Annotated in this window: 59 protein-coding genes (1 of these 59 running past the window's edge); 20 read left to right on the top strand and 39 right to left on the bottom strand. The window is 53.0% G+C overall.

Annotation, left to right across the window (positions count from 1 at the left end; all coding sequences use genetic code 11):
* From WMO24_RS06765 to WMO24_RS06720, 10 genes are all read left to right on the top strand, one after another.
* Positions 1–1,464, top strand: the 3' portion of a protein-coding gene (locus WMO24_RS06765; protein ID WP_002602093.1) for a relaxase/mobilization nuclease domain-containing protein. The gene continues 159 nt to the left of window position 1, outside the view; 1,464 of the gene's 1,623 nt are visible here — the last part of the coding sequence; the start codon falls outside the window, past its left edge; the stop codon is at positions 1,462–1,464.
* Positions 1,465–1,650: 186 nt separating this feature from the next.
* A complete protein-coding gene (locus WMO24_RS06760; RefSeq protein ID WP_006058351.1) occupies positions 1,651–1,842 on the top strand; it encodes a hypothetical protein in 192 nt (63 codons plus the stop codon).
* Positions 1,832–2,590, top strand: coding sequence for a phage replisome organizer N-terminal domain-containing protein (locus tag WMO24_RS06755; protein WP_002605636.1), 759 nt, complete (start codon positions 1,832–1,834; stop codon positions 2,588–2,590). Before WMO24_RS06760 ends, WMO24_RS06755 begins: the two co-directional genes overlap by 11 nt.
* Positions 2,587–3,444 (top strand): ATP-binding protein, encoded by an 858-nt coding sequence (locus tag WMO24_RS06750; protein ID WP_002605635.1) that lies wholly within the window; start codon positions 2,587–2,589, stop codon positions 3,442–3,444. The genes WMO24_RS06755 and WMO24_RS06750 overlap by 4 nt, the downstream gene beginning before the upstream one ends.
* Positions 3,441–3,623, top strand: a complete 183-nt coding sequence (locus tag WMO24_RS06745) for a transposon-encoded TnpW family protein (protein ID WP_002605634.1) — start codon at positions 3,441–3,443, stop codon at positions 3,621–3,623. The genes WMO24_RS06750 and WMO24_RS06745 overlap by 4 nt, the downstream gene beginning before the upstream one ends.
* A gap of 100 nt (positions 3,624–3,723) precedes the next feature.
* On the top strand, positions 3,724–5,334 hold the full coding sequence (locus WMO24_RS06740) for a recombinase family protein (RefSeq protein ID WP_002605633.1): 1,611 nt from the start codon (positions 3,724–3,726) through the stop codon (positions 5,332–5,334).
* Between the two features lie 306 nt (positions 5,335–5,640).
* Positions 5,641–5,949 carry a helix-turn-helix domain-containing protein gene (locus tag WMO24_RS06735; protein WP_435413813.1) on the top strand — a complete coding sequence of 103 codons (309 nt, stop codon included), beginning with the start codon at positions 5,641–5,643 and terminating at the stop codon, positions 5,947–5,949.
* Between the two features lie 109 nt (positions 5,950–6,058).
* The gene (locus tag WMO24_RS06730) at positions 6,059–7,174 is read left to right on the top strand and encodes an N-acetyl sugar amidotransferase (RefSeq protein WP_349215569.1); all 1,116 of its coding nucleotides are present in this window, start codon (positions 6,059–6,061) and stop codon (positions 7,172–7,174) included.
* 94 nt (positions 7,175–7,268) lie between these two features.
* Entirely contained in the window at positions 7,269–7,622 is a 354-nt protein-coding gene (locus tag WMO24_RS06725) for a DUF4234 domain-containing protein (protein WP_349215568.1), read from the top strand.
* Complete coding sequence (locus tag WMO24_RS06720) at positions 7,619–8,017, top strand: DUF2752 domain-containing protein (protein ID WP_349215567.1); 399 nt, start codon at positions 7,619–7,621, stop codon at positions 8,015–8,017. The genes WMO24_RS06725 and WMO24_RS06720 overlap by 4 nt, the downstream gene beginning before the upstream one ends.
* A 74-nt stretch (positions 8,018–8,091) precedes the next feature.
* Here the strand turns inward: WMO24_RS06720 and WMO24_RS06715 are convergent, their stop codons facing one another.
* The 3 genes from WMO24_RS06715 to WMO24_RS06705 are packed head-to-tail and all read right to left on the bottom strand — an operon-like array spanning position 8,092 to position 11,325.
* Positions 8,092–8,661: a hypothetical protein gene (locus WMO24_RS06715; RefSeq protein ID WP_349215566.1), complete on the bottom strand. Its 570-nt coding sequence runs from the start codon at positions 8,659–8,661 to the stop codon at positions 8,092–8,094.
* 14 nt (positions 8,662–8,675) lie between these two features.
* Positions 8,676–11,078, bottom strand: coding sequence for a transglycosylase domain-containing protein (locus WMO24_RS06710; RefSeq protein ID WP_349215565.1), 2,403 nt, complete (start codon positions 11,076–11,078; stop codon positions 8,676–8,678).
* Between the two features lie 43 nt (positions 11,079–11,121).
* On the bottom strand, positions 11,122–11,325 hold the full coding sequence (locus WMO24_RS06705; protein WP_349215564.1) for a DUF896 domain-containing protein: 204 nt from the start codon (positions 11,323–11,325) through the stop codon (positions 11,122–11,124).
* Positions 11,326–11,851: 526 nt separating this feature from the next.
* Here WMO24_RS06705 and WMO24_RS06700 point away from each other — a divergent pair.
* The 4 genes from WMO24_RS06700 (at position 11,852) to WMO24_RS06685 (ending at position 15,957) form a co-directional block, all read left to right on the top strand.
* Complete coding sequence (locus WMO24_RS06700) at positions 11,852–12,496, top strand: epoxyqueuosine reductase QueH (RefSeq protein WP_349215563.1); 645 nt, start codon at positions 11,852–11,854, stop codon at positions 12,494–12,496.
* Positions 12,493–13,440: a 2-hydroxyacid dehydrogenase gene (locus tag WMO24_RS06695; protein ID WP_349215561.1), complete on the top strand. Its 948-nt coding sequence runs from the start codon at positions 12,493–12,495 to the stop codon at positions 13,438–13,440. The genes WMO24_RS06700 and WMO24_RS06695 overlap by 4 nt, the downstream gene beginning before the upstream one ends.
* 124 nt (positions 13,441–13,564) lie before the next feature.
* Positions 13,565–15,103, top strand: a complete 1,539-nt coding sequence (locus WMO24_RS06690; protein ID WP_349215560.1) for a ferredoxin-like domain-containing protein — start codon at positions 13,565–13,567, stop codon at positions 15,101–15,103.
* A 26-nt stretch (positions 15,104–15,129) separates the two neighbouring features.
* Positions 15,130–15,957: a TrmH family RNA methyltransferase gene (locus tag WMO24_RS06685; RefSeq protein WP_349215559.1), complete on the top strand. Its 828-nt coding sequence runs from the start codon at positions 15,130–15,132 to the stop codon at positions 15,955–15,957.
* 34 nt (positions 15,958–15,991) lie between these two features.
* Here WMO24_RS06685 and bilS read toward each other — a convergent pair whose 3' ends face one another.
* The 6 genes from bilS to WMO24_RS06655 all read right to left on the bottom strand — a co-directional run bounded on the left by bilS (position 15,992) and on the right by WMO24_RS06655 (position 20,003).
* Complete coding sequence (bilS, locus tag WMO24_RS06680; protein ID WP_349215558.1) at positions 15,992–16,492, bottom strand: flavodoxin family protein BilS; 501 nt, start codon at positions 16,490–16,492, stop codon at positions 15,992–15,994.
* Positions 16,489–17,604, bottom strand: a complete 1,116-nt coding sequence (gene bilR / locus WMO24_RS06675; protein WP_349215556.1) for a bilirubin reductase — start codon at positions 17,602–17,604, stop codon at positions 16,489–16,491. Before bilR ends, bilS begins: the two co-directional genes overlap by 4 nt.
* Positions 17,601–18,014: a bilirubin utilization transcriptional regulator BilQ gene (gene bilQ, locus WMO24_RS06670; protein WP_349215555.1), complete on the bottom strand. Its 414-nt coding sequence runs from the start codon at positions 18,012–18,014 to the stop codon at positions 17,601–17,603. The genes bilR and bilQ overlap by 4 nt, the downstream gene beginning before the upstream one ends.
* A gap of 137 nt (positions 18,015–18,151) precedes the next feature.
* Positions 18,152–19,150, bottom strand: a complete 999-nt coding sequence (gene bsh / locus WMO24_RS06665; protein ID WP_349215554.1) for a choloylglycine hydrolase — start codon at positions 19,148–19,150, stop codon at positions 18,152–18,154.
* A gap of 104 nt (positions 19,151–19,254) precedes the next feature.
* The gene (locus WMO24_RS06660) at positions 19,255–19,830 is read right to left on the bottom strand and encodes a 4Fe-4S binding protein (RefSeq protein WP_349215553.1); all 576 of its coding nucleotides are present in this window, start codon (positions 19,828–19,830) and stop codon (positions 19,255–19,257) included.
* Positions 19,827–20,003, bottom strand: coding sequence for a 4Fe-4S binding protein (locus WMO24_RS06655; RefSeq protein WP_349215552.1), 177 nt, complete (start codon positions 20,001–20,003; stop codon positions 19,827–19,829). The genes WMO24_RS06660 and WMO24_RS06655 overlap by 4 nt, the downstream gene beginning before the upstream one ends.
* 357 nt (positions 20,004–20,360) lie before the next feature.
* Between WMO24_RS06655 and WMO24_RS06650 the strand changes: the two genes are divergently transcribed.
* From WMO24_RS06650 to WMO24_RS06640, 3 genes are all read left to right on the top strand, one after another.
* Positions 20,361–22,298 carry a beta-galactosidase gene (locus WMO24_RS06650; RefSeq protein WP_349215551.1) on the top strand — a complete coding sequence of 646 codons (1,938 nt, stop codon included), beginning with the start codon at positions 20,361–20,363 and terminating at the stop codon, positions 22,296–22,298.
* 144 nt (positions 22,299–22,442) lie between these two features.
* The gene (locus WMO24_RS06645) at positions 22,443–22,922 is read left to right on the top strand and encodes a sigma-70 family RNA polymerase sigma factor (RefSeq protein WP_349215550.1); all 480 of its coding nucleotides are present in this window, start codon (positions 22,443–22,445) and stop codon (positions 22,920–22,922) included.
* The gene (locus WMO24_RS06640; protein ID WP_349215549.1) at positions 22,919–23,815 is read left to right on the top strand and encodes a hypothetical protein; all 897 of its coding nucleotides are present in this window, start codon (positions 22,919–22,921) and stop codon (positions 23,813–23,815) included. The genes WMO24_RS06645 and WMO24_RS06640 overlap by 4 nt, the downstream gene beginning before the upstream one ends.
* Positions 23,816–23,876: 61 nt before the next feature.
* Here the strand turns inward: WMO24_RS06640 and WMO24_RS06635 are convergent, their stop codons facing one another.
* The 9 genes from WMO24_RS06635 to WMO24_RS06595 form a co-directional block, all read right to left on the bottom strand.
* Positions 23,877–24,539: an RraA family protein gene (locus WMO24_RS06635; protein WP_349215548.1), complete on the bottom strand. Its 663-nt coding sequence runs from the start codon at positions 24,537–24,539 to the stop codon at positions 23,877–23,879.
* A gap of 15 nt (positions 24,540–24,554) precedes the next feature.
* Positions 24,555–25,301 (bottom strand): MBL fold metallo-hydrolase, encoded by a 747-nt coding sequence (locus WMO24_RS06630; RefSeq protein WP_349215547.1) that lies wholly within the window; start codon positions 25,299–25,301, stop codon positions 24,555–24,557.
* A gap of 11 nt (positions 25,302–25,312) precedes the next feature.
* On the bottom strand, positions 25,313–26,461 hold the full coding sequence (locus WMO24_RS06625) for a mandelate racemase/muconate lactonizing enzyme family protein (protein ID WP_349215546.1): 1,149 nt from the start codon (positions 26,459–26,461) through the stop codon (positions 25,313–25,315).
* 11 nt (positions 26,462–26,472) lie between these two features.
* The gene (locus WMO24_RS06620) at positions 26,473–27,486 is read right to left on the bottom strand and encodes a zinc-dependent alcohol dehydrogenase (protein WP_349215545.1); all 1,014 of its coding nucleotides are present in this window, start codon (positions 27,484–27,486) and stop codon (positions 26,473–26,475) included.
* A 4-nt stretch (positions 27,487–27,490) separates the two neighbouring features.
* On the bottom strand, positions 27,491–28,342 hold the full coding sequence (locus tag WMO24_RS06615; protein WP_349215543.1) for an amidohydrolase family protein: 852 nt from the start codon (positions 28,340–28,342) through the stop codon (positions 27,491–27,493).
* Between the two features lie 19 nt (positions 28,343–28,361).
* Positions 28,362–29,075, bottom strand: a complete 714-nt coding sequence (locus tag WMO24_RS06610; RefSeq protein ID WP_349215542.1) for a PIG-L deacetylase family protein — start codon at positions 29,073–29,075, stop codon at positions 28,362–28,364.
* 13 nt (positions 29,076–29,088) lie between these two features.
* The gene (locus tag WMO24_RS06605; protein WP_349215540.1) at positions 29,089–29,934 is read right to left on the bottom strand and encodes a carbohydrate ABC transporter permease; all 846 of its coding nucleotides are present in this window, start codon (positions 29,932–29,934) and stop codon (positions 29,089–29,091) included.
* Positions 29,934–30,845 carry a carbohydrate ABC transporter permease gene (locus WMO24_RS06600; RefSeq protein ID WP_349215539.1) on the bottom strand — a complete coding sequence of 304 codons (912 nt, stop codon included), beginning with the start codon at positions 30,843–30,845 and terminating at the stop codon, positions 29,934–29,936. Before WMO24_RS06600 ends, WMO24_RS06605 begins: the two co-directional genes overlap by 1 nt.
* Positions 30,846–30,924: 79 nt before the next feature.
* Positions 30,925–32,205, bottom strand: a complete 1,281-nt coding sequence (locus WMO24_RS06595) for an ABC transporter substrate-binding protein (protein WP_349215538.1) — start codon at positions 32,203–32,205, stop codon at positions 30,925–30,927.
* Positions 32,206–32,408: 203 nt separating this feature from the next.
* Here WMO24_RS06595 and WMO24_RS06590 point away from each other — a divergent pair, with 203 nt between their 5' ends.
* Genes WMO24_RS06590 through WMO24_RS06580 form a run of 3 tightly spaced genes read left to right on the top strand, consistent with a single transcriptional unit; the run spans position 32,409 to position 35,353 of the window.
* Positions 32,409–34,193, top strand: a complete 1,785-nt coding sequence (locus tag WMO24_RS06590) for a sensor histidine kinase (protein WP_349215537.1) — start codon at positions 32,409–32,411, stop codon at positions 34,191–34,193.
* A complete protein-coding gene (locus tag WMO24_RS06585) occupies positions 34,190–34,909 on the top strand; it encodes a response regulator (RefSeq protein ID WP_349215536.1) in 720 nt (239 codons plus the stop codon). The genes WMO24_RS06590 and WMO24_RS06585 overlap by 4 nt, the downstream gene beginning before the upstream one ends.
* Positions 34,910–34,969: 60 nt before the next feature.
* Positions 34,970–35,353, top strand: coding sequence for a helix-turn-helix transcriptional regulator (locus WMO24_RS06580; protein ID WP_349215535.1), 384 nt, complete (start codon positions 34,970–34,972; stop codon positions 35,351–35,353).
* A gap of 164 nt (positions 35,354–35,517) precedes the next feature.
* Here WMO24_RS06580 and WMO24_RS06575 read toward each other — a convergent pair whose 3' ends face one another.
* From WMO24_RS06575 to WMO24_RS15835, 21 genes are all read right to left on the bottom strand, one after another.
* On the bottom strand, positions 35,518–36,501 hold the full coding sequence (locus WMO24_RS06575) for a DUF4434 domain-containing protein (RefSeq protein WP_349215534.1): 984 nt from the start codon (positions 36,499–36,501) through the stop codon (positions 35,518–35,520).
* A 79-nt stretch (positions 36,502–36,580) separates the two neighbouring features.
* Positions 36,581–38,140 carry an FAD-dependent oxidoreductase gene (locus WMO24_RS06570; RefSeq protein ID WP_349215533.1) on the bottom strand — a complete coding sequence of 520 codons (1,560 nt, stop codon included), beginning with the start codon at positions 38,138–38,140 and terminating at the stop codon, positions 36,581–36,583.
* Between the two features lie 39 nt (positions 38,141–38,179).
* The gene (locus WMO24_RS06565; RefSeq protein ID WP_349215532.1) at positions 38,180–39,412 is read right to left on the bottom strand and encodes an AGE family epimerase/isomerase; all 1,233 of its coding nucleotides are present in this window, start codon (positions 39,410–39,412) and stop codon (positions 38,180–38,182) included.
* A 119-nt stretch (positions 39,413–39,531) separates the two neighbouring features.
* Entirely contained in the window at positions 39,532–40,467 is a 936-nt protein-coding gene (locus WMO24_RS06560) for a ribokinase (RefSeq protein WP_349215530.1), read from the bottom strand.
* A 10-nt stretch (positions 40,468–40,477) separates the two neighbouring features.
* The gene (locus WMO24_RS06555; protein ID WP_349215528.1) at positions 40,478–41,209 is read right to left on the bottom strand and encodes an SIS domain-containing protein; all 732 of its coding nucleotides are present in this window, start codon (positions 41,207–41,209) and stop codon (positions 40,478–40,480) included.
* 38 nt (positions 41,210–41,247) lie between these two features.
* Positions 41,248–42,327, bottom strand: a complete 1,080-nt coding sequence (locus tag WMO24_RS06550; RefSeq protein ID WP_349215527.1) for a Gfo/Idh/MocA family protein — start codon at positions 42,325–42,327, stop codon at positions 41,248–41,250.
* Between the two features lie 19 nt (positions 42,328–42,346).
* Positions 42,347–43,063, bottom strand: coding sequence for a hypothetical protein (locus WMO24_RS06545; protein ID WP_349215526.1), 717 nt, complete (start codon positions 43,061–43,063; stop codon positions 42,347–42,349).
* A 57-nt stretch (positions 43,064–43,120) separates the two neighbouring features.
* On the bottom strand, positions 43,121–43,870 hold the full coding sequence (locus WMO24_RS06540; protein WP_349215525.1) for a sugar isomerase domain-containing protein: 750 nt from the start codon (positions 43,868–43,870) through the stop codon (positions 43,121–43,123).
* Between the two features lie 23 nt (positions 43,871–43,893).
* Entirely contained in the window at positions 43,894–44,940 is a 1,047-nt protein-coding gene (locus WMO24_RS06535; RefSeq protein ID WP_349215524.1) for a hypothetical protein, read from the bottom strand.
* Between the two features lie 19 nt (positions 44,941–44,959).
* Positions 44,960–46,078, bottom strand: a complete 1,119-nt coding sequence (locus WMO24_RS06530) for a substrate-binding domain-containing protein (protein ID WP_349215522.1) — start codon at positions 46,076–46,078, stop codon at positions 44,960–44,962.
* 104 nt (positions 46,079–46,182) lie between these two features.
* On the bottom strand, positions 46,183–48,450 hold the full coding sequence (locus WMO24_RS06525) for an alpha-N-acetylglucosaminidase TIM-barrel domain-containing protein (RefSeq protein WP_349215520.1): 2,268 nt from the start codon (positions 48,448–48,450) through the stop codon (positions 46,183–46,185).
* Positions 48,451–48,763: 313 nt separating this feature from the next.
* The gene (locus WMO24_RS06520) at positions 48,764–50,626 is read right to left on the bottom strand and encodes a beta-N-acetylhexosaminidase (RefSeq protein WP_349215519.1); all 1,863 of its coding nucleotides are present in this window, start codon (positions 50,624–50,626) and stop codon (positions 48,764–48,766) included.
* A gap of 45 nt (positions 50,627–50,671) precedes the next feature.
* Positions 50,672–51,601, bottom strand: a complete 930-nt coding sequence (locus WMO24_RS06515) for a BadF/BadG/BcrA/BcrD ATPase family protein (protein WP_349215517.1) — start codon at positions 51,599–51,601, stop codon at positions 50,672–50,674.
* A 13-nt stretch (positions 51,602–51,614) separates the two neighbouring features.
* Positions 51,615–52,508, bottom strand: coding sequence for an N-acetylmuramic acid 6-phosphate etherase (gene murQ, locus WMO24_RS06510; RefSeq protein WP_349215516.1), 894 nt, complete (start codon positions 52,506–52,508; stop codon positions 51,615–51,617).
* Between the two features lie 96 nt (positions 52,509–52,604).
* On the bottom strand, positions 52,605–53,171 hold the full coding sequence (locus WMO24_RS06505; protein ID WP_349215515.1) for a GNAT family N-acetyltransferase: 567 nt from the start codon (positions 53,169–53,171) through the stop codon (positions 52,605–52,607).
* 18 nt (positions 53,172–53,189) lie between these two features.
* Positions 53,190–53,981 (bottom strand): carbohydrate ABC transporter permease, encoded by a 792-nt coding sequence (locus WMO24_RS06500; RefSeq protein ID WP_349215514.1) that lies wholly within the window; start codon positions 53,979–53,981, stop codon positions 53,190–53,192.
* A gap of 185 nt (positions 53,982–54,166) precedes the next feature.
* Positions 54,167–55,678 carry a recombinase family protein gene (locus WMO24_RS06495; RefSeq protein ID WP_002575864.1) on the bottom strand — a complete coding sequence of 504 codons (1,512 nt, stop codon included), beginning with the start codon at positions 55,676–55,678 and terminating at the stop codon, positions 54,167–54,169.
* A gap of 94 nt (positions 55,679–55,772) precedes the next feature.
* On the bottom strand, positions 55,773–55,964 hold the full coding sequence (locus WMO24_RS06490; RefSeq protein WP_321118048.1) for a hypothetical protein: 192 nt from the start codon (positions 55,962–55,964) through the stop codon (positions 55,773–55,775).
* Positions 55,965–55,968: 4 nt separating this feature from the next.
* Entirely contained in the window at positions 55,969–56,913 is a 945-nt protein-coding gene (mobV, locus tag WMO24_RS06485; RefSeq protein ID WP_002575862.1) for a MobV family relaxase, read from the bottom strand.
* A gap of 173 nt (positions 56,914–57,086) precedes the next feature.
* On the bottom strand, positions 57,087–57,482 hold the full coding sequence (locus tag WMO24_RS06480) for a replication initiator protein A (RefSeq protein WP_002575861.1): 396 nt from the start codon (positions 57,480–57,482) through the stop codon (positions 57,087–57,089).
* The coding region (locus WMO24_RS15835) for a hypothetical protein (protein WP_435413812.1) at positions 57,479–57,671 on the bottom strand (193 nt) is incomplete at its 5' end. The genes WMO24_RS06480 and WMO24_RS15835, both read right to left, overlap by 4 nt.

Here is a 57,671-nt window from a genome sequence, read left to right as displayed (position 1 = left end):
GGCGGGGAGGATTTTGCCGTTGCCTGTATGCGCTCCAATCTCCGCTACGGCAAGAACCAGAAACGGGAGGACGTAAAGAGCCACCACTACATCATCAGCTTTGACCCACGGGACGGCCCGGACAACGGCTTGACCGTTGATCGGGCGCAGGAGCTGGGCGAGAAGTTCTGCGCCGAGCATTTCCCCGGACACCAGGCCCTTGTCTGCACCCACCCGGACGGACACAGCCACACCGAAAATATCCATGTGCATATCGTCATTAACAGTCTGCGGATTGCGGAGGTTCCCATGCTGCCCCACATGGACAGGCCAGCGGACAGGAAAGCAGGCTGCAAGCACCGCTGTACGGACGCAGCTATGAACTATCTGAAAGCCGAAGTCATGGAGATGTGCCACAGCGAGGGGCTTTACCAGATAGACCTTTTGAACGGCAGCAAAGAACGCATTACCGAGCGTGAGTATTGGGCGCAGAAGAAAGGACAGGCTGCCCTTGACAGAGCCAACGCCCCTATTGCTGCGGACGGTATCGCGCCCCGGCAGACCAAGTTTGAAACGGATAAGGCGAAGCTGCGCCGGACTATCCGGGAAGCCCTTGCCGCTGCTTCCGGCTTTGATGAGTTTGCCGCCCTGCTTCTCCGGCATGGTGTGACCGTCAAGGAGAGCCGGGGGCGGCTAAGTTACCTCACGCCGGACAGGACGAAGCCAATTACCGCCCGGAAGCTGGGGGACGATTTTGACCGGGCTGCTGTCCTCTCCGTTTTGGAGCAGAACGCCGCCAGAGCCGCCGAAAAACCCGCAGCCATAGCGGAATACCCCGGCAGTATCAAAGACCGCTTACGGACGAAAAAAGAAGCGAAAAACGCCCCGAACAATGACGCTGTACAGCGCATGGTAGACATAGCCGCCAAGCGAGCCGAGGGGAAAGGACGGGGCTATGAGAAGTGGGCGACCATGCACAACCTCAAACAGATGTCGGCTACCCTCATGCTCTACCAGCAGTATGGCTTTTCTTCCCCGGACGAGCTGGACGCTGCCATTTCCGCAGCCAACACCGCCACGCAGGAGAGCCTTGCCGGACTGAAAGGGCTGGAAGCCGCTATCCGGGAGAAAAAGGAATTGCAGCGCAACCTTTTGGGCTATATCGGCACGAAGCCCGCCCGTGACGGTCTGAAAGCGCAGAAATCGGAGAAAGCCCGGAGAGCCTACCGGGAACAGCACGAAAGCGATTTTATCATAGCGGACACAGCCGCCCGTTATTTCCGGGAGCATGGAATAACCAAGCTGCCAGCCAGCAAAGCCCTGCAAAGGGAGATTGAGCAGCTTACCGTCCAGAAGAACGCCGGATATAACGACTACCGGGAGAAACGCCAGCGGGCGCAGGAGCTTCAGACAGTCAGACGCAATATCGACCAGATTTTAAGGGGCGCACCGAGCCAGCAGAAAAAGCGTGAACAGGAGCGTTAAAGACCGCCCCGAAATGATACCGAAACCCTACAAAAATACAGGTATGATATGAACCCTTACCGCAATACTCCCCGACTTCCAAACGGGGCTTACAGGGCAGAAAAAGCCCGAAAATGATACCGAGAACATACAGAAAATGCCCCCTATCCCGCTACACCGATAGGAACGGCAGAAAGGAGCTTACCATTGCCGAGAATGAGCAAGAAGCGGCGGCTGGAATGGTCTTTCTTCCTCAACCACCGCAACCGTATCACTTACAACGACCTATGCCGGGGCTGCACCCGTGACTGCAAACAGAGCTTCCGGGCGGTTATCATACTATGCCCTCGCTATTATTCCAAACGCTGGAAAAAGGAGGACGCAGCCTATGGCAGATAACCGCAAATATTACTACCTCAAGCTGAAAGAGAGCTATTTTGACGATGATGCAATCGTTCTGCTGGAAAGTATGCAGGACGGCGTTATCTATTCCAACATTCTCTTGAAGCTGTACTTGAAATCGCTGAAAAACGGCGGGAAATTGCAGCTTGACGAGAATATCCCCTACACCGCCCAGATGATTGCGACCATTACCCGCCAGCAGGTAGGTACCGTAGAGAGAGCTTTGAAAATCTTTATGAAGCTGGGGCTTGTGGAGCCTTTGCCAAGCGGCGCACTCTACATGAGCAACATTGAGCTTTTAATCGGCCAGTCCTCTACCGAGGGGGAGCGCAAGCGCAGGGCGCGGCTGGCTTTGCAGGAACAAAAAGCCCTGCCGCAGACAGGGGCGGACAAATGTCCACCATATCGAGCGGACATTTGTCCACCAGAGATAGAGATAGAGAAAGAGATAGATATAGAAATAGAAAAAGAGAGAGAGTTAGAAACGGGACACCCCGCCCCCGCCGCCTATGGCAGATACCACAATGTCATTCTTTCCGATACGGAGCTTGACGGGCTGAAAACAGAGCTTCCCGGCAAGTGGGAGTATTACATTGACCGCCTATCCTGCCATATCGCTTCCAGCGGGAGGAAATACAAGAGCCATGCAGCCACGATTTTCAAGTGGGCGCAGGAGGACGCAGCCAAGAAAGCCCCGAAAAAGGGCATACCCGATTATACCTGTAAGGAGGGCGAGAGCTTATGACGAATGGATTTGATGAAATGATTTTGAATATGACCGACACCACGCCGGAGCCGGAGGACTACACCGGCGAGGACGGGCTTTTATACTGCGGGAAGTGCCACAAGCCCAAAGAGGGCTATTTCCCCAAAGAAACCGCCGCATGGCTGGGGCGTGACCGCCACCCGGCAGAATGTGACTGCCAGCGGGCAGAGCGTGAGGAACGGGAAGCCGCAGAGAAACAGCGCAGTCACCTTGAAACTGTCGAGCGGTTGAAGCGGCGGGGCTTTACAGACCCGGCTATGCAGGGCTGGACGTTTGAGAACGACAACGGCAAGTGCCCGCAAATGGAACACGCCCATTTCTATGTGGAGAACTGGGAAACCATGAAAGAGCGCAACATTGGCTATCTGCTATGGGGCGGCGTTGGCACAGGCAAGAGCTATTTTGCGGGCTGTATCGCAAATGCCCTTATGGAGCGTGAAATCCCCGTGTGCATGACAAACTTTGCATTGATATTGGGTGACCTTGCCGCCAGCTTTGAGGGCAGGAATGAATATATCTCCCGACTTTGCAGCTTCCCGCTGCTTATCCTTGACGATTTTGGAATGGAACGGGGAACGGAATACGGCTTAGAGCAGGTCTACAACGTGATTGACAGCCGTTACCGCAGCGGCAGGCCGCTGATCGTCACGACTAATCTCACGCTGGAGGACTTGCAGCACCCGGAGGACACCGCCCACGCCCGCATTTATGACCGTCTGATTGAAATGTGTTCTCCTGTCCGCTTTACCGGGAGCAACTTCCGAAAAGCCACGGCGCAGGAGAAAATGGGACAACTGAAAAAGCTGATGAACAGAAAGGAGAGCCGCCTATGACCAACACCCCAAAGAATGACCGCAGCACCCGCCGCCCGGATTGCGTGACGGAAATCCGCATAGGTAATTCTGTCCTTGTCGTTTCCGGCTATTTCAAGCAGGACACCACCGCCACCGCCGCCGATAAAATGCTGAAAGTGCTGGAAGCGGAAGCTGCTACACAAAAATCGGCAATTTGACGGGACGTAAAGAAGCAGAAAGGACTGTACAGCCAGCCCCGGCGTGTGGTATGATAGTCATACGGAATAGTGGGGCTGGCTGTCGGAAATGGAGGACACTATGTTAAGACAGACCACCCGAAACCTTATTACCGCCCTTTATCCGAGATTATCCCACGAGGACGAGCTGCAAGGTGAGAGCAATTCTATTTCAAACCAGAAGCGTATTCTTGAAACCTATGCGAAGCAGAACGGCTTTTCCAATCTGCAATGGTACACAGATGACGGTTATTCTGGGGCGAACTTCCAAAGACCCGGTTTTCAAGCCATGCTTGCGGACATTGAAGCCGGAAAAGTCGGCACCGTTATCGTCAAGGATATGTCACGGTTAGGGCGAAACTATCTGCAAGTGGGAATGTATACGGAAATGATTTTCCCACAGAAAGGCGTCCGCTTTATCGCTATCAATGACGGAGTGGACAGCGCACAGGGCGACAATGATTTTGCCCCTCTGCGGAACATTTTTAACGAATGGCTGGTGAGAGATACGAGCAAGAAAATCAAAGCAGTAAAACGGTCTAAGGGTATGAGCGGGAAGCCCGTCACGAGCAAACCCGTATACGGCTACTTTATGGACGAGGACGAAAATTTTATCATTGACGGGGAAGCCGCCCCTGTTGTGCGGCAGATTTACAGCTTGTGCCTTGCCGGGAACGGGCCGACCAAGATAGCCCGTATGCTCACAGAGCAGGAGATCCCCACGCCGGGAACGCTGGAATACCGTCGGACGGGAAGCACCCGCCGCTACCACCCCGGCTATGAGTGCAAGTGGGCGACCAATACCGTGGTACATATCCTTGAAAACAGGGAGTACACGGGCTGTCTGGTAAACTTCAAGACGGAGAAGCCGTCCTACAAGACCAAGCACAGCGTAGAGAACCCCATTGAGAAACAGGCGATTTTCGAGAACCACCATGAGCCTATCATTGACACCCAGATGTGGGAGCGTGTGCAGGAGTTACGCAAGCAGCGCAAACGCCCGAACCGCTATGATGAAGTGGGCTTATTCTCCGGCATACTCTTTTGTGCCGACTGCGGCAGCGTCCTTTACCAGCAGCGTTACCAGAACGCCACCCGCAAGCAGGATTGTTATATCTGCGGGAGCTACAAGAAGCGTACCCGTGACTGTACGGCGCACTTTATCCGCACCGACCTGTTGACCGCCGGAGTGACCGACAATCTGCGGAAAGTCACCAGCTATGCAGCGAAGCACGAAGCCCGGTTTATGAAGCTGCTGATCGAGCAGAACGAGGACGGGGGCAAGCGCAGGAACGCCGCAAGGAAAAAGGAGCTGGAAGCCGCCGAGAAGCGTATCAGCGAGTTATCCGCTATCTTCAAGCGGCTGTATGAGGACAGCGTGACCGGGCGCATTTCAGACGAGCGTTTCACGGAGCTGTCGGCAGACTATGAAGCCGAGCAGAAAGAACTGAAAGAGAGAGCCGCCGCTATCCGGGCAGAGCTTTCCAAAGCGCAGGAAGCCACGGTAAACGCAGAAAAGTTTATGAATGTTGTCCGCAAGTACACCAGCTTTGAAGAACTTACCCCTACCCTTTTGCGTGAGTTTGTGGAGAAAATCGTTGTGCATGAGTGCAGCTATGACGAGAACGGCACACGCAGACAGGACATTGATATTTATTACTCTTTCGTTGGCAAGGTAGACCTGCCCGAATGACCGCCCGACCTATCCGGCGCAATGCGCAAACGCCGGATAGGAACGGCAAAATTTTTTACACTTCTACTACTTCTTTATCACACATCAGCAAAATGTGCGGGCATGCACAGCTGCTGGTCAAAGTTTCAAACAAATCCATGTGTGCATCCCACATTTCTCTGTCTTGTTTTCGCAATAAACCGGCGATTGGTTTAATAATAGCGTTTTTAAAACGTAAAATCAACAGATTTATTCAAAATAATACCGTTTTAAACCACTCTTATTCTTCCCTAAAACGGTATGCTTAACAGAAAAGGAGGTCTGGTCTTGAAAAACGTCGATTTTATTCGCGAACGCATCACACAGCTCCGCATGCAAAAAAACGTCTCGGAATATCAAATGAGCATGGAACTCGGGCAGAACAAGGGCTACATCCAGGGCATCACTTCCGGGCGCTCGCTTCCCTCGATGACCATGTTCTTCGAGATCTGCGATTATTTCGAGATCACGCCCGAAGAGTTTTTTGCCACGGCCCAGGGCAATACTCACACCGTTCAAAGCATTATGGAAAAAGTGCGTGCCCTGACGCCTTCCACCCTGGAACTTTTGGAGCAATGGCTGAATCTTGTTCAGTGACAATTTTGTAAAATTCGAATGCGGACTTGTTTTTCCGGGTATAAGAAAGGTATAATAGAGCAGTAGTTGCCGATTTGGGGCAGCACAAGGGAAAGCGAGGTTTTCAACAATGAAGTACTGCAAACGATGCACCATGCCCGACACCCGCCCCGGCATCACCTTCGACGAAGAAGGCGTATGCAGCGCGTGCCGCCATTATGAACACCGCAAAGATGTGGACTGGGACGCCCGTTGGAAAGAATTTGAAGCCATGTGCGACAAATACCGTGGAATGAACGGCCCCGGCGGTTATGACTGCGCCGTGGCGGTGTCCGGCGGAAAGGACAGCCACTTTCAGGTGTATATTCTGAAAGAAGTCATGCATATGAACCCGATTCTGTTCAGCGTGGAGGACAACTTCCCCATGACCGAAGCGGGCAAACACAACCTGAAAAACATTTCGGAAGAGTTCGGCTGCACCATCATCAGCTGCAAGCCCAACATCAAAGCGCAAAAGACCCTGATGCGCGCTTTCTTTGAAAAATACGGCAAGCCCACCTGGTACGTAGATCGTCTGATCTACACCTTCCCCCTGCACATGGCTGCCAAATTCAACACTCCGTTTTTGTGCTACGGCGAGAACGTCAGCTTCGAGTACGGCGGCAACGCAGACGAGGAGACGTATTCCGCCAAAGGGCAGATCGAAAACGGCGTCGCTGTCGGCTTCCCCAAGGAAGAACTGCTCAGCTATGGCGTAACCGAAAACGACCTGATTCTGACCGAGGCCCCCTCCGCCGAGGAGCTGGCGCGGCTGGACCCCTTCTATATGAGCTATTTCCTGCCCTGGAACAGCTACAAGAACTATCAGATTGCGAAAGAGCACGGCTTCCGCGATTTGACGCACGAGTGGAAACGCACCCACCATGCCGAGGACTTCGATCAGGTGGATTCCCGCGCGTATCTGGTGCACTCCTGGCTGAAATATCCGAAATTCGGCCACGCCACCGCCACCGACTACACGGCCCGTTATATCCGCTACGGCATGATGACCCGGGACGAGGCGATCAAAATCGTCAAAGAGCGGGACGGAAACCTGGATCCCCTGTGCGTGCGTGATTTCTGCGAATTCTGCGGCTACAGCGAAAGCGAATTCTGGGCGATCATGGACAAGTTCTACAACCGGGATCTCTTCTACAAAGATGAGTTCGGCCGCTGGATGCTCAAGCACCCCATTTGGGAAGAATAATCTTTCAAGACGCGCGGATGATCCGCGCGTCTTTTTTGTGATTGACAAAGGTCTGTTTGCCTGTTATGGTTATCCCAGAAAGGGGAGATTTTTTATGCCAAGGTCCAGAAACATTGTCACATGCATTCTTCTGTCCCTGGTCACCTGCGGATTGTATACCATCTACTGGTTTATCACGCTTGTGAACGATTTGAACGCGGCCGCAAACGATTTTCACTCGCCCTCCGGCGGAGTGGTTTTCCTTTTGTCGCTGATCACCTGCGACATCTACGGCTTGTACTGGGCTTACAAAGCCGGCGAAAAAGTGGACTGGATGCGTCAGCGGCGCGGCATCCTCAGTTCCAGCAGCGGCATCCTGTACCTGCTTCTGTGGTTTTTTGGTCTGGGCATTGTGACGCTGGCGCTGATTCAGAGCGAGGTCAACGAAGCTGTTCCGGGGCGCTTTTGACCTGCCGGGGCCGTCTGAAAAGAACCTGTCTGCTGGCCGCAGGTCTTTTCTCCGTTCTTCTTTATCTGTTTTGGGTGGGGCGCACCGGCATCGGCATTCCGTGTGTGTTTCACCGGGTCACGGGTCTGCTTTGTCCAGGCTGCGGCGCCACGCGCTGCCTGACAGCTCTGCTGCGCCTGAATTTCGCCGAAGCTTTGCGCGCCAACGCGGCGCTGATCCTGTTATCGCCCTTTTGGATATGGCTTCTGGTGGCAATGGCCCGGGGCTATCTGGCCGGCACCGGGTTTCGGCCGGGTCCCAGGCAGCAGCGTTTGATTGCCGCGGCACTGGCGTTCGTATTGCTGTTTGGCGTTGTTCGCAATCTGCCCGGCATGTGGGTCCTTCGCCCGTTCTGAAAACATTGAGAAAATGCAAAACCGGCATCTTTGAAGGGTTCAAAGATGCCGGTTTCATTTTTCTGCAGCATTTTTTACGCGGGGTCCTGCCATACCCGCACCCACTGAGCGCAGCGCTCTTCCCCGATCAGAACTGTATACAGCTGCGTCAGTTTGGCTGCGAGGGACGCGTCGTCCGTGCCGACTGGCAGGTTCCAGGCAATAATGCGGTAATCCACTCCGTACAGCCAGCTGCGGACGCCCGTCTGGCAAAAGCGGTTGCGTTCATAAAACGCCAGTCTGCGGCGGCGCAGTTCGTCCTCCGCACCGCCGTCCGGTGTTTCCACCTCACCCACGATGGACCGCTGCGCAAAAGGACCGTCCAGCAGTTTCTGCAGGAAACAACTTCCCAGCCCTCTGCTGCGCTGCGCTGGCATCGTCATCAGGTAATCCATCAGATAAAATTCCTGTGCGCGGACGAAGAAAGCGCAGCACAGCAAAGTTCCCTGCTCGTCATAGCCGCCGTAACAGACATACGCACCCATGCGAATCAGCGATAAAATACTTCGCCAGGGACGCCGTTCCGCTGGCGGAAACGCCTGTACAAAAGCATCCGCACAGTAGGCTTCATACGCCTGACGCGGTGTCATTTCTCGAACATTCAAACAATTTCTTCCTTTCAAGCGGCATGTTCCGTACACATTCCCGGAAGATTATCCGCCTGATAATATCCGGTGGCCGTACGCGGGCAGTTCACCGTGGCGATTCCGCCGCTGGACAGGCAGTATTCCTCCTGCACCACCGTGGAATCCACCGGAAATTCCTTGGTTTCCAAACCGTTTTGCGCCTTGCGCATCACATAGCGCCAGGCACTGGTGGGAGCATGTGTGCCCGCCGAGGTATTCAAAGCAAAGCCGGAATCATAGCCATACCAGGTGGCGGCGACATAATACGGCGTCAGGCCCACAAACCAATAATCCCGGTTATCAGAACTGGTTCCTGTCTTGCCGATGCTGTCCATGGAGCCGCCCACACTGTACCCTGCGGCCGTTCCGTTGCCTTCCATGACGCCCCGCAGCAACCGGTTCATCACATAGGCCGTATCACTGTCCAGCACCTGTTTGGTTTCCACATCCGGAACAAGAATTTCCCGGCCGGCGCCGGTTTGAACACTCTCATAGCAATGCAGTGTGGTGAAGGTGCCTCCGTTGCCGAACATCATATACGCCCCCGCTAATTCGCACGGCGTCACGCCATATGTGGAGGAGCCGAGGATCATGGGCCCGGAGTCTTTATCCTCTTTGGTAAAGCTGCTGATTTCCAGCTGCTCGGTCACAAAGCGATAGATGTTGTTCACGCCGGCCAATTCACCCACGCGCACCGCCACTGTATTGATGCTCTGCGCCAGTGCGTCGGCTACCAGCATATTTTTTTCACTGTAGGTTTTGGAAAAGTTGGCCGGCCAGTCCTTCATCTCACCGGTATTTTCGTCTTCAATCTGCCGGACCGGCGCATCCAAAAAAGGCGTAGACCAGGTGATTTTTTCCTGCTGAAGCGCCAGCGCATAGGCGCCGATGGGCTTCATGGTACTGCCCACCTGCCGCAGTGCATCCGTGCCGCGGTTAAAGCCTCGGCTGACCTCTTTTTCACCCAGGCCGCCCACCACGGCGCACAGCCGGCCCTCGTAATCCACGCTGACCATTGCGGCCTGCGGATACTCGATCACTTCTTCGGTGACCGGATTGCCGTTCTCATCCACAACCCGGGACCCGTCCTCATCGTACACATAGGCCGTTGTCTTCACGCCCAGACCGCTCTGTGGGAAGAAATTGCCGTACAGCATAGCATTTTCCATCTGCTCCTGCAGCTGCGGGTCCACCGTGGTGTAAATACGCAGGCCGCCGTTATAAAGCAGGTTGGTGGTCTCGACCCCGTTGAGGCCGTATTCCTCACGCAGAGCCGCGGACACATCGTCCAGAACCTTATCTGTAAAATAACTGGTGACAGGCGTCTCGTTGACCGGCAGATAGCCCGGCGACAGGCCGATGGGCTCTGCCGACGCCGTATTGTATTCTTCTTCGGTAATATACCCCTGCTGCCACATTTCATACAAAATGTAGTTGCGTCGGGACAGATGTGTGTCCGGGTTGCTCACAGGATCATACCGGGTGGGATTTTTGGTGATCGCGGCAATGGAAGCACACTGCGCCAAACTCAGTTCGTTGGCAGATTTTCCAAACAGCTTGATGCTCTCGGCTTCCACCCCGGCGGTGTTTCCGGTAAAGCTGATGACATTCAGGTAAGCCTCCAGGATCTGGTCCTTGTCATAGGTCGCATCCAGCCGCAGCGCGCGCCAGATCTCGCGCACCTTACGGAAATAGCCGTCAATGCCGCTGCTCTCCTCATCCCGTGTTAAGTTTTTCACCAGCTGCTGCGTAATGGTGGATGCCCCCTGCTTGATGCCGTCCTCGCCACCGAAATAGGTGCCGGTGATCATTTTTTTCACTTCGTTCAAAACCGCAAAAATGGTGCGTTTCCAGCTGACGCCATGATGCTCGTAAAAATCCCGGTCCTCCACCGCCACAAAGGCATGCTGCATATCTTCCGGAATTTCGCTGAGCGAGACCCATTTTTTCTGCTGAGTCGACTCCAACCTTGCATATTCTTCCCACTCGCCTGTGGTCCGGTTCTGCGCATACAGAATGGTTGCGTCCCGGTGGGGAAGCTGCTCCAGGTCCAGCCACAGAAAGTCGTTTTGCGTGGCGTTGACCAGATACACACCCAATACAGCGCTGCAAATCAGCATAAAGCAGCACATGACCGCGATCAGAAGCCAGATCCAGCGGTGCTTTTTGCGGCCCTCTTTTGGTTTTTTCTCATGACCGCGCAATTTTTTCTTTGGTGGCGGGGCAGAAGACTCCGGCTCCTGCTGGCTCGTCAGCGTTTCCAGCAGATGATCTTCCTCTTCCTCCGGCAGTGCGATGGGCGTTTCAAACGCCCCTGTCTCCTGCGGCGGGTGCGCGGGACGAACCTTTTTCTGATAGGATTCGGGCAGGCGAATGTTTCGTTTTTCCGGCAGCATCTGCCTCACCTCCTTTGCCTGCGGGGTAAATCCTTACGGTTTCTCAGCTCTTCTTCAAATACTTATGATGTCCGTACTCATCGATGATCACGGTGTTGTCCAGCTGAGCGCGGAGAGATGCCTTCATGCTGTCAATGTATTCTCTGCGCAGCGCCGCCTGCTCTGCCTTTTCCTGTTCGGTCAGTCCCTCCGGAGTACGGCTTTTGCGGCTCAGCTCATTAATGCGCTTGATTTTTTCATCGGTCATAGCTCAAACTCCTTTTTCACGTATTGTTATAGTATACCACAAACCGGATGGTTTTGCACGGTCCGAAAAACAGCGGCAGCGCCCAGCTTTATCCGGGCGCTGCCGCTGTTTTTGTGAAAGAGGAATCAAGATGAGCAAATCCTATTTATAAAAACCCCTGCGGGGATGATTGGTTGCCGCCGGGCGGCGCGGAACAGGTCGATGAATGCCAACCTGACCGCGCGACCCGGCTTTCATCAAAAAAGCCCAAGCCTCAGCACTACTATTTGTGTGCGCGAAGCATTTGCACGTCCCTGACAAAAGGCTTCTTTTGCCGCGTGCTTTTCAAAGAGCAGCCTTTCTTCCGCGGGCTTATTCAGCGGAAGGGGTGGCTCGCAAAACACTCTTTGTGCCAACAACTATATTTTACCCGGAGTTTATGAACAAACTTTGATATCCGGGTTAATGATCTGCGAAAAAACATATCCCACCTTTCTCTTTTGTGGTATAATGGAACCGAACGATCGAACAAGGAAAGGAATCTTCCATGGCAAGAAATTATCAACTGGAGCTGGAAGCCTGCCTGCGCGAACTGGCCGGACAGCGTCCCCGCCTTTTGCTGCACAGCTGCTGCGCCCCCTGTTCCAGTTATGTGCTGGAATACCTCAGCACTTTTTTTGAAATCACAGTGGACTATTATAATCCCAACCTGGACAGCGAAAAGGAATATCAGCTGCGCTGTGCCGAACAAGCGCGGTTTCTGGAACAGGCGCCTTTCTGCACAGGCGTCCGGCTGGAGGCCGTGCCCTACGAACCGGCCGCTTTCTACAGCGCCGTCAAAGGGCTGGGGCGCATTCCCGAGGGCGGCGAGCGCTGTTTTGCCTGCTATCGGCTTCGCCTTGAGCAGGCGGCCCGCCGGTGCCGGGACGGCGGTTTCGACTTTTTCACCACCACGCTTTCGATCAGTCCGCACAAAAACGCCGCCAAGCTGAACGAAATTGGTGAAGAGCTGGCCGCACAGTACGGTGTGCGCTGGCTTCCCTGCGATTTCAAAAAGAAAAACGGATTTAAGCGCAGCACCGAACTGGCCACCGAATACGGCCTGTACCGGCAGGATTACTGCGGCTGTATTTATTCAAAACAGGAGGCCGAACAGCGCCTTCTTCATCATAAGGAGGAATCGAACGCATGAAAATCGTTTTGTTGGAATCACTTGGAATTTCCGAGGAATCTCTGCAGCGCCGGGTCGCTCCGCTGCTGCAGGCCGGTCACACGTTTGAGGCTTATCCCCGCACATCGGACCCGGACAAACTGGCCGCCGAATGCGCGGGCGCGCAGGCGGTCATGCTGGCCAATATGCCTCTGCCCGGCTCTGTCATTGAGAGATGTGACGATTTGAAGTTCATCGACATCGCCTTCACCGGCGTGGACCACGTGGATCTGGAAGCCGCCCGCAGCAAAGGCGTCATCGCCAGCAATGCCTCGGGCTACTCCACCACCGCGGTGGCTGAGCTGACCGTTTGCATGATGCTGTCTCTGCTTCGCAATGTTTCCGCTGTGGAAAGCCGCTGCCGTGCAGGCCAGACCAAAGACGGCCTGGTGGGCAGCGAACTGTCCGGCAAGACGGTTGGCATTGTGGGCACCGGTGCCATCGGCCTGCGCGTAGCGGCTCTGTGCCATGCGTTCGGCTGCGAGGTCATCGCTTACAGCCGCACCCAGCGCACCGACGTACCGGATTACATCCGCTACGTGCCGCTGGACGCGCTGATGGCCCTGTCCGACATCGTCAGTCTGCACTGCCCGCTGACAGAGCAGACGCGGGCCCTGATCAATGAGCAGCGTCTGGCGCTGATGAAGCCCGGCGCGCTGCTGATCAATGCGGCACGCGGCGGCGTCGTGGACACCAAGGCGTTGGCCGACGCGCTGGAAAGCGGCCGACTGGGCGGCGCTGGAATCGACGTATTCGACAGCGAACCGCCGCTTGCTCAGGATCATCTGCTTCTGCACACGCCCAACACACTGGTGACGCCCCATGTGGCGTTTGCCACCGCCGAGTCCATGGAACTGCGGGCGGACATCGTGTTTGATAATCTGAACCAGTGGATGCAGGGTCATCCTGTGCGTCGGGTGCTCTGAAATCCTGCGGCCTGTCCGGCATTGGAAACATCGGGCAGGCCGCATATTTTTCGGTCGGTCTGCCAAACTTCTCGTAAATAACGGAATCCCTGTTCCGATTTCAAGACGAGGAGTGAACAGCCCGATGAAACCATCTCTGAAAAAGCAGTTTCAGGAAAAAATCAATCAGTTTGCCGACCAGTCCGCTGCCTTTCAGGCCGGCAGGCTGGACCGCAAAACCTACAAGGGAATGTCCGGCGGCATGGGAAGCTATGCCCAGCGTGACCCCCATCTTCATATGCTGCGCCTTCGCACAGTGGGCGGTTGTGTGGATTTGAAAAAGCTGAAATTCATCGCCGACGCCGTGGAAAAGTATCATGTGCGTCGCCTGAAGATGACCACCTGCCAAACGCTGCAGCTGCACGACCTGCCGGCCGAAGCTCTGGCACCGCTGATCCAGTCTGCTTTGGAGCACGGCATCGTCACACTGGGTGGCGGCGGCGACCATCCACGCAGTGTGATGGCAAGCCCTCTGTCCGGTGTGGAGCGCGGAGAAGCCTTCGATGTTCTTCCCTGCGCAAAGGCCGCTTCGGATTATCTGGTCAGCCGCCTGCCGGATCTTCATCTTCCCCGCAAACTGAAAGTCGCTTTTTCCAACAGTCCGAAAAACGAAACTCATGTCACGTTCCGCGACTTGGGCTTTGCCGCACAGCCGGATGGCACGTTTCGGGTATTCTGCGCCGGTGGCCTCGGTCCCAACCCCAAACTGGGTGTCTGTGTAGAGGAGCACGCAGCGCCTTCCCAGGTGCTGTGTTACATTGACGCAATGCTCCGCGTGTTCACAGCATTCGGCAATTACGAAAACCGGGCCCGGGCTCGCACACGCTATCTTCAGGACACATTGGGTCCGGAGGCATTGCGCACAGAATTTTCCCGGGCACTGGCGCTTTCCCGCATGCATACGCCGGTCGTTTCCCTCACGGTTCCCACGCTGCAAAAGCAGCCGGACGGAGAAGCGTTTGGCGAACGCGTGATCGCACAAAAACAACCCGGTCTGTACGCGGTCTCGTATCATCCTGCCGGTGGGCATCTTCCGCCTGAGATTCCCGGGGCTCTGTGCGTTGCTCTGGCCGGAACAAGCCACACGCAGGTACGCATCGGGCCGGACGGCACGCTGTATGTCATCAATCTCACCGGCCGCGAAGTTCCGGCGGTTCTTCGGGCCACCGAAGAAGGTGCCGTCACAGCTTTCGAGCGCAGCGTGAGCTGCGTGGGCGCGTCTGTCTGCCAGCAGGGCGTGGGCGATTCACAAAAACTGCTGGCCGCCATGCTGGAAGCCGTGCAACCCTGGCATTTTCCGGACGGAGTTTTGCCCACGGTTCGCATTTCCGGCTGTCCCTCCAGCTGCGGCTGCCATCAGGTCGGCAGTCTGGGATTTGCAGGCAGCGTAAAAATGATCGGCCAGACCGCCCGCCCTGCCTTCACCTTGTATGCAGGCGGGCGAGAGCGGCTGGGACAGGAATGCTTCGGCGAAAAGCTTGGCGTTTTGTTGGAAGAGGACATTCCTGCTTTTATGATCCGCCTGGGGCAGACCGTGCAGGCCTCAGATATGACCTATGACCGGTGGGCAGAAAGTCACCGGGAAGAATTGAATGCATTGGCGGCAGCGTTCACCCGCGGGTAACGCGCCGCTGGTTAAAGGAGCTCTTTATGCCAAATTGGATTGAAATCGACGACCTTTCCCGGCCGGAACTGGGTGTTTTCGCACGTTTGACGGAAGCCCAGCTGCGCAGCCGCATGGAACCGGAAAAAGGAATTTTCATCGCGGAAAGCCCTAAAGTGATCGAGCTGGCTCTGGACGCGGGATGTCAGCCGCTGGCTCTGCTGATGGAACGCAGCAAGGCGGACGGCCCCGCGCGGGAACTGATCTGCCGCTGTGCCGATGTTCCGCTGTACACAGCAGACCGTGAAATTCTGGCCGGGCTGACAGGTTTTGCCCTGACCCGGGGCGTACTGTGCGCCATGCGGCGACCGCAGCCGCGCACCATGGAAGAAGTCTGCCGCGGTGCGCGCCGCCTGGCTATTCTGGAAGGCATTGTGGACGCCACCAATGTGGGCGCGATCTTCCGGTCAGCGGCCGCGCTGGGTGTGGACGGCGTTCTTCTGACTTCCACCTGCTGCGATCCCCTTCGGCGGCGAGCGGCCCGCGTCAGCATGGGCACGGTGTTTCAAATTCCCTGGGCACGCATTCCGCTCTCCTGGCCCGAGCAGGGGCTTGCCCGTCTTCAGGAAGCCGGGTTCCGCACCGCGGCGCTGGCATTGAACGAACGCTCCATTTCCATCGAAGATCCCCGCCTGGCCGCTGAGGCACGGCTGGCTCTGGTTCTGGGCACCGAAGGAGACGGCCTGTGTGCGGACACGATTGCCCACTGCGACTGGACCGTACGCATCCCCATGTCCCATGGCGTAGACTCACTGAACGTAGCCGCGGCCGCGGCACTGGCATTCTGGCAGACCCGCCCGAAAGCCACCACGTAAAAGAAGCCTGGCCGGAACCGGTCAGGCTTCTTTCTTAAACCGCACTGCGCACAGCCGCCTGCAGAGCCGCCAGGTCCTCCGCATCGGGATGAGAAAGCGCGCGGTCAAAATTCTCGATCATTGCGCTCACATTGGGGGCGTGCTCCGGGCTTTCCAACATTTTCTCGTATCTGGCCCGCACAGACATGGGCATTTTCCCCTGGCACATAAAGGAACCCGCCAGCTGTGCGCAAGCAGGCAGATGCCCGCTGACACGATGCAGAATGTTTTCAAAATAAGCCGGCGCGCCGCCAAAGCCTGCCGTTCCAAACAAAAAGACTTTCTGATCGGTCACACTGCTCAGGAAAGAAGCCACCGCTTGGTCACAGTCGCCCTTATCGGTCCAGAACCCCACATACAAAACCTCTGCTTTCAAGGCTTCGGGGGCTGGTTCTCCAAAATACAGACATTCTTCCGCCGGCAGGACCTTGCGGATCTCCTCTGCCAAAAGGCGGGTGTTTCCGGTCTTACTGCTGTAAACAACGGCGTATTTCATTTTGCATTCTCCTTTTCAAAAATACAGTGAACTCCTTTATGGGCCATCATTCCACCCAGGCAGGCGCGGTTGCAGCGCACACAGCGCCGAATGTCACGCGCATGTCCGGTCATCGTCTTTTTCGGCCAATCCGGGTCCGCGATCAGCGCCCGGGACAAAGCGACGCAGTCCACGCGGCCTGTCCGCAGCTGCTGTTCTACAAAATCCGGATCCGTCAGGCCGCCCACGCCGCACACCGGAAGCTTTGTCAGCGCCCGCACCTCATCGCAGAAAGGAAGAAAGCAGCCTTCCCCGCCAAACCGCGGGTGACTAGCGGGCGGGATGGTATCGGTCAGAGCGCCGTGATTTGCCAGCGTCACATGAAAGCTGGTTACCCCCGCCTGTTCCAGCAGCGGTACAAATACTGCCAGCTCTTCTTCCAGAACGCCCGCATTTCCGTAGTGCGGTGTTTCGCATCGCACCGCCAGCTTGTAGTCAATGGGCATGTCCGGCACGCGGCTGTGCACCGCGCGAACTGCCTCGCAGGCAAACCGCGCCCGATTTTCACAGCTGCCGCCATAGGCATCGGTCCGGTGGTTGTACACAGTGGAACTGAAACTGCCGCACATGCGGTCTCCGTGGACCTGCACCAAATCGAAACCCGCCTGTTTGGCCAGCACCGCCGCATCGCCGAATCCCTGAAGGATACGCCGAATCTTTTTGACCGGCATCCCCGTCACATAGGGCCCCACTTCCCGGTTGAGCAGTTCCCGCAGCTGCGCGGCTGTGATCTTCCGGCTCAGAAGGCCGGGAACGTACTTGAGCATGGCACGCATGTTGGAGTCCGACTGATGCAGCTGTGCACACACCAGGCAGTTTTCGCGGTGCACCGCCTGCGTCAGTTTTTGATAAAACACCATTCCTTTGCGCGTATAAAGCGACGGGCCGAAGCCGTGCGGAAGCACGGAAACGTCCCCCACCACGATCATGGCGCAGCCGCCGGCGGCAATGCGGCACAGCTGCTCGATCGTCTCATCCGGACTTTTTCCGAGCGAGGTCGGCGAAAAGATGATTCGGTTTTTCAGCATTGCCCCGCCATAAGAAATGGGGCTTGCAATGGTTTCGTAGTTCATTCCTGCTGTATCTGTCCTTTCCGTACTTTCTCCAGCAGTTGACACAGCTGCCCGCGCTCCTCCTGCGTCAGAGGCGCCAGCGCCTGCTGATCCCAGTCAAAAAACACCTGATGACTGACTTCAAAGGCATGGCGCCCTTTTTCGCACAGCTCCAGCCGATAAGACCGCCCCTCTTTGGTGCGGCAGATGAACCCGTCATCCACCAGTTTTTGAATGCTGCGCTGACCATAACCCCAGTCCAGCCCCAAAGCATGCACCAGCTGCGAAGGAGTACACCCCGGATGTTTTCCCACATAAATCAGCGGAAACAGTGCACCGTAGTTCAAACCGATGCTCTGCAGCACTCGGGCCGTATATGCGGAAAACTCCCGGTAAAACGCCGTGGAATAAAATGCGAATGTCTGAAACATGACGCGCCGCCCTTCCTGTTGAAGTAGGCTCAGTATACGGCATTTACTTGACTTAGTCAAGTAAATACGCAAATGTTTTCTTTTTGTCCACAAACAAAAGCGCTCCACCCTCAAAGGGGTGGAGCGCTTGCTCTTCTTTACAGCGTATCGGAACCGCGCGGCTTATTTACAAAGTGGATCTGAGGGCCGCGTACCAGCGGGAACAGCTGCGGCTGCTCACCATCCAGATCCTCTTCAAACAGCGAGACGGCATTGATGCGGCTGTTTTCATAGGTTTTGTAATAATACACACCGCATGCCCCGTCAATGCAGCAGGCATACCGCGTTTCGTCATTCTTGCCTTCGGGCGTGATCACGCTGCCGCGCACCATGGACACGCCGCCCAGCACATGGAAAAACTGTTCGATGCGCACGGGGTCATCCATGTCCATCACAGCGTTTCCCCGTAAAAAGGCGGCCCGCACAAATCGGGACATGGGAGAGGTATCGCCCGGAAGCCCGATGGCCCCCATTCCCTGCCCGTAAGTGCGCAGATCCAGCGCCGGTGCAAAGTGATTTTCCGGCGGGTTTGGGGAGAGCGTCTGGTAATTGTTGAGATTCATCAGCTGAAACGGAAACGGCGGATTGTTGGTCAACACGTCTGCCGGATTTTCATATAGATGAAGGCCATCGTCCATGGGTTCGGCCACCAGAGAACCGGTTGCATCTGCAATATGCCAATGAAGCGGCGCCGCCGGGTATCCCGGCGCAAAGGGTTCCGCGGTGAGGTGGACATTCTCCAAAAGGCGGCGTGCCTGTGCCAGCGTGGCGCATGTGCCCAGCACCAGCGGGATCAGCTCGTAAGGCGCCAGATTTTCGCGACCGGGGTCGGTTTGTTCAAAATAGAAAGCGTTGCCCGGAAAATTCAGCCCGGCCATATACAAACCCTTTTCATTGGCCGCCTCGGCATACAGAGGAACCTGGTTCACCACGCTGGCCATTCCGATCATGGCGAAATGATTGGAAACCGACGGGCGATGATGAAAATGAAAGGCATAGTTGCGTGGCGTGACCACGACCTGTTCTCCAAAAGATGTTTCCAGATCCAGAGTTCGGCCAAACAGGGCGTGCGCGGGAAAAGAAATGCTGGTACACATAATAATCTCCTTCTTCCCATAATTTCTTTTTTCATTATATCCCATTCTTCATCAAAAATCAGTTGCCTGCACAACGATTTTTGCCCAATTCAGCCGCAAAGTTCTCACGCCCGCTCTGTCTTGCGCGCCTTGCAGATCAGCTGGGTCATGGTTCCCATGGGGCAGTACACGCACCAGGAACGCGGCTTGAAAAGCACCATGGTCACAAGCCCCAGGATGGTGGATGTAAGCATGACGCTGTAAAACCCGAACGCGAACTGTGCCACTCCCGGATGGAACAGCGTTCCGTGATATGCCCAGTGCCACGGCAGGCGGAAGGTCCACAAAACCGTGACCGCCTGTCCCAGTGACCGCACCCCGGCGAACACAAGCCAGGTGTTCCACAACATTGCAAAAAACATGACAAAAAAGAACACCAGAAACCCGTAACGGAACACCTTGGACTTCATCCAGCTGGGAACATCCCGGCGGCGGGACAGCCCGAATCGACCACCCAACAGCTCAAACAGCTGGCCCCGGCCGCAATAGCGGTTGCAGTATCCCTTGCTGCCGCGCGCTGCGAATAACAGCGGCAGAAAGAAGCAGAAAAGGCCCAGCCAGGCAAACAGAATATTGAAAAAGCCTAAAATCAGATAGACCAGAGAAACTACCCACAGATAATCGTACCAGTGTTTTTTCATACCGGCATCTCCCGCAGTTCCACCACGCTGGCCGGACATTCCCGCACGCACTTTCCGCAGCCTACACACTTTTGAATATCCACCTGTGCGTAGCATCCCCGCTCCACCTGAATCGCCGAAAGCGGACACACCTTCACACAGCATCCGCAGGCCACACAAAGCCCCTGGTCCACAAACGCTTTTCGTCTTTTGGCCGCCAAAGCCTTCACCCTTTCCTGATTGGTAAAAAGAGCATACCAAATGCAGACGGACCGCTCTGTGACAAAATCACACTGGGCCCAGACTTTCGGGAAGGCTTTTTGGAAAAAAGCACAAAAAAAGCCAGAAAATATTTACTAAAGAATTTACTAAATATTATTGATTTTCTATTGAAAAGTAGTAAAATTCAAAGAAAGAACATCCGGCAATTTGCGGGAAAGTATGCACATCCTTCGGGGCATGATGCACACCGTGACAGGTATTCCCTACTGGAGCACGGTTCCCGCTGAAGCGAAGAGGAAAAGGCACAATAAGCCAAAAGGAGCAGTGTTATGTTACTCGGCGTTGACTACTATCCGGAGCAATGGGCTCCTTCCTGCATGGAAGCAGACATGGACCGCATTGTAGAACTTGGATGCAATGTGATCCGCATCGGCGAATTTGCCTGGCACCGCATGGAACCGCAGGAGGGGGCTTATGACTTCTCCTTTTTCGACGGTGTGATCGACCTTGCCAAGAAAAAAGGATTGCAGATCATTTTCGGTACCCCTACCGCAACTCCCCCCGCCTGGCTGATCGACAAATACCCCGACGTTCTGTCCCAGTTTGAAGACGGTGCGCCCCGGGTTTTTGGCGGCCGCCACACCTACTGTTTCAGCAGTGCGGTCTACCGGGAATACTGCAAAAAAATCGTCACAAAGCTGGCGCGGCACTATCGAAACGAAAAGGCCATTGTCGCCTGGCAGGTCGACAACGAACTGGGACATGAGGGCAGTGATCTGTGCTGGTGCCCCCGCTGCCGGGATGCCTTCCAGCAATACCTGAACCGCAAATTCGGCGGAGACATCTATCTTCTCAACGAGACCTATGGTACCGCTTTCTGGAGTCAGGAGTACAACCGGTTTGATGAAATTCCGCTGCCCGCCCCCACCATCACCACGCACAACCCCGCGCTTCGGCTGGATTGGGAACGTTTCTGCAGCGAAAACATCGTTTCGTTTGCCAATCTGCAGACTGAAATTCTTCACCGGGAGATTCCCGGGTGCACGGTCATCCACGACTTCCCGGGCGGCGGTTTGACCAAACACGTGGACTACTCCGATGTTTCAAAAAAGCTGGACCGGGTCGCTTACAACAACTACCCGGTCTGGGGCGGCCAGAAAGAACCCCTGCTCCCCAGCGAGATTGCTTTCGGGCTGGACTACATTCGCGGCCTGCGCCGGGAAAATTTCTGGGTCACCGAGGCAATCATGGGTGCGCAGGGACATGACATCACCGGCTTTCTCCCCCGTCCGGGCCAGGCGAAAATGTGGAGTTGGCAGGCCATGGCACACGGCTGCGACAGCCTGATCTATTTTCGCTACCGGGGCGCCACCAAAGGTGCTGAACAGTTCTGCTACGGTCTGCTGGATGCTGACAACATTCCCCGCCGGCGCTTCTTTGAGGCCCAAAACTTCTTTCAGACCGTGCGCGAGTACGAGGATGTTCTCTCGGCACCGATCCCCAGCGATGTGGCCATTCTGTACGATTACGACTCGCTGGCTTCCTTCCGCATCCAGCAGCAGAGCCTTCTCCTTGACTGTGAACGGGAGATGAAGCGTCTGCACAGTGTTTTTTTCAAAGCCGGGCAAACGGTGGATGTGATTCCCGCCCGGATGGATTTTTCAAAGTACCGCCTGGTTGTGATTCCCCATATGATCGTGACCGACCCGGACTTTGCTCAGCGCCTGAAAGCGTATGTGGCCGCGGGGGGCGTGGCGGTAGTCACGTACCGCACGGCCGTCAAGGATCGTGACAACAACCTGACCTTCGGCAAGGTCATTCCGGTGGATTGCGACGATTTGCTGGGTTTGGTGGTGGAGGAGACGGAAAGCGTGCAGGAATGGGACTGCATCCCCCTGCGCGGGCAGGATCGCTGCGCCACGGCCGGAGTGTTCCGGGATATGATCGCACCTACCACTGCACAGGTGCTGTACCGCTACGATGATGCTTTTTACCGTGACTTTGCCGCAGTGACCTGCAATTCCTTCGGCCAGGGAGCAGCCTATTATCTGGGTACCACCCCGGATGAAGCCACTCTCACCAGCCTGTTGCACCAGGCCATGAAACGGGCCGGGCTCGTGCCTCTCTCCCTTCCGGAAGGAGTGGAGTCCGTAGTGCGCAAGGGCCAAACGCGCACGCTGCGTTTTCTGATCAATCACAACGATCATTCGGTGGATACACTGGGCGTTTCCCTGGAACCGTTCGGCGTGGCCATCCTTTCCTTCTGACAAAATCCCCCGCTTGTGCGTCTGCACAAGCGGGGGATTTTTGTCTTTTCTCCGTTGACAAATGTTTGGGTGCGGCTAAAATGAAAAAAACAAGCGCCGTCGCGGATATTCATGATGAAAAGCTTTTCGTAAGGAGACAAAACAATGCCTGAAAAAGACCTTTTTATTCAACGGGCACAGCGGTACATGGACGATCTTTTCCGCCTTGCCTTCAGCTGGCTGAAAAGCCGGGCGGATGCCGATGACGTCACACAAACTGTCCTTTTGCGCCTGTATGAAACCGACAAAATTTTCGAAAGCGAAGAGCATGTAAGGCACTGGCTGGTCCGGGTGACCATCAATGAATGCAAGAAGTATTGGCGCTCGCCCTGGTGGCGAACGGAAGATTTCACCGATTACGCCAACACGCTGGTCTTTGAACAGCCGGAAGCCAGCGGACTGTTCGATGCGGTGATGGCTCTTGGGCCGAAATATCGAATCGTGATCTTTCTGTACTACTACGAGGGCTATTCCATCGAAGAGATCTCACAAGTGCTGAAACTTCCCCGCGGTACCGTGGGCACACGCCTGAAACGCGGACGTGAACAGTTGAAACAGACCTTATCCGAGGAGGTATCTTTATGAAAAAAGCGATTCAGCAGGCATTTTCCCCGCTACACGCAGAAGAACATACGCTGGAAACCATTTTAAATCGCACCGGTCCCGCACGCATTTCTTTTCTGCGGCCGGCCCGCACGCTTCTGGTTGCCGCCATCCTTGCGGCAGCACTGACCGTCACCGCATTCGGAGCAGACTATGTGCTGAACAATCGTGAAGTCTTTTTCTTCGATACGCTGGAAGCGCTGACCGCTCAGTATTCACAGGCGCATCCGGGCAATGCGGTAGCGGTGGCGATTCCCAGCTCTGCAGAAGAAAGCAAGGACATGGAAACTTCCGCTGAATATGTGGAACGCGCACTGAGCACCGGATTATTTGACGAAGAAACGGTGCTCGATGCAGGTGAAAATGGAGCCCAGCGCTGGCGGACCGCTCAATGTTACAGTGATACCTACGGCGACATTGTCACCGAGTACCGCGCTTCACCGGATTTTGCCGGCGGCATTGAGCAGCCCGGTCTTCTGGACTGGGACCTGACCGCACTGGCGAAAGCAATGGCGCCGGACACCGGCGGCCAGCTGGTCACCATCATCCGGGACGCAGGCAGCAAGCAGCCTCTCTGCATGAAAGTGCACCTCGGTTATACTTCGGACGCCGGAAAACGCCTGACTCTGAACTGGGTGTATGATTCCACCTGGGACTATGGAGAACCCGAATACATTTTGAACGATGCCTATGACGAATCGGAACTGTTCACCACCGATGACGGCGTGGACGTTCTGCTTCTCTCCTACGACGGGCAGGTGTGGGCCAGCGCCTACTCCGGGCACCGCTCGGTACAATTCTACACCACCGCCTATACACTGGGCGAAATGAAAGAGCTGGTAAACGAACTCGGGCTTTCCGCGGCGCTCACTTAAACGTACAATTTCATTAAAAACGCCCAACACAGAGTTCTGTGTTGGGCGTTTTTCATTGTTCTTACAGTGCGCCGTACTTTTCGTACACTTCTGCCAGCGATTTTCCTTCCAGCAGTTCTTTGCGAGACACATTTTCCCGCTCTGCTTTTTCGCGGGCCAGTTCAAACACGCGATCTTCCACTTCCCGGGGAATCACTACTACGCCGTCGAAATCCGCATAAATCATATCGCCGGGATTTACGAGCACGTCGCCGCAGCGCACCGGCACGTCATAGTCCACCACAAGGCCGCGGCCCTGGCTGTCCAGCGGGCGAATCCCCGCATAGAACACCGGGAAGCCCATTTTGATGATCCGCATGCAATCGCGGATCTGGCTGTCGCAAATGCAACCGACCGCGCCGCGCATTTTGGCGGCAGTGGACATCAATTCGCCCCAGGGAGCGTTGGTGCCGCCACTGTCTGTGGAATGCACCGCCACATCATATTCCGTCAAGCTGTCCATGGCCTCAATTTCTTTGCCGTAGGGGTTCTCTTTGACGATATAATCCGTCTCCAGCCAACGGAAGGTACGTGCCCGGCCCACAAACGTGCAGTTCTGCGGGTCCAGCGGGCGCAGACGCTGATGCATGGCCTGATGCCGGTACCCCAGCTGGTCGAGAATATCACAAACCACAGGAACGTACAGATGCTCTTTGATCCATGTGAATTTTTCCAAATCAGTCATTGCGGTTCTCTCCTTTTACCATTCAAGTTTTTCCATGGGTTTCAAAATCCGGCAGCGGTCTTCCAAACCGCGCACGGCACAAAAGTAACGAAAAGCTTCCGGGTTTTCTGCATTCAATGCCATCACGTCGTGATGCATGGGCACCACAAACTGCGGGGAAACCTTCTCCGTCAGCTGCACCGCCTGCTCCACATTCAGATTGCCGCACTTCCCGTTGATGCAGACCAGAAGAACATCCGCATAGGGTGCGTCTTCCAGAACCAGCGAACAGAACGCCGTGTCGGATGTGTGATAGATGCTCTTTCCGTTGGGAAGCTCCACCCGGTATCCCGTGGTATCCAGCACATCACGACCGGTCGCAAGGGCAAACACGCCCTGAATTTTCACGCCGTTGACCTCACATTTTTCGCCGTGATCCACCACGCGGATGTTCGCACGGGGCACGCCCAGCTCCTCCAGGCGCCGGGCCGCAAACCGCGGGGCCACAAAGACCGTTCGGTCCTTGTGCGGATAACGCGCAATCGTCTCCGGGTCCAGATGATCCAGATGATCGTGGGTCACCAGATACAAATTTGCATCCAACTCAGCCGCATCCACGGGGACCGGGTACGTTCTGGTGAACCGCGGATCGCTTTTCCCCACACTGTCGCTGAGGTACGGGTCAATCAAAATCTTCTGTTCACCGCTTTGCAGCAAAAAACCGGCCTGCCCCAAAAACCACAGCGCAGCATGCGCTTCATCCGTCCGATTTTCCGTAAACATCTGCCGCCTCCTCAGTTGATACGATATTTTTCCACCGCCTGCTCATTGATCCGGATTCCCAAACCGTCCCCCTGCGGAACGTCCATCATGCCGTTTGCATTCATCTGAATGGGATTTTCAATGATATCGCGCAGCATGGGGCTGGAACTCACATTGTACTCCAGGAAGAGACTCCTGGGCAGAACCGCGTTCGCATGGAGACTGGCAGCGGTCAAAAGGTCCGTCAGCCAGGCGTGCGGACATACATCGATTCCTGCGTATTCCGCCTCCCACATAATTTTGCGGAACTGAGTAAAGCCGCCGCAGCGCGTCAAATCAGGCTGCGCCACATCGATTTTGCCTTCCTGAATCAGGCGGCGGAAGCCCCATCCTGTCGCCTCCTGCTCGCCGGCCGCCAGACGCACCTTACTGCCTGCCGCTTTCACACGCGCATATCCCTCGTAGTTTTCCGGATGCAGGAAGTCCTCCAGCCAGTACACGTCATACACTTCCAGTTCGCGCACCAGCCGGGCTGCGTCCTCTGCACTGCGGGAAACCTTCCAGCCGGCATCCACCATGAGAGCCACATCTTTTCCGATGGTTTCCCGTGCGGCTTTCACCAAAGCGATGTCGTTTTTCGGGTCCTGCCCGAACACGCCCCATCCAAACTTGATGGCGGTGAATCCTTTGGAGAGGTAGAACTCACAAGCCCGGCGCATATCGTCGGGGCGCGGCCGGAACAATGTGGACGCATAGGCCCGGACTTGTTCACGCCTCGCGCCGCCCAGAATTTTATGTACCGGACGATGGATTGCCTTTCCGATGATGTCATGGCAGGCGATGTCAAAACCAGACATGACCTGAATTGCCACGCCGCGGCGGCCGTAATAGGCAGTGCCCAAATACAATTTATCCCACAGCGCTTCCACATCAAAGGGATCCTGTCCGATCACCAGCTCCCGAATGCCCTCCATCATATCGCAGCCTGTGCGCGGTGATGCGATCAGTGACTGCGCAATCTGCGGCGCGGTCTCCACATCGGACCATCCGGTGATCCCCTCATCGGTGCTCACCTTGATCAGGAAGCAATAGGCCACTCCGGGAGCTTCTTCACTGCCGGTGGGATTGAGATACTTTTCGGGCGATTGCAAGACAATTCCCTCTACATCGGTAATTTTCATATCGCGCCTCCTCAATCAAACGTCAGCGTAACCTTCAGTGCTTCGTCTTTTCCGAACTCAGCCAGGTGGAATGCGCGCTCCCACTCTGCAAAAGGCAGGCGGTGCGTGATTACCTCTTCCAGCCGGAGTGCCGGGTCTGCCAGCAGCTGAATTGCCTGATCCAGATAGTCATTGTCGTTGCAGCACCCACACAAATTCAATTCCTTCACATGCACACGGAACAGATCAATGTCCGGCATGGGAGAAACCACCGAGAAAATCGCCAGCGTCCCGCGCGCCCGCAGGCATTGAATGGCCGTGTTCACCGCCTGCGCATTTCCCGCGCAGAGAATCGCACTGTCCATTCCCTCACCTCCGCTGGCGGCAAGAATGGCTTCCTGAATGTCCGGGGCAGCCTTTTCGTTGATTCCGACTGCATGTGTGGCATGCTTCAGACGAAAATCATGCCGACCTGTCACAACCACGCATCCGGGACGACGGCTCTGCACCAGCTTTGCAGTGAGAATGCCAAAAGGGCCGTCCCCCAAAATCAGCACATTTCCTCCCGGCTGGACCGCCGCCCGCTCTACCGCTTCCAGGCATACACAAACCGGCTCCATCAGGCTCGCCAGCGCGTAGTCCATCCCTTCGGGGATTTTCCGCACACGGTCGGCGCGGATGCAGAAATACTCTGCAAATACGCCGCCTTTGTTCAGCCCCAGATGGGTCATATCGTCGCACAGATGCGGCAGCCCCCGGCGGCAGGAATCGCATTTTCCGCAGGGCATCACCGGATGTGCCGTCACCCGGTCACCCGGTTGAATGTTCTGCACTTTGCTGCCGACAGAAACCACATCGCCGCTTCCCTCATGTCCCATAATGGTGGAAACAGGCAGGCCAAAGGTATTGTATTTGAGATCGTTGATATCGGAAGTGCAGATGGTGGCGGCACGGGTGCGCACCAGGATCTCGTCCTCCGCCGGGACAGGTATGGCACGCTCTTCCATCCGCAGATCCCGCGTGCCGTAAAACGCAAGAGCTTTCATGTGATTATTCCTCCTGATCAATCCCCAAAATGGCGAGGGAATTTCTATGCAGAATGCCCTCGATCAGTTCCTCGGATATCTGTGGAAGGCCGGCGCGAATGGCAATTTGATTCACATTTCGAAGGCCCGCCACAGAATCGGCCGTAGTGGTTGCCGGAAAATCCGAGCCGAACAAAAGTTTATGACCCGCACCGTATTCCTGCACGGACAGCAGCGCGTTGTAGAACTGCCAGGGCCGGTAGTACAGCGCGGAAATATCCGCATACAGATTCGGCTGATGGCGAATGGCTGCAATGCATTCATCGATCCAGGGATGGCCCAGATGCGCCAGTACAATTTTCAGCTCCGGGAAGTCGCACGCAACCCGGTCCATGTGCACCGGCCGGGCATATTCCAGTGGGACTCCCGAAGAAAACGTCGTTGCCATGTGTGTTATGATTGGCAAGTGATGTTTTTCGCAATACTCATAAATCTGATAATACTGCGGAGACAACGGGTGAAGCCCCTGGTAAATCGGCCCCAGTTTTACCCCTTTGCAATGCAGATTCTGATGGTCATTTTGAAGCTGCTCCATAAAATCCGGCGCAGTGGGGTCAATGGATGTGAAAAAAATATATTTTTCAGGGTGCCGTTGCACCAGTTCCACCACGCGCTGGTTCTGAGCGCCCCAGCCGGTTTTCCGGGCATTGAGCCCGAACACCACTACTTTATCCGCTGCGCTGGTCCCTGCCAGATACTCCTCCTCTCCGTAGCTCCAGGAGGAAACCGGAATGCCGCACCGCTCCAGATCACTGAAAAACGGTTCCGTAAAATCATCCGGACAGCGCACAAAATGTGTGTGAATATCAATCAGCATAACATCGTCACCTCATCGTTCAGGGAAGAATGGAGTATCCTTTGATGAAGCCGCGCGAATACATGGGGCGGAACGCCTCTGCATGTGCTGCTCCGCACTGTTCACCACGATGGCTGGAAATTCCGCACATCCAGGCGCCAATGCCATAATCTTCACCGAATCCGGCGCGGAATGCCTCATCCTGGCTTTGATGGAAATTGGCCAGCCGGATTTTTTCCTGGATCACATCGCTGATATCCACCCAGTGGCTGGGCGAAAATTCACAGCCGCTGGCGGGTTCCACCTGAAAGACCGCGGGAAAATCCGAGGTGGCCGGTGACGACGTTTTGATCATGGGAAAAGCCATCTGCATGGCACATTGCCGCACCAAACGGTTCACGGTCATGTGGTCCAGATTGTAATCCGTCTCATTGTGGGTAAAAATCACATCCGCCTTAACGTTCCGCAGTGCTCCGATCAGAGCGTACCGTGTTTCGCGGGTGTCATACAGAAATTCATCTTCAAATCCAAGGCACTGATAAGTCCCGCCTGCCGCCTCTACCATTGCGGTCATTTCCCGTCGGCGGTATTCCGCCGCTTCCTGCGCGCTCATTTCCGGATGATGAACCATTCCGGTCTCTCCGCAGGTCAGGCAGATGAAGTGAATGGAATCGCCCCGCTGCTTCATTTTCAGCATGGTTCCCAGACACATCAGCTCATCGTCCTGATGGGCCATCACAGATACGACATTCATTGCAAAAGCCTCCTTATCCCTTGACGCTTCCGGCCATCACGCCGCGAATAAACGATTTCTGCATCAGTAAAAACAGTGCAACCATGGGAATGCAGACGATCACTGCACCGGCAAAAATCAAATCAAAATTGCCGATTCGGGATTGTGCAAACACATACAGGCGCTGCTGAAGCGTCTGGCGCGACGGTTCGTTGATCACGATCAGCGGAACCTGAAGGTCGTTCCACACATACACACCGCGCAAAACCAGCACAATTCCTGTAATGGTTTTCAGCAGCGGCATGTAAATGCGTGTATATGCCTGCAGGTAGCTGCATCCGTCGATTCGGGCGGATTCCATCAATTCCTTGGGAATCGTTCGGATAAAGCCCGTGTACAAAAAGACAATGAACGGCATGAACATGGAGGCATAAATCAGCGCCAGGCCCAAGAAGCTGTCGGACAAAGACAGAGTTTTCAACAGGGACACCAGCGGTACCATCGCCGCCTGGAAGGGCAGCGAGATCAAGGCCACAAACAGCACATACATTCCGTTGAACACGCGGTTATTTCCAATGTAAATGCCATACGCCGTCATCGAGCCCAGCACAATGAACAGCAGGCAGGACAAAACCAGAACACACAGGCTGTTCAAAAAAGTGGCCACATAATCCATTTTGGAAAACGCTGACACGATGTTTCCAAAGGTAAAGGTTTCCGGGCGAAGAACAAAGGGCTCAATGTTGATGTAATAAGGATCTTTCAGCGCATTGTTGATCACATACCAAAACGGAAGAAGATAAAAAAGCATCACCAGAATCATCAGTCCATTGGTCAGGACAACGCGAAGCCGCTTTTTTTGTTTCAATCCCAGTTTCATCAGCGGTCCTCCTTCCGGTTCAGCAGGAACAGCTCGCAGACAGCGAACAAAATGGTGATCAGCGTAAGCATAACAGCCAGCGCCATTGCCTTGCCCTGCGACATCGCTTTGAACGCGTACTGATAGGACATCAGTGCCATGGTCTGTGAAGCATAGCCCGGGCCGCCCTGAGTCAGCACGTAGGGCAAATCGAACAGCGTCAGAATTGCAATAGTGGAAACAATGATGTTGATGGTGATGGACTGAGAAATCATTGGAAGTGTGATGCGGAACAGTTTCTGCCACCAGGTAATTCCATCCACTGCCGCGGCCTCATACAGTTCGTTGGGCACAGTCGACAGACCACCCAGATAAATCAAAACATAGAAACCGACCGCATACCATATAATGGAAACGCTCAGAGCCGGCATTACAGTCTCCTTCTGTCCCAGCCAGTCCTGTACAAGATTCTCACAGCCTAATGCGTTCAGCAGATAGGCAAGCGGTCCTGTGGCCGGATTGTAAATCGTGCGCCAGATAAATCCGACTACGACCATGGAGACAATGTTGGGCAGAAACAAAATCACCTTGTAGATATTGGCGGCTCTTCCGATGTCGTAAATGATAACGGAAAAGAAAATGGCCAAAATGTTCAAAACCGGAACGTACAGAATAATGAGATAGAACGTGTTGAAAAACAACGTCTTAAATTCATCCGAAGAAATCACGTTTTTGTAGTTGTCAAACCCCACAAAAGCATAATCAGCGGAAACGCCGTTCCAGTCGGTAAAGCTGTAACGGAAAGACATCAGCACCGGATAGATGGAAAAAACAAGTACCAGGATCAGGGCTGGAAGCACAAACAGCGATGCACTGACCAGTTTCGAAGTGGAATTACGCCGCAGAAGTTTTGGACATGGAAAATGTTTCATCTATTGCGGCACCTCCTTTCCAAAATAAAGCCGCTCCGGTGCCCCTCCCTTCGGAAGGCCGGAGCGGCGGCAAAACACGTCAGGACTGTGTAGTGTACAACTCTTGTAATGTGGCCGCAGCATCCTCGGGGGTAATTTCTCCGGTTGCAACCTGCTGGAAGGTTTGCGGCAGGCGTGCATAAACGGACGGCGGCAGGGTTTCAAACCAATAAGCGCCTGTTACTTCAATATCGAGCAGCCGATCCACATATTCTTTCACGGTGTCTTCCATCTTTACTTTGCTCTCGTCGTATTCGATCAAAGACGGAATACTTCCGCGGGCCTGCTGATAGGTGTAGAAGCCTTCCTCATTGGCAATGTAATTGACAAACTTGATCGCAGCTTCTTCGTTCGGACCTTTTGCAACGGCGAAGCCGGTTTCAGTGCCCAGTACCACTGCCTGAGACTGTCCCTCCATATTCCAAGGCGGAACCATCATGCCCACTTCAAAGGGGCTTTCCATAAACGAACCGGCCATCCAGATGCCCTGGAAGCACATGGCCGCTTTCTCCTGCTTAAACGAATCCAGCAGAGTGGAGACCATAGCGCTGACAGAACCGGTCAGCAGATATCCGTTGTCGTTCAAAATCTTGACTCTCTCAAAGATACGGGCCTGCTCGGGAGTATCAAAATTAAACGTACCATTGGCAATTTCTGTGATATAATCCGGATTAGTGGCGGCAATTTCCACCGCATTGCCGGTACTCCAGCAAGTGTTGGAGATTGCACCGTCGCCCATGGCCACCGCCAGCGGCGCATATCCTTTTGCCTTCAGCTTTTCGCATACTTCCAGGAATTCATCCCAGTTTTTGGGTTCTTCCGTGATGCCGGCATCCTCAAACATCGCTTTGTTGTAATAAATCAACGTGGAGGACAGACCGCCAGCGATACCAAACAGCTTTCCGGACTCCGAAGTGAATACCGGCTTCAGCGATTCCTGCATATTCTTTGCCGCATCGGTTTCCGACAAATCAATGATCAGATCGTTCTCCGCCAGATCCGCACCAAAGGAACCCGCGTTGATGGACATTACATCGGGCAGAGAACCGGCTGCCGCTTTGGGCTGCAGGTACTCTTCAACTTCACCGGGCATCGGCGTGTACTCTACATTAATTCCATACTTCGCCGTAAAGTCCGCCGCAATCTGTTCCGCAGCATCCAGCCAGTCGTTGGACATCAAGGCTACTGTAATGGTGGTGTCTCCCTGTTGAGAAGCTTGACTTGTTTCACCTGCGTCCGAGGATGAAGAACACCCTGCAAACAGCGCGGTCAACATGGCAACTGATAAAACCAAGGAAATTCTTCGAATGTACTTTTTCATCTTCTGCGCCTCCTTTTGTGTTTGTGCTGGGTTTTCACTGGTTTTATTGTAGTGCTTTCGATGGTTCAGACAAAGAGGTCATTTTTTTGAAAAGGTGAGGATTTTTATGCAATTTGAGCGTTCTGCATATTTTATTTTCAGATTATTTAATTTTTATGGTAATATCTAATAGAAGTATGTCGAACAGCGAGGATGTGAGCTACTTGAAAAAGTGGTATTTAAACCTGAGCATTAAATACAAACTTCTGATTTTGTTTTACTGTTTTCTGCTGCTGTTTTCTTTTGCCTTTTATCTGTACAATGCGCGCGTAGTCTACCAGAACACGCTCCAGACCATCGGAAATGCCAATTTGAATCTGTTGACGCAGATCAACGCCAACAGTTCCTTTATGCGCAGCGAAGTGGAAGACATGAGCGCCCAGCTGATTGTAAGCCCCGAAATTCAGGCTTATCTCACTTCCGGCAACGCGTCGGATACAGAAAAAGAATATGTGGATGCAAGCGTGCGCGATGCCGTCAATCTTCTCATTTCACGCGGCTTTGTATCCTCTTTGTCCATCTGTGATTTGAAAGGCGCAGTCCCCCCTTTTATTCGCACCATTGACAGCCGCTTCACCATGCCGGACCAATCAGAACTGATCGAAACCGAACTTTTCCGGCTGGCCGAGCAGGCGCAGGGGCGTCCCGTATGGCTGGAAAACTCCGAGGACACTTATATGTTTGCCGCCAACAATCATTACAATCGTATTTTTATGGTCCGCATGATTCGGGACTATGATACCTATGAAAACATCGGCCTGATGGTCGTCGGAATCAGCGAACCGGCTTTGCGCCAGGAATACAGCCGCGGCATCGACACTTCGGAATGCGGAATTGCCATTTACAACAGTGACGGCGTTGAAATCTCCAGCCTTGGCCTGGATTTTTCAGACGCGTTTACCCCGGAGGAGATTCAATCCATCGCAGCGCAGGAGGACGGATATCAGGCAACTGAATGGAACCAGAGCACAGCGCTCCTCTGCCACATGACCGATGAAGAAACCGGCTGGGTGTATCTGTATATGGCCCCCCTTCAGGAGATGTTGAATCGAATCAACAATTCCTCCAACTATATTGTTCCCTTTGTTGTCTCTGCGTTGATTATTGTATTCCCCATTCTTCTGGTGACGACCGATCTGATCATCCGCCCCATTCGCAAACTGCTGGTGGCCATGCGCTCGGTGGAAGAGGGCGATTTCAGCCAGAAAGTTTCTTTCCGATACCGGGATGAAATCGGTCAGTTGGGCATGGGATATGACAAGATGCTTCAAAACCTGTCTTCCCTGATCGACAAAGTTTATGTACTGCAGATTCGTGAAAAGGAAGCGGAACTGAACGCTTTGGAAAGCCAGATCAATCCTCATTTTCTATACAACACACTGGATTCCATCTATTGGAAAGCGCAGATGCGCGGTGAGGAAGAAATTGCGGAAATGGTCTGGATTCTTTCACAGGTCTTTCGCGCCTGCCTGCGCAAAGGCGAGCCGTTCAGCACCGTCGGCAATGAATTCAAGCTTTTGGAACAATATATGCGTCTGCAAAAACTGCGATGTGGAGAAAAATTTGATTACGAGATACAATTGAAAGACGAACAGATCCATTCCCAGAAAATCCCCAAACTGATCCTGCAGCCTTTTGTGGAAAATGCTGTTTACCACGGAATTGAAAAGGAAGACCGCGTTGGGCATATTTGTGTCACCGGCGAACTGAGAGGCGACCGAATCTATTTCCAAATCCAGGACAATGGACAGGGAATGTCCCCCGAGCAGGCCAAAGCGATCTCCACCAATACGGAACTTTCCGACGGTCGGCATTACTCTGCCATCCATAACATTCATGAACGCCTGAACATTCTCTATCAGGGAGATTATCAAATCGAGGTTCACAGCGTACCCCATCAAGGTACCACATTCCTGCTTTCAATTCCGCTATGGAGGGAAAAGACATGACCAAGCTGCTGATTGCGGAAGACGACCAGAATATCCGGCTGGCCCTGCGCCGAATCATCCCCTGGCAGGACAACGAAATCACCCTGTGCACAGACGCCACCAACGGCCGGCAGGTTTTGAAAATTGTGCAAAAAGAGCATCCCGACATTTTGCTGCTGGATATTCAGATGCCGTTCCTCGATGGGATTCAAGTGGCCAAAATCTTATCGGAACAGCACTTTGAAGGGGAAATCATTATCCTCAGCGGGCACGATGAATTTGCCTATGCCCAAGCAGCTATCAAATATGGCGTTTTTGAATATCTGCTGAAGCCCTGCCGCCCCAACGACATTCTGGAATGTGTTCTCAAATGCCGGGACCGGATTGCAAGCAGCGAAAAGCAAAAACTGCTGTGGCGCGGCATGGAGCAAAAGTATTATCTTGAAACGGAGTATCAATTCAAAAGCCGCATCCTGTCCGAGGAGAAAGAAGATCTGTTTGCTCCGCCTGACCACACCAAACGGGATCTGCTCGAGTTCATCCGTACCGGAGAAGCCGAACAGGCCGAGTACTGCATTCAAACGCTTTTTCGGTATATCGGCGGTGCGCTATACACCAAACAGACCATCTTAAATTACTTGTTTACACTTTTTTTGCCGGTTGTGGACTTGCGCGAGGAACACGAACTGTTGTCGGACGAGATTCTTCGCTGCCGCGATTTCCGGCACCTTGCTTAATTCCAGTGTCTGAAGGAAGTGCAGGACCTTTTACAAAAACTCTCTTGCGAGACAGCGGAGTTGTGCCGCAGTCAATTTGGAGGAAGTCTGGTCATTCGGGAAGCATTGCTGTACATCAAAGCGCATTATAATGAGGACATCGAATTGAAAAAGATTTCCGACGCCATTCATATCACCCCGGCCTATTTGAGTGTTTTGTTTAAAAAGCACGTGGGAATGAACTATCTTGACTATCTCAACCGCTATCGCATCGACCGGGCCAGTGAAGATTTGGCGCACAGCAAGAAAAAAATCTATCAGATTGCCCGCGAAAACGGCTTTAAAGACGAAAAATACTTTTCCAATGTGTTCAAAAAAATTGCGGGGCTCAGCCCGTCTGAATATCGAACCCGTTATTACAAGCAAAACCCTGCAGATTTTCCAAGATCTGAACCGGAGGACTGAATTTTTTGTGCTCCGTGCAATAAAAACCGTCTTTATTTCTGAACCGTCGCCCTCGTGGCACACTGGGTTATTTATCAATACTGGCTCTGTCCAAAATCTAAAAATCAAAAAATCCACAGCACTTTTGTGCTGTGGATTTTTTGATTCTACGCGTCAGGGATTCTTTATAATGTATTACACGCACTCCCCTGCTGCTCCATAAATTTTTTGTACTGCACATAAAACGCAACGGAATCCGGATGGCCGCAATAAGCGATGGTTCCCGGGCGGTTCATCAACCCCATGTACTGATAGCCCAACACCTCTTCAACATAGAAAGACACTGCTTCTAGCTGCCTTTTGAGACGCTCCATGTTGGATGGCAACAATGCAGAATGATAGACATCTCCTTCAAATTCGAAAAGTTCTACATCCGCCCACAGTTTGGAACGCCCCGCTTTGTCATGCGCCTTTTTTAATGCAGAATAAAAGCGTCCGGTCTGATCCGGAGTGGATTTTCTCACACCAACCTCATCCTGGTATGCAACAATGTCCACATCCAGGGTTTCAAGCTGGCGGACATAAACATCGTCTGCAGACAGCATATTGGTGCCATAAGGTGCGATCATGGTCTTCAAATTCGAATTGAACGATTTTCCGAACGCTGAATACTGATTGACATACGCTGCAAAATTATCATCGAAATATTTTGTAATACAGCTTTCATCCGGATAGTACCAGCCATAAAAACTGCGGTATTTCCCATATCGTCCATAGACCTGCTCCATGGCCTTGAACGCCCGCTGGGTCACACTCGGACTCACCATATTCTCTCTGGGCTTGTTCCATGGGCCATAATATCCAACCGACATAAACACTTTCATGTCCAGCTTTTCTGCTTCTGACATCAGGGCATCAATGGGATCCTGGCAGACAAAATCTTTTGCCAGAGGATAGATATCCGTCGGGAAATACGCTTCGGCAAAATCTTCGTCCACAAGACTGGAACACAGCAAAACAATATATTTCATCCCGAGAGAGTGCATCTCCCGAATTTTTTCCCGCCACTGTTCTTCTGAAAAGTGACGACAAATCGGATTCCAATATTTTCCTTCTGCCTGATTGTGATGCTGAAATTCAAACCAGCTGCCCGAAATCAAACGAACCATTTTTATCACCCCTGTTTACAAATCAATCATGGATTTTCAAGCAATGAATTTGAAGCCCCACTGCCCGCACCGCAAATCCCTATCCCAGCCCCTTCAGCTGAGCAGGGTCCCAATGAAGCTGGATTCCGTGCTCCACCAGCAATGTCTGAAAATCCGCGAGCCGCGTTTTCCAAACCTGCAGAGGCTCCATCCGTTTCTCGATGCAAAAAGATGCCAGATGTCCTGCCACCTCGCCGATGTTCCACTCTACCGGATGAAGCCGAAAACAGCCATTGGTCAAATGTGTACAGCCAATATTTTTACAGGCCGGCAGCAGATTTTTCAAATCAACCGGAATCATAGCCGACAACGGAATTTCAAACGGCCACGCCGGCGTATAGAAAAATGTGTGACTTTGCGTTGTTGGATGAATGTCAATTGCATAGTGACCTACACCCACAGAATCATTGCGATGCAGAATTCCCTTCGAACATTCCCGTGAGATCTCCTGCTCACAGATTGTATGATGTGCACAGATGCGCCTGGACTCCCGAATATAAGGTGCCTTGGCAAGCCCGGATGCTGTTCCCATAATGTCCGGCCTTAAACGAACCGGATATCCGTGTCCGCCGTCCGGACGCAATGCGTCGTGGCGCAGCCAATACACTGCACACAGCGTCAACTGCTGTGCCAGTGTACGGTGGATTTCTGCGTTCGGATCTTCGAAAAGATTTCCAAAACCGTAATCGTTTTGCGGCCAGTTAAACAATGTCACTTCTGGGCGATTGTCCGTATACTCTCCCTTGGCAATGATGCGCCGGTACCTCCACAATCCACCGCAGTGAACGGGGTCCTCCTCATCAAACATAGCAAACCGTGTTTCCCGGCCGGTCCTTGCATCGGGTCCATACCAGCTCAATAAAGGTACCGGTGCGTAAGGTGCCTGGACAGAGCGAAACAATTCGTAAAGTGCCGGCTTTTCCATCGGCTCCAACTGTTTTTCTTCAGACAGTTCCAAAGCGGCAACCCAAGTGCAGGGCTGCATATCCGCCGGACGGGGGATCTCCGGAGCATGCGGCTCCCCTGTCTGCTCCCTGCATTCCGCCCCCACGCGATAACGGGCCCCCACAATGGGCAGCAAATCACTGCAGTCCGTACCATCCAGAAAAAATTTCGCACGGATCTCACGATACACATGGATGGCAGTATTCTGCACACGCACGCTCTCAATGGTATTATTTCGCACAACTGCCGACACCGGGCGGGTGTGAAGTTCCAGGGTAATTTCTCCCGATGCAAGGTACGGTGCCAAATGGCCCATCAGAATTCTGTGCGCTACCGCAGGTTCATGCGCAATGCCGGAAACCCAGGCACCGCCCGGGCAGACCTTTTTTCCGCGAAGCGCGCTGTCTGCCTTAGGATGGTTCCGATAATATTCCCGCACTTCGCTTCGATACTGCCGATAACGCCGTGTACAGCCGCAGGATTCAATCCAGGGGTGCTCGTCCGGCGGAACCGCCTGGCTGGTGAGCTGGCCACCGACCCAATCCGTCTCCTCACAAAGATAGACTTTTTTTCCGCTCTGCGCAGCACTCAACGCGGCCTGAACGCCCCCCAGACTGCCGCCGATCACCGCAACATCAAACGTAGTATTGCACATCGATTCTTTCCCTTGTTTTGTAACACGCCCTGCGGACTTTCACATCGACGCACGGCTGGATTCCCGCTTCAGAATCTCGTCGATCATGCAGTCGACCATAATGAGCATGCGAAGCACATGGAAGGGTCCTTTAAACGTAGACCCCTTGCAGGGAGGCATGGTCGGCTTTCCATCACGGCGCAGATAGCCGTACCACTCGCCATACTGCGGATCGCAAAATACACGTTTGCAGTAATTCAGCGTTTTATCAAAAATCTTCAAATACTTTTCATCACCCAAATCACGGTACAGCATCATTGCCGCAATCATCAACTCGTTCTGCGGCCACCACAACTTCATGTCATGCTCATATGCCTCCGGAGGCATTCCCATGCAATCGATAAAGTAAAGCAGACCTTCATATTCTTTGTCCCAACCGTGTTCAAACGCCTGATCGAATATATTCTGCGCTTTTGCATGCAGCATCTCACTGCCCAGATAATTTGCCTCTTCCAACATAAACCATGCACATTCAATATCATGCCCCGGGTCCACCATACGCCCTGCAGTGCATTCAGACTGCACCTCTCCGTCCAAGCCTACTGTTTCCAACAGACACCCCAGCTCCGGTTTATAGTGATACGTGAGGATTTCTTTGCAGCACTCTTCGGCACGCTGGTCATACAAAGCTTTGTTCTCCGGATCACAGCGGCGCATGATGGATGTAATGTTCAGATAAATCATGGGATCGGCCAATGACCGTCCACTTCGGGTCGTCGGGATCGTCTTGGGGCCCAGGCCGGTGGGATCCTGAATCAATCTGTGGTTCAGCTGATAAATCAGTTCATACGCAGCACGGGCGCGTTCAATGTACTGCTTGTCATTTGTCAGGCCAAAATATTCCGCATTCGCCATGCAGTAAAAGCCCTCGCTGAAACAATAACGGCGCTGCCGAAGCGGCCTTCCATCTGCCGTTACGGTAAAATACATTCGGTTGCCTGCCTCCCGATTGATGCAGTATTTTTCCATAAAATCCAGGCAGCTTTGGGCGGCTTCCATCCACTCCTGCTTTTTTCCATACACATGGCATAAATAGGAAAAGATCCAGCCGCAACGCCCCTGCATCCACACACTCTTATCGGTGGAATAAATTTTTCCTTCTCGATCAAGGCAGGTGTAAACACCGCCGTTTACAGGATCCATCCCGTTTTTCAGCCAAAAATCCACGGCACGCCGCAGCTCATCTTTGGCCCAGCTTTGATATTCTTTCAGCTGTTCTACCTGCTTCTCCATTTTAAAAACCCTCTTTCTTCGCAACCCTGAACAATGTACCGGGCAATGTCCGGCGGGAAGTACAGTAAGCTTCCGCCGGGAACGACTGCACCAGGCAAGCGCGCGTCAAACGCACAATATTACATATTTTTTGCCAGTTCTAAAACCTGTTTGCGGAACGGGCAGCTGTCTGCCGTTCCAAAACGGGTTACACTGATTCCTGAGGCAATCACCGCATACTGCACCGCAGCGGCAAGATCTGCGCCCAGCACAAGTTCTGCTGCCAGCGAACCGTTGAACACATCCCCTGCACCCACCGTATCCACTGCGGAACCCGCACAAAAGGCACTCACCCTGCGGCAGCCATTCTCGTCCGCAAGCAGCACGCCACTTTTGCCTAACGTGACAACAGCCCGCGGCGCTCCTGCGTGCGAGAGGCCTTTCCAAAGCTCCTCGTCTGTTACGTCTTGATCCGGGGAGAAGCCCGCGATACATTTTGCCTCTTCTTCATTGGGTGTAATTACAAAACACTGGCGCAGCAGTTCCGGTGAAAATTCACCGGCGGGAGCAGGATTGAAAATCACCCCGGCACCGATCTGCGAGGCCAGCCGGAATGCCGCTTCCAAACATGCAGCGGAGAGTTCATTTTGCAACAGAAGATACCTGCATCCCTGCATATGCATTTTCGATTCTTCCGACAGGATCTCCTCGGGCAGAAGCTGCTGTGAAGCGCCGGGGAAAACCTGAACAAAATTTTCTCCGTTTTCCTGGGTAGAAACTGCGGCAAAAGCAGTGGGAACAGCCTTTTGCTGCAACAGAACATCGATCGATTCCTTTTCCAGATGTCTTTTGCATTCCTCTGCGTATGCATCCTGACCGACCGCCGCAAGGAACACCACCAAAGCACCGGCACGGGCACAGGCCACCGCCTGATTATGCCCCTTTCCGCCCGGCTCATAAGAAAGCCGACGACTAATCACAGTCTCTCCCGGTCGGGGCAATGCATGCAGCTGAAAAAAAGCCGTCTGCCCCGTGAGTCCAATGACTCCTACCTTGGCCACATTCTTGGTTTCCATGGCTCTCACCTCACAGAAAGCGAATTCGGGAACGATAGCGCTCAATCAGATCCATATTCTTTTCCATTCCGCCTTGCACATTTCCGCTCACATATACAGGCGGTTCCACGCCCTTTTCCCAGAGCATCTGAGAAGCCTGCACCACAATCGCCTGCATGATCGTGCAGGCAGAGATCGTCGAAATCGGCCCCACATGAATTCCGCTTGTTCCAATTTCCACTGCCGCATCGCCATGACAGACGCCATTGTCCAATACGATATCGGCAAAATCGCTCAGTTTCTTTCCGGATGGGTGACGGGAAGTGTCCTGCGCATATGCTTGTGACACAACAGTCACAACAGTTATCCCTTTTTCCTGTGCGCACCTGGCCATCTCGATGGGCACTGAATTGATACCTGAAGTGGAGACCACAAAAAGGATATCGCGCTGCGTAATGGGGAACCGCTTAAACAAAGGGTCCGCCAGCCCGCACATCCGTTCCAGGCAGCTGCTTTTTACCGCTCCATCGTGGAGCATGAGCGCCGAATCCAAAATCGGGTAAACAGGTGCAAGACCACCCGCCCGATAAAACAAGTCTTCCGCAACAATATGCGAATGACCGCAGCCAAACAGATAAATCAGTCCATCGGCAGCAAGGGTGTCTGCCACAAGTGCCGCTGTTTTCTGCAGCTTCTCTGCCTGATCGCCAATCGCATGATCCAGCACCTGAAGAACCTTATGATAATATTCCTGATAAAGCATATTGATCTCCCAAAACATCCGAATTTCAATTGGAGTGTTTACAATTTCACCGGCTGCCCTGTACGAATGCTGTTATAACAAGCCAACATGGCGCGAATGGTGTTCTGGTGCCATTTCAGATTGATAGTTGGCTCCTTGTGATTTTCAATGCAGTCCACAAATTCATCGATCAAGCCGACCCACTCGTCAAAATAAGTATACTGAACAAGATAGCGGTCATCCGGTCCGGCATTGTGATAAATGTTCGGGCCAAACAAATCGGCCGAAAGCACTCCCTGATCGCCAACCAAGGTCATGTCGACCTGCATACGCTTGGGGAACACTTCCCAGCCGGGCCCCGGAACAGGAATGCGTTCTTCCATACGCGACCAAGAAGGATCCAGCGAGAAAGTCACGCCGTTTTTCATCCGGCCGATCACGGAAAGCATGTCCTCTTCTTCCAGATCCGGGCGCAGATTCGGCGCCACCTGTGCATAAATGGTATCAAACTCACTGTGCGTGACCCAGCGAATCATATCAAAAATGTGCGGATGATCGCACAGGGCGCCGCCGCAGAAACGATCGTCGCCGTCACGCAAGGGCACGCGCTTACCAAAGCTCTGCGCCGGATCGCCCTGCCAGGGGAAAGCCCACACCGGGGAAAGCGTGATATTTGTTGCTGTAAAACTGAGAAGTGTTCCAATGGAATTTTGTGATTCCAGATCCTTGATGCGCTGCATGACCGGATTGTAATGCAGTTCCAGCTCCACCTGGCAGACGATTCCCGCCTGCTCCACCAAACGAATCATTTCATCGTATTCCGCCATATCGAAGGTGGGAATTTTCATGGAAAGAATATGAATACCGCGTTCCGCGCACAGGCGCATCTGACGAAGGTGGTCGCAATTGGGCGAAGCCAAAATGGCTGCCTGAATTTCCGGGTGCTTGTCAAACAGTTCTTCATCGCTGTCATACACCGGCACACCCGGGACCGTCTTCTTAAACAGTTCCTTTGTATTCAAATCGGCCGCACTGGCCGCCACAAACTCCAGTTTGGGATTCTCCCGCAGAACCTCGTAGTACTTCCGCGTGTGGCCGTGGTTCAGCGAAAGTAAAGCAATTTTAATTGGCTGATCCATAGTTAACCTTCCTTTCCGTTCACATCGCAAGGCAGTGCGCCTGCTCTGCAGAACGATAAACCAACTTTTCCAGCTCTTTCAGCTGCGCGAAAGCATTTCTGCGCTCTTCCTGCTGGGAATCGCGCAGCACCACAAAGGCCTCCCGGACCAGACTGACTTCTTCCGGCATCAATCCGTAAAGTTCGAAATCCAGATCGTTGAACTCCTGTCTGCCTTGGGAAGTAAACACATAAAGAGAAGACTGCGGCAACTGTGTGTCTACCACACGATCGCAAATCACTCCGCGCCGGGTATTGATTTCATGCCGGTCGATCATCGGCTGACCGCCCTCCAGTGCACAGGCGAGCTCAATGGTGCAAACCGCCTGACTTTCCAGCGTTACAATGATGTTCCATGCCGTTCCGCCGCTGAATGCGCAGACAGATTTTACCGTGCTGTCCATCAACCACTGGCACAGGTCCAGTTCACGCAACAGTTCCGCAGCCAGCGGCCGGTTTCGCTCCACCAGCCGCTGGCTGCGGAGAACCGTGGGCACTCCTGCCCGTCCGCTGTTTTTCAAGGCATGCATCTCGGTAAAGCGGCGCTCCTGCCGCCAGGGCAGCAACGGAATCTCCCCGTCCTGTTCTTCCAGGTAGAAAATCCCGTCGCGCTGCATCAGTTTCGGGCGAGAAGAAGCCTCCACCCCATATTTCCGCATGAGCAGCTGCAGTTTTTCCTCGCATTGCTGCAGATTCATAAAAACTCACTCCTGTTCTACTGAGAAAAAAATGATCTCTGATGATTTCCGTAACGCTCAAAGGGCCGGTATTCTTGGCGAAAAGCGCGCTAAAAGCCGTTCATTCTGCTGTGTTCCCCGCGGGGTATTGGCGTTGTTCCATATAGGCGGTTCTATTCCCCGTTCCAGACAGATATCGATCGCTTCCAGTTCCATGATTCGGCACAAAGCAAAGGTGCCGATTCCCGAAACGGGCCCTACCGGAGTTTTCAGCGCCGGCTTGTTGAGAACTGCGTCCGCAACCGTGTTTCCATCGTCGACGAAAATGTCCGCGACATCCCTTAAATTTTTTCCGCTCTCATGGCGTATCACCGCACCTTGCGGCGTCTCGTCCTGCCAATGGGAACTGGCAATCCCAATGACATTCGCGCCCAATTCTTTTGCTTTAAGTGCTGCATCGATGCAACTCGCATTCACGCCGATCGTATGGATCACAAGCAGAACGTCATCTTTTCCGAGTCCGGATGCCTCGATCAACGAACCGCCAAGACCTTTGCATCTCTCCAGCGCAAGAAAGGTTCGCGCGCAGCTTAAAGCGCTGAGGCCATGCTCGCAAATCGGATAAATATTTGCCAGACCGCCCACACGAAAGAACATTTCTCCCACTGCCAAAGAAGTATGCCCGCCCGCGCCAAATACGTAAATCAGCCGATCACGGCAGATCGCATCTGCCAACAGGCCCGCTGCCTGCCGAATCGGCTCCTTTTCCGTCTGTGCGATCCAATTGATGCGTTCACATACTTTTTGGACATATTCCTGCTGAAGCATAGAACTCTCCTTGTCCGCAGCTTTTATCGAGCCGCCCCCGACCTGCTCATGACGCGCCGGTAATTCTCTCCGATATGGTCCCACAGCTGCAGCGGGTCCGGCGCGGCTACCGAGGTTCCGTAACCGCCGCGGTAAGTCCAGGTGGACAGGCGGTCCACTCCCAGATTTTCGTAAAGGTCCACGATTCGGTCAATTTGTTTCCAGTCTTCCGGGCGCTTGTTATAGCCCATCAGCCAGCGTTCGGATTCTTTCCCATACTTGCGGGCCATTGCCACGGTTCTTTCCGTCACATCCCTGAAAAAGCTTTCCGGCAATTCCCAATTGATAATGGTGCTTGCAAAAACATCAAAATAGGGGCACGCCGCCACCATGTCCCAATTGTCGTAGCCACGCTGCTCGGTAACATAATAAGTATTGATAGTCGCGTGTACGCAGCAGGTGATTTCCAGATCGGGGTTGTACTCTTTCAGCGCCTTGCTTGTTTCCGACAGAGTAGTCAATGCTTCTCTCCAGCGGAACTGCTTCACATCGCTGTTCATGATGCGCGGCATTTCGTATCCGTAATAGCGCTTAAATTTTTCCATGCATTCCGGGCAACGGCAGGCCCAGTCATCTCCCGCTCCACCTGTAATGGAGGCATAGCTTTTCGGCAGTGCATAATGCGGTTCATCCCAGAAGAAACCATCCACACTTGTGTTTTTTGCAAGCTTCAGGCAAAGGTCTTTGAAATAATCCCGGAACGAATTGGTATTAAAGCATACATTGGGTAAAACTTCCCCTGTAAAAGCCGAAACCTGCCGGTGATGGATATTGTTCTGCAAAAACAGGCTGACCGGTTCTCCGCCAAAATACTTGCCGATTCCCCAGAGATCGGCAAGCACTCTCAAACCGACTTTGTGGGCACACTGAACGATGGATTCAATGTTGGGAAACCAGAAATCCATATCAAATTCGGTAATCGCCAAAATCACGGTGTCACAGCCATGCTGCACCATTTCTTCAAAATCCTGCTCTGCATGCTCGGCATAGTTGAGGCCGTAATAACTTACGCCGGTATGTTTAATTGCCATCCTTCTTTCCTTCTTTCATTTATTTTTCTGTAGAATGCGGATTGCTTTTTTTCGACAGTGCCGTGCTTTCTCTTGTAATCAATGTGGGCTCCACATAATAATTGTCGCAAACATGTACGCCTGTTTCGGCTTCTTTCAAAAGCTGATCCAGCGCAATTTCCACCATGGTAGGAATGCGATAGCGTACCGTTGTGAGCGGCGGAACAATGCATGTCGTCATTGGCAGGTCGTCAAATCCGACAATGCCCACATCTTCGGGGATCCTCATGTTCAGCTGCCTGCAAACTTTGTACAGTTCCACGGCAATCTGATCATGATAACAAAATGCGGCAACCGGTTTCGGTGCACGCTTCAGCAGTTCCGCCAGCCGCTCATGCCCGGCCGACAGATCTGCCGGCATTTGGAAAATGTTTTCGGTATCCAGCGTATAGCCTTCTCGCTGCAGGCTGGTGGAAAAGCCCAAATAACGATCATCTTCCAAAAGATTGATCTGCTCTGTTCCCAGGTACAAGAAATTCCGGAACCCCTCCTTCAACAGATGCCGAACGATTTTATCCATCGCAGGAAAACTGTTAATCTGCACAGAAGAACGGTTGCTTCCATCAATCGCATGTGACAGCAGCATGCAGGGAATGGGATAGTCGTAGAAAAACTTTTTATTTTCAGATGAAACACACGGAGCAAGCAACACACCTGTCACCCCGTACTGCTGCATCAGCTTCATGCACCGGCGTTCCTGCGCACAGGAATAATTGGTGTCCATCACAACCACCTGATAGTCTCTCTTTTCAGCCATGAGCCGAATCGTTCTGGCCACCGCAGCATAAAATTCGTTGCTGATATTGGGAAGCAGTACGCCAATCACATGCGTCCGCTCTTCCAAGTGCTGTTCATGTTTGGCATAGTCCAAAAAGTACTTTTTACCGCACAACTTAATGTATCCTTCGTCCCGAAGTGAAACCATGATGTGCTGCGCAGTCACGACCGAAACAGAATATCGTTTTGCCAATTCCCGCGTGGTCAAAAATGGAGCACCCGACTCGCCGTACACCTTTTTTAAAATCTCTGTCTGAATGGTGTACTGAACCTGTGCCGTGCGAGACATGTTTTTTAAAATCATATTTTCTTCTATGTTCATAATCCGTTTTCTCCTTTGATACACAGCGTCATCTGTTATGTATATGAGGATCAGGAAATCACAACATCCTGTTTCATTGACCTGTCATATTTTTTAAGCATCTATTATTCCATACTGTCCGCAAGTGCGCTCAGGCAATGTGCCGCCTTTTTCAGCGTCTCACGGTGAAGCGGTTGAAACACCGGTTCCATCTCCCGCAAAGGCTTTTTCAGATAATTCTGAAAAGCCGTTTTCCCGGCTGCCATCAACTCAGCATCGTTCGCCGGACATCCTGCCGATGCGCTTTTTTTGAGCCACGCAAAGAACAGCTGATTTTCGGGGATGCAGAGCCACCGCATAAACTCGCTGGCATATCCGCGGCTGTAGCTGTTTGCCAGATTCTTTTTGAATGAAATTTCAAACCGGTCGTTGACCGGACATTCCGCACGCAGAAGTTCCAGAGATCTGCTTTGCGAATAATCCGGATGCGTATCCAAAACATCACACAAAAAGTTCAGCAACTGTTGATAGGACTCACTCAGTTCCTCGTTCCATTCTCCACGGGCCGCGTGACAGATGATCCAAAGCAACATGGCGTTGGCCGTTCTTCCCAACGCTGTTCGAGCAATGTCCACGCTGTCGCGCCGATGAAACGCGGTTCTGTCAAACTCCGCCTGTGCCAAGGCATCCAAAACCTTTGCCGTTTGCGCCAGCAGCCGGGGCAGCTGTTTTGCCTCTTTTTCCAAATTGGCAAGGACCTGCGGTGTCCAACGGCGCAGCCTTTCACATCCCAGCACATCAAAGAAATATTCCTGATGGATATCTTCAATAGCCTCTTCCCGGTTCAGTGTCCAAACCCGAAGCGGCAGCATCGGCCATAAAGCGATCCATGCCGGGTACAAATCCATTGTCTGGCCATAACGGCTGCGGCAAAAATTCTCCAAGAAGGTGTCATCGTCCACTTTCGACCAGGCGCTGCGCGAAAAGAATTCCAACATCAGCGTATCGGAATGGGACAATTCCGGCCAGAATACGAGCCCCTGACACATAAAGTCATTTCTGGCCTCATCCAGTCTCCACGACAGCTCCTGATAATTGCCTCGTATATCACTGCACGGTTCAAATGCGTGGAAAATACCGAAGATCCATGGATATTTTTGATAAAAGCCCCATGTTTTGTAATTGTTTTCCGCATCGCAGGAATCCGCTGTGTAATCGAAAGCAATGTGCCGTTTCGGGTCCAGTGTTTTCAACAGCTCCCTGACTTCATCCGGATACCAGTTCATCACAAAATCCCAGCTTGCAATCAAAACCGGCGCCCCTGGCCACTCTCGTTCAACCCGTGACAAAATGCGCTCATACGCCATTTTCTTAAAGCGCATATTCACGTCCCGGTCCGCAGAACACATTCTTTCCGCCAAACCGATGGTATGAAACAGCCGCGGCTGCCCGTATTGTTCAACGTGCGTCCTGGTCAGTTGAAAATAACGGTCCATATTTTCGTCTTCACGAATATCCCAGACGCGCCCGGTTGGCTGGTTGTAAACATTCGATATCTGCGGAATAAACTGCGGATTTGTTTTCTCCAAAAACGAAACCGGCGTTCTGCTGTACCAGTGCGTCATTGTGCCGCAGTCCTCCGGATGCAGCAGATCCCGTTCAAACGCATAGTTCAAAACCTGACGGCGCAGCCACCCGCGGTATTGCAGCGACCAAAAAAGTGTGCGGGCATCATAGCCCTCTCCCACTTCCGGAAGCTCCCCTTGCGCCGACGGATATTCCACCGTGTCGGGGAATGCCTTTTGGAACAAATCGTCAATGCCAATGCGCAGCATGAACATGTTCAACCGGCGCTTTACAAGCCAGTCAATTTCTTTTTTCCAGTCTTCCAACCCCCAATGTTCCGCTTGAAAACGATGCAGGCCCCGGTGTGCAAAGTAGCGGATTCCCCGCAAAGAAAAGTCCGGCTTTTCCAGCACATCCAGGTCCCCAATGGAAAGTTCCGTTCGGTGCAAAATCACATCGCCATCCCAAAAATAGCGGCATCCTGCCCGGCGCTCGAAAAAGTCATAAACCGCATACAGCGTGCTCCGTCCCCTGCCACCACGCAAAAAAAGCAGCGAACAGCCGTTCCGTTCCACAGAGGTCATTGCGTATCCGTCTGTTCCGGGTGCCACTCCGCTTTCCGGAAGCCATCCTTCCAAATAGGCATACCTTGATAACGCATTTACATCCGTATCGCCAATCACCACCATATCATCCTGCGGTTCTGCCGCGTTTGCCTTCTCGATCGGCAAGCATATTCCTGTGACGGAACGATACAGATCCTGAAAGATTTGAGCTGCAATTCTATACGCGCTCTCCGTTCCTTCCGGCATAATGATTTTCAGCATATTCATACCTCTGCTCTACTTTTCATTTCAAAATGCGTTTAAACATTCAAGGCCTGTGCGGAAAGTATTTTTGAAGAATTTTAACGTTTTAATGTCATTTTGTCACTATATATAGTTGTTTCGCCTCTTCAAAACACTATTCTACACCATTTATTATAATGTACGATAATGTTTTTTCAACAGTATTATGTTATTTTATAACAACAAGCAACTGCTTATATAACAGCATTTGGAGATGTTTTTCAATGAAAATTTATCGATATAATGTAAAATACACATCCAAAAATGTATTTTTACACAAATTCAAACACACTTAGATACGACAGGCAGAAATGCACTGGTTCCATGCATAGCAACCGCTGAATCGTCCGCTCTCATCCGTGACATAGGGCAGCTTTGGGCAGGAAAGTGTTTCAATCTGATCAATTTCCCCTCTTGCCAAACGCCGCATCTGCTCAGCAGCGGTCTCAAATCGCCCCGCCGCACCGGAGAGTCTCACATCAATGATTTCAAAGCCATATGGGCGATTTGTCTGTTCCCACAATTTCTGCCACACCGCTTTGCATTTTCTGTACAGCTCCGCAATGTGCTTCGCGGAGTCTGCGGCTTGTGCCGCCACCGGCGAATTCTTTTGGGCCGAAGGCGCAACAATTCTCCACGCACACCGGGCAGCAAGCAGTTCCGCAAGCACTTCATAAAAACGGTACAGCGCTTCAAAGCACGGTTCATCACTGTGGAAAGCGGCATACTGCTTTTGCAACGCATAATAATGGCCCGAAAAATCCCTACCGTTTATGTCCGCGTCAAACAAGGGCAACAGAGGATCCTCATACAGTAAAAACTTCGCGGCATTTACCGGATCATTGGTTTTCGGAAGCGTGCCGGGCAGATTGTTGAAATCCGACAAATGAGCAAAAGCATCCGCTTTTTCTCCGGTACATGCTTCAAACCGTGCGGCCAAATGGGCAAGGCAGTCGTTTTGAGAATAATCAAACTCCGCAAAAACCTGTAGCCCGTAAAGAGCCGTCAGAAGGTTTGTCTCTGCGCCGTCATCTCCCCAGGCGGTTGCAAATACTCTCCGAATGCCATACTCTGCGCATTTCTGAAGCGCCGGCAGGGTGACTCGAATCATTTTGTCCATGGCCGGTGCCGGTCCGATCCACGTCCAAACACCGCCGGCAAAAGCCAACGGGGAGTGAAATGCAGTGTGCAAACGAACAAAACGATCGTAAAAAGCCGGATCTTCGTGGTAGTAATCCCAATAAACAAGCGGGATCTCCTCATCGGCAGCATCGATGATGTTCTGCGGTATCTCGCCCGGCACATCGTAGTAAGAACCTGTTGTAGAGATGGTGCGGAAATACATATCGCTCCACATCATCGGCTTCAGAGAATACTTTTTGGCAATCTCATGCACACGGCTCAAATGCTGCTTCATCAGTTTTTCAGCCGGTGTAATGCCGTGTTTAAACCGATAATTTCCAAGCCCCAGCGTCCACGCTTCATCCATTCCAATATGGATGTTTTGGGTCTGAAAGGTTTCCGCGGCAAAGCGTAGCATCTGATCGATCAGCACATAGACCTTTTCTTCGCCAACCATTAAGATATCCGCCGTGTCCCGCAAATCAGAGTCGATTTGGGGCCAGTGAAGCGCACGTTCCAAATGGCCCAGCGTCTGTATGCAGGGAATCAGTTCTATGCCGAGGCTGGCGGCGTACTGATCCAAGTCACGAAGTTCCTGCTGCGTATATCTTCCACGAAGATAGCCAAAATAGGGATGCCCCGGAAGTTCATAGGTATCCTCCGTATACAGCATGGCCGTATCCAATCCCATCAAGGCCATCTTTCGCAGCATCAGCCGAAAGGTCTGCGGCGTTAATACCGCATTCCGCGAACAGTCCAGCATTGCACCATTGTGCTGAAATACCGGCTGCTGATTCATTTCAAAATCTTCCGCTTCTTTCAGGTAAGACAGGGCGCGGAAAAACTGCGCACGCTTTTGATAACGGACATTCAGGGTATGATTTTTTCCGCAAACCTCAAAATGCTCTCCCGGCTCGGCTGTAATGCGGACCCCTTCCTCACAAAGGCAGAACCCCTCGTGTTCCGCAATCTCATACAGGCCAGCTTTCAAATCCTCGGGAATACGCTCTGGAAAGATCTTCACCTGTTTCATTGACACCTTCTCCTTCCGTATTTCTAATGTTTGGCCTGTCTTAGGTCAAGGGATATTGCGGTGAGCGAGGCGTTTTGCCAACAGCACCGCACCGTAATCTGCTTCATGTTTCGGGGAGATCAGCACGAGCTGATCTTCTTCAGGATAACGTTCTCTCAAACAGTGTATCAGTGAATCGCGTACAGCCGCGTTCTTCTTCAGAACACTTCCTGAGAGCGCAAGCGCCGCGCGGCCATTCAAAAAAGAGATTGCCGGCAATGCCAGCTCAGCCAGCGAGGCTGCCGCATTCTGCACAATTTTCTGTGCAGCCTGATCCTGGTGCTGTAAAGCCCTGTCCAGCGAGACAGCCAGCGCAGCAATTTCCTTTTTGGTGCGTTTTTCATCGTACAGCCAGTCGATCAAAAAACTTACATCCGCAAGCTTCAAATGCTCCAGCACCAAATCCTGTAAAATGGTTGCAGGCGCCCTTCCATCCTGGGCCTTAACAACCGCCCGCAACATCTGTATGGAAAGATCATAACCGCTGCCGCCATCATCGATGAGGTGACCATTGCCGCCAATCTGCAACTGTTCACCGGTTTCCCTTTGAGCAAAACAGATGGAGCCGGTCCCCGCAATCAAAACAATTCCCGCGTTCCCATCCAGTGCACCGGCATGCGCAGTCACTGAATCTGCAACAATTTGAAGCGGACAGGTAAACCCGGCTTCACGCACTGCCTGTCTCAAAAAAGCAGCAGCAACTGAATTATTGACGCCCGCACTGCCGATACAAATGGCCTGACAGTCCGCCGCTGAACAGCTTCCCTGCGCACTGCGCAGCAGTTCACGCATATTGCGGTCCACCTGTGCTTTGACTGCCCCATTATAATTGGTTGTTCCGCCCTGAAACCGGCAGAGAATTTCACCTGTTTCACTGACGGTCAAGCCTTTTGCCGCGGTTCCGCCACCGTCGATTCCAATCACATACCTGCCCATTGTTTCGCCCTTTTCATAAATGTTTCAAAGCATCCTTTAAGACGCCATGATTTTTTTCCAGGCATCGTTGCGCTGTTTTCGGGTCCTTCCCCGACAAAATGCAGAAAATCGCTTGTTTTACATTTCCATTGGTCCTGTTCAGCCATGTTTCCGCATCAGGCTCCGACACGCCGGTAATTTCAGCAATCATACGAATCGAACGATGCACCAGTTTTTGATTGGTCACCTGCACATCTACCATTCGATTCCCATAGACCTTTCCCAGCCGGACCATAACGGCGGTCGTCAACATGTTCAATACCAGCTTCTGGGAAGTACCTGCTTTCATGCGCGTGGAACCACTGATCACTTCCGGACCACAGACCGGCGCAATACAGACGTCGCACTCCTGTTCAAACCCATTGTTCTGATTGTTGGTAAGCCCAACGGTACCGACGCCGACTTTTCTCGCTGCTCTCAAAGCGCTGACCACATAGGCTGCACTTCCGCTGGCACTGATGCCAACTACCACGTCCCGTTCGGTCACACCCCGCTCCGAAATCAGTGCCGCGCCTTCCTGGGCATTGTCTTCGCATCCTTCGGACTCCCGGTACAGATCACCGCCTGCCACACAAGCCTGAACAAGCTGCGGATCAACTCCATACGTAGGGGGACATTCAAAGGCATCCAAAAAGCCCAGTCTTCCGGAAGTACCGGCCCCCACATAGAAAAGCCGGCCACCTTTCCGCATTGCCTGGTAAATCAAATCGACTGCTTTTGCGATCTGCGGAATCTGCTCCCGCACTGCAGGCGCTACTTTGCAGTCCTCCCGGTTGATCATATATAACATTTCTTCCGTAGAGCACTCGTCGATCCGAACGGTGTCCGGATTCACGCTTTCGGTAATCAACTGATTCAGGTCCGGCATGTCTACCTCCGCTATTTCGGTTTATCATTCTGCAGGCATCCCAGGTGCCTGCGTTTTTCCTCGGTCCGCAACCATTCTCAAACCGGTTGCACCGGATTATGGTTTCTCTTTTTGTTTGGGTGTCATAAAATCTCTGTAAATGCTCGGATCACTGTTGGGGATCACCCTTGCACCCACACTTTTTTCGTAAAACGGAATCGGCCCCACTCCACCTATGATGGCGTAAACATATCCCAGTTCATCTCGCATGGCCTCCATGCTTCGCAGCAGAAGTGCCTTTCCAATTCCCATGCCCCGATGGTCTTTCTCCACCGCAGTAGGGCCAAAGAAATCCGGCGCAGTCGCCTCATAGCAGGCAAAACCCACCAGTCGCTCCTGTTCGGTAGCGATAAAAAGGCTGACAGGTTTCCGCGCAAAGGAAGCTTCTGCTTCACCGACCGCACATTCACTGAAGGTTCTGCGGACGAAATCGCACACCAATTTCTTGTCCGGTGCCAGAGCGCGGCGTATTACAATTCCCTTGCTTTTCAATTCCTCATAAACCGGACGGGAATCCGGCAATGCTAATAAATCCACCAGCATATTCTGCATGGAAAACACCTCTTTCTTCGTTTTTCCCGGTCGCTGCGAGATGGTTTTGCGCGAACACACGCACAAAACCATCTCCGCAAAACGATTTGTTTATTTCAGGCCCGAAGTAACGGCGATTCCGCTGAGGATCTGTTTTTGTGCAACAAAGAACAGAAGGATCAACGGGATGGTAACAACCGTACTGGATGCCATCAGCAACGCCCATTCGTTTCTGGAGCCTGCCGCAAACATCTGCAGACCAATGGAGAGCGTATATTTCGAGCTGTCCTGCAGATAAAGCAGCGGGCCGTTCAAATCGTTCCAACTGGACATGAAAATCAGAACGCTGATCGTAGTCAAAACCGGTTTGCACATGGGGTATACAATGCGATAAAGGATCTGCAGTTCACCGGCACCGTCGATGCGCGCCGCCTCAACCACGCTGTCCGGCAGACCTTTGATAAACTGCCGCATTAGGTAAACATAATATGCGCCGCCAAAAAACGCGGGCAGAACCAGAGGAACAAACGTATTCACCAGACCCAGTCGACTCCAGGTGCTGAACATCGGGATCTGCGTAACCTGCCACGGAATCATCATTGTAGCCAAAATGACAGGGAAAATGTACTTTCCGCCCTTCCAGGGAATCTTCGTCAGAGAATACGCGACCATCGGCGCAGAAAACAGTTCGCCGATCACCGGAAGAATGGACACGATCAAAGTATTGAGCGTCTCGGTGAGTACCGGCATGCGCCGAAATACTTCCTTAAAATTCCCCCACTGGGGATCGAGGGGAATCATCTGCGGCGGGTTCAAAAAAATTACCGTCGGGTCCTTCAGCGCAGTGGTTACCATCCAGTAAAGCGGCATGAAGAAAATAAGCGAAAAAAGGATCATAACCATGTAAGCAAAAAGTCTTTTGACCCTTTTGGACGTTCTTCCCCAGGAATTTTGTCTTGTCGCAACTTTCATTGTCCCATTTCCTTTCTGTATGATTTACTCCACATCGTAGTTGATTTGGTTCTCTGTAAAGTACAGTTTACAAGGGACTACACAGGGTAGGTATCTGACGGGAGGGGTGCCGCCAGTCAGATTTTCCATGTGATGTTCAAGCTGTCGCTTGTGGCGGCTATGGTGGTGATCATCAAATCCACCACACGCCGCTTGTCATCAAAAGATACATTCTCCCAGGTATCGAGGTAGCCGGAAATCTGGCTGACCTGTTCCGGGCTGATGGCCTCCACAGTCAACTCCGCTATCCTTGCCAGAAGTTCCTGCTTGCGCCCGTCCAGTTCCGCTATCTTCACATTCACATAGGAGAACAGGACATTGTTTGCCCCCGTCAGACTGTCCACCAGCTTTTCAATCTCGCTGTCTACATGGGCAAGTTCCACTTGCAGGGCGGTGATTTTCGGGTTTGCCTTTGCCGCTTTCTTTTTTCCTGTCAGCGTCTTGTAGCTTGCCAGCTTCTTTACCATCTGCTGATAAACAACCGCTTCCAGTTCCGAAGTGATGATTTTCCCACAGCCAGGACAGCTTTTATTGTCCAGCCGTTTCGTGCAGCGGAGATACTGTTTGCCGGAGGGATTGTAGATACTCATAAGAGCATACCCGCAATTCCCGCACTTGATTTTTCCTGCCAGCCATGTGTGGGTGGCTTTCCGGGCAGACTGGATTTTCATGTTGTTCATCAGCTTCTTGCGGCAGGTCAGCCAGGTGTCGGAGGGGACGATACCCTCATGGGGAGCCAGTACCAGCATTTGGTCTTTTAAGTCGTTTTTCTTGCTGGCCTTTACATCTCGCCCTTGATACAGATAGCAGCCGTTCATGCCCGTAAAATCGGCAACGTCATTGACAATGACTGTACCTTGACTTTTGAAAAATTCGTACACATCAAGGTCTGCCTGCACATAGACAGGATTGCGTAACATCTGCGCCAGCGTGGGGCGTATCAGCTCTTTGCCATGGAACAAAATCCCCTGTTCGGCAAAGTACCGGGTAATGTCCCCGTAGGAAGTTGTGGGCTGGGCGTACATCTCAAACATCAGCCGGATATTGGCCGCTTCCTCCGGGTTTACCACCAGCTTCTTTGTGTTGATACCGTCCATCTTGATAGGCTCCGTATGGAAGCCGTAAGGGGCTTTCCCGCCCATCTTAAAGCCCCGCTGACTGCGGGAGTAGTAAGCGTCCGTTACCCGCTTCTGTATCGTTTCCCGTTCAAGCTGGGCGAACACGATACAGATATTCAGCATGGCCCGTCCCATCGGCGTGGAGGTATCAAACTTTTCCGTAGAGGACACAAACTCCACATTGTACTGCTGGAACAGCTCCATCATGTTGGCAAAGTCCAGAATGGAACGGCTGATACGGTCGAGCTTGTAAACCACGACCTTTGCAATCAAGCCCCGCTTGATGTCCCGCACCAGTTCTTGAAACTTCGGACGGTCTGTGTTCTTGCCGCTGTACCCTTTGTCTGTGTATTCCTTGCAGTTACCGCCTTTCAACTCGTATTTGCAAAATTCAATCTGGCTTTCAATGGAAATGCTGTCCTTTTTGTCTACCGATTGTCTTGCATAGATTGCGTCTATCCGATTGTTCATATTGTCGCTCCTTTTCTTAAAAAAGAAACGGAGCTGCTGACAGTTCTATTATACCGCCAGCAGCCCCGCAAATCAATGATGGGTTTGGAAAACCTTATGTCCCGGCTTCCTCACTCTCCCGCTTGTCGGCGTACTTGCGGAACACCTCATAAAGCTGCTGTTCCAGTTCCCGGCGTTTGGCTGCTTCCTGTTCCGGCGTGAACACCGGGGAGAGATTTTCCAGTGTGATTTCCTTTCCCTGAAAAGTCACGATTTCGATTTCCTTTTTGTATCTGATATTACTTATAAGATCACCTTTCCTTTCCATGCTGCCGCTGTTGCCGTTTCAGTTCCGCTAAAATCTCCGGCGGGATACGGTCAACCAGCCGCCGCATATCGTCCAGTTCGCTTTTTAACTTCGCCCGTTCCATCGTGTCATTCATCTTGCCTTTTTCGCTGGCCTTTGCCCTGACTTCCAGCTTTTCATTTTCCGCTAACAAGTCATTGATTGTGACCTTGTATTTTTTCAGTTGCCCGGAGAAGTTCTCCATCTGCGGAAACCACTTTTTCAGCATGGAGAGGGCTTCCTCTTTCTTCTTTCCGGCGTTCAGCGGGGTAATGCCGGAGAGAACCGCTTCAATGGCCCTCGCCTGTTTGGAGAGGTTGACCGCCTGTTTGAACAGCCGGGTGGGGATATGCTTCCGGCCCGTCTTGCTGGCGCTTTCCCCACGCTCCAGGTCGGGGTACTGCTCCACCATACAGGCGTGAAAATCGTCCTGCCACTTCGTCAGATTGGCCCGGTTGCCGATAATTTCTTTGGCGCACAGGCGGTTGTCCTTTGTCAGCGGCACAAAGACCAAGTGCAGATGGGGCGTTTTTTCATCCATGTGTACCATAGCCGAAACGATGTTCTCCCGGCCCACCCGGTCAATGAGGAAGTCCGCCGCCCTCTGGAAGTAGGCCGCTATCTCCTTTGGGGACTTGCCCTTGAAAAACTCCGGGCTGGCGGTAATCAGCGTGTCCACAAACCGAGTGCTGTCCTTGCGGGTGCGGCATCTGGCCTGCTCGATGCGGCTCTGAATGAAATGGTAGTAGCGGCCATCCGGCTTGACGATGTGGAAATTGTACTTGCTCCGGCTGGTGTCAATGTCCGGGTTGCTGGCGTACTGCTCCTTTTTCCGTTCATGGTGGGCTTCCAGCGGCCCCGCCGGGTGGCCCTTGTGCTTCTCAAATCGCAAAATTGCGTGTTGTGCCATTGAACTCCTTTCCCCATTCCATTCCTTTCCGGCGGGTTTTCCCGCCGAAAATATCTCTGATAGGATTGGAATGGAATGAATGTAAATAGATGGTTTTAATCTCTGTATTTCTATATACCGTCAGATTTCCGTACTTCAAGAGGATTGATTTTCGTACTCGCCAAGTACGGTTTTCAGCCCTCCGGCGTACCATAACCGGATTTCTTGAAGTCGGTGTTTGGAACCGCTTCATAGGATTTCGGGTAAATGCGGTTGGGTTTTCCACAGCCCTGTTTCTGGATTTCCACCAGCCCCGCATACTGCAACTCCCGCAGGGTGTTGACCGCTTTCTGCCGCCCGCAGCGGAGCAAAGCGACCACCTCGCAGATGGGGTAGTACAGGTAGACCCGCCCGTACTCGTCCGCCCAGCCGTTCTTCCGGGACAACTCCGCCCGGCGCAGGACAAAGGCATACAGCACCTTCGCTTCGTTGCTCAAGGGCTGGAATGTGGGTGCTTCAAAAAGGAAATTGGGGAGCCGGGTGAAACTGAACGCCTTTTCCGGCTGGTGAATATAAATCGTGTTTGTCATAGCGTGTTTTGTGGACGGTTAGAGGCCCGTTTTCCGGGGCGAATGATAAATGATACCAGCCGCCCCGGTTGAGGGCTTGCGGAGCCTTGCAAATCAAGGCTTTTCCCGCTCTTAACTGTCCACAGCAGACCTCCTTTTCCGTTCACTTTCTGTTTTCTGCCGCCTGTGAACTCTGGCGGCGCAGTCCGG

Source organism: Ruthenibacterium intestinale (assembly GCF_040096265.1).
Taxonomy (GTDB): Bacteria; Bacillota; Clostridia; order Oscillospirales; family Ruminococcaceae; genus Ruthenibacterium; species Ruthenibacterium komagatae.
Note: the sequence above shows the minus strand (reverse complement) of the source record. Positions and strands in the feature narration are given on the sequence as shown.

Bases quoted from the DNA above. Each gene is read 5' to 3' on its own strand.
- WMO24_RS06755 (WP_002605636.1), top strand. From the start codon at position 1,832: ATGGCAGATAACCGCAAATATTACTACCTCAAGCTGAAAGAGAGCTAT.
- WMO24_RS06750 (WP_002605635.1), top strand. From the start codon at position 2,587: ATGACGAATGGATTTGATGAAATGATTTTGAATATGACCGACACCACG.
- WMO24_RS06745 (WP_002605634.1), top strand. From the start codon at position 3,441: ATGACCAACACCCCAAAGAATGACCGCAGCACCCGCCGCCCGGATTGC.
- WMO24_RS06740 (WP_002605633.1), top strand. From the start codon at position 3,724: ATGTTAAGACAGACCACCCGAAACCTTATTACCGCCCTTTATCCGAGA.
- WMO24_RS06730 (WP_349215569.1), top strand. From the start codon at position 6,059: ATGAAGTACTGCAAACGATGCACCATGCCCGACACCCGCCCCGGCATC.
- WMO24_RS06725 (WP_349215568.1), top strand. From the start codon at position 7,269: ATGCCAAGGTCCAGAAACATTGTCACATGCATTCTTCTGTCCCTGGTC.
- WMO24_RS06710 (WP_349215565.1), bottom strand. From the start codon at position 11,078: ATGCTGCCGGAAAAACGAAACATTCGCCTGCCCGAATCCTATCAGAAA.
- WMO24_RS06705 (WP_349215564.1), bottom strand. From the start codon at position 11,325: ATGACCGATGAAAAAATCAAGCGCATTAATGAGCTGAGCCGCAAAAGC.
- WMO24_RS06700 (WP_349215563.1), top strand. From the start codon at position 11,852: ATGGCAAGAAATTATCAACTGGAGCTGGAAGCCTGCCTGCGCGAACTG.
- WMO24_RS06695 (WP_349215561.1), top strand. From the start codon at position 12,493: ATGAAAATCGTTTTGTTGGAATCACTTGGAATTTCCGAGGAATCTCTG.
- WMO24_RS06690 (WP_349215560.1), top strand. From the start codon at position 13,565: ATGAAACCATCTCTGAAAAAGCAGTTTCAGGAAAAAATCAATCAGTTT.
- WMO24_RS06685 (WP_349215559.1), top strand. From the start codon at position 15,130: ATGCCAAATTGGATTGAAATCGACGACCTTTCCCGGCCGGAACTGGGT.
- bilS (WP_349215558.1), bottom strand. From the start codon at position 16,492: ATGAAATACGCCGTTGTTTACAGCAGTAAGACCGGAAACACCCGCCTT.
- bilR (WP_349215556.1), bottom strand. From the start codon at position 17,604: ATGAACTACGAAACCATTGCAAGCCCCATTTCTTATGGCGGGGCAATG.
- bilQ (WP_349215555.1), bottom strand. From the start codon at position 18,014: ATGTTTCAGACATTCGCATTTTATTCCACGGCGTTTTACCGGGAGTTT.
- bsh (WP_349215554.1), bottom strand. From the start codon at position 19,150: ATGTGTACCAGCATTTCTTTTCCCGCGCACGCCCTGTTTGGCCGAACT.
- WMO24_RS06660 (WP_349215553.1), bottom strand. From the start codon at position 19,830: ATGAAAAAACACTGGTACGATTATCTGTGGGTAGTTTCTCTGGTCTAT.
- WMO24_RS06650 (WP_349215551.1), top strand. From the start codon at position 20,361: ATGTTACTCGGCGTTGACTACTATCCGGAGCAATGGGCTCCTTCCTGC.
- WMO24_RS06645 (WP_349215550.1), top strand. From the start codon at position 22,443: ATGCCTGAAAAAGACCTTTTTATTCAACGGGCACAGCGGTACATGGAC.
- WMO24_RS06640 (WP_349215549.1), top strand. From the start codon at position 22,919: ATGAAAAAAGCGATTCAGCAGGCATTTTCCCCGCTACACGCAGAAGAA.
- WMO24_RS06635 (WP_349215548.1), bottom strand. From the start codon at position 24,539: ATGACTGATTTGGAAAAATTCACATGGATCAAAGAGCATCTGTACGTT.
- WMO24_RS06630 (WP_349215547.1), bottom strand. From the start codon at position 25,301: ATGTTTACGGAAAATCGGACGGATGAAGCGCATGCTGCGCTGTGGTTT.
- WMO24_RS06625 (WP_349215546.1), bottom strand. From the start codon at position 26,461: ATGAAAATTACCGATGTAGAGGGAATTGTCTTGCAATCGCCCGAAAAG.
- WMO24_RS06620 (WP_349215545.1), bottom strand. From the start codon at position 27,486: ATGAAAGCTCTTGCGTTTTACGGCACGCGGGATCTGCGGATGGAAGAG.
- WMO24_RS06615 (WP_349215543.1), bottom strand. From the start codon at position 28,342: ATGCTGATTGATATTCACACACATTTTGTGCGCTGTCCGGATGATTTT.
- WMO24_RS06610 (WP_349215542.1), bottom strand. From the start codon at position 29,075: ATGAATGTCGTATCTGTGATGGCCCATCAGGACGATGAGCTGATGTGT.
- WMO24_RS06605 (WP_349215540.1), bottom strand. From the start codon at position 29,934: ATGAAACTGGGATTGAAACAAAAAAAGCGGCTTCGCGTTGTCCTGACC.
- WMO24_RS06600 (WP_349215539.1), bottom strand. From the start codon at position 30,845: ATGAAACATTTTCCATGTCCAAAACTTCTGCGGCGTAATTCCACTTCG.
- WMO24_RS06595 (WP_349215538.1), bottom strand. From the start codon at position 32,205: ATGAAAAAGTACATTCGAAGAATTTCCTTGGTTTTATCAGTTGCCATG.
- WMO24_RS06585 (WP_349215536.1), top strand. From the start codon at position 34,190: ATGACCAAGCTGCTGATTGCGGAAGACGACCAGAATATCCGGCTGGCC.
- WMO24_RS06575 (WP_349215534.1), bottom strand. From the start codon at position 36,501: ATGGTTCGTTTGATTTCGGGCAGCTGGTTTGAATTTCAGCATCACAAT.
- WMO24_RS06570 (WP_349215533.1), bottom strand. From the start codon at position 38,140: ATGTGCAATACTACGTTTGATGTTGCGGTGATCGGCGGCAGTCTGGGG.
- WMO24_RS06565 (WP_349215532.1), bottom strand. From the start codon at position 39,412: ATGGAGAAGCAGGTAGAACAGCTGAAAGAATATCAAAGCTGGGCCAAA.
- WMO24_RS06560 (WP_349215530.1), bottom strand. From the start codon at position 40,467: ATGGAAACCAAGAATGTGGCCAAGGTAGGAGTCATTGGACTCACGGGG.
- WMO24_RS06555 (WP_349215528.1), bottom strand. From the start codon at position 41,209: ATGCTTTATCAGGAATATTATCATAAGGTTCTTCAGGTGCTGGATCAT.
- WMO24_RS06550 (WP_349215527.1), bottom strand. From the start codon at position 42,327: ATGGATCAGCCAATTAAAATTGCTTTACTTTCGCTGAACCACGGCCAC.
- WMO24_RS06545 (WP_349215526.1), bottom strand. From the start codon at position 43,063: ATGAATCTGCAGCAATGCGAGGAAAAACTGCAGCTGCTCATGCGGAAA.
- WMO24_RS06540 (WP_349215525.1), bottom strand. From the start codon at position 43,870: ATGCTTCAGCAGGAATATGTCCAAAAAGTATGTGAACGCATCAATTGG.
- WMO24_RS06535 (WP_349215524.1), bottom strand. From the start codon at position 44,940: ATGGCAATTAAACATACCGGCGTAAGTTATTACGGCCTCAACTATGCC.
- WMO24_RS06530 (WP_349215522.1), bottom strand. From the start codon at position 46,078: ATGAACATAGAAGAAAATATGATTTTAAAAAACATGTCTCGCACGGCA.
- WMO24_RS06525 (WP_349215520.1), bottom strand. From the start codon at position 48,450: ATGCTGAAAATCATTATGCCGGAAGGAACGGAGAGCGCGTATAGAATT.
- WMO24_RS06520 (WP_349215519.1), bottom strand. From the start codon at position 50,626: ATGAAACAGGTGAAGATCTTTCCAGAGCGTATTCCCGAGGATTTGAAA.
- WMO24_RS06515 (WP_349215517.1), bottom strand. From the start codon at position 51,601: ATGGGCAGGTATGTGATTGGAATCGACGGTGGCGGAACCGCGGCAAAA.
- murQ (WP_349215516.1), bottom strand. From the start codon at position 52,508: ATGCCGGACCTGAATCAGTTGATTACCGAAAGCGTGAATCCGGACACC.
- WMO24_RS06505 (WP_349215515.1), bottom strand. From the start codon at position 53,171: ATGGTTTTGTGCGTGTGTTCGCGCAAAACCATCTCGCAGCGACCGGGA.
- WMO24_RS06500 (WP_349215514.1), bottom strand. From the start codon at position 53,981: ATGGTTATGATCCTTTTTTCGCTTATTTTCTTCATGCCGCTTTACTGG.
- WMO24_RS06495 (WP_002575864.1), bottom strand. From the start codon at position 55,678: ATGAACAATCGGATAGACGCAATCTATGCAAGACAATCGGTAGACAAA.
- mobV (WP_002575862.1), bottom strand. From the start codon at position 56,913: ATGGCACAACACGCAATTTTGCGATTTGAGAAGCACAAGGGCCACCCG.
- WMO24_RS06480 (WP_002575861.1), bottom strand. From the start codon at position 57,482: ATGACAAACACGATTTATATTCACCAGCCGGAAAAGGCGTTCAGTTTC.